We start from the raw sequence: 57,671 nt of genomic DNA on the forward strand, positions 1-57,671 counted from the left end.
CGTTACACCGCGACCAACAAGGCCACCGGCAAGCCGATCGACGTCCGCGTCGCGCACCACTTCGTCGTACGGGGCGGACTCATCGTCCGCTTCGAACAGTTCGTCGACACCGCCCTCGTCCGCGACGCCATGGACGACTGAGCAGTACCGCACCCACCGCGAGGCAGGAGACAGACATGTCCGCTGCGGACAACAAGGCACTCGTGACCGCCTTCTACGAGCAGGCCTTCAACGACTACCAGCCCGAGGCGGCCGCCGCCGCGCACCTCGGCGAGAGCTACACCCAGCACAACCCCGAGGCGCAGGACGGCCCGCAGGCGTTCGTCGGCTATGTGCACTGGCTGCGCGGGCAGTTCCCCGACCTGCGCCTGGACATCAAGCGCACGGTCGCCGAAGGGGACCTGGTGGTCACCCACAGCAACCTGCACCTCAAGCCCGGTGACCGGGGCATGGCCGTCGCGGACTTCTGGCGCGTCGCCGACGGAAAGATCGTCGAGCACTGGGACGTGATCCAGGAGGTGCCCGAGAAGAGCGCCAACGACAACACCATGTTCTGATTTGAGCGGCCGCGCCCGTGTGGGACGGGTCGGTACCACGATCGTGTGATCCGCTCTCGGCCACTGCGCCACGTCGCCGCGTGGCGTGGCAGCCGCATGCCACGGCACGCGGCTGCCACGCCGCTCCCGCCTGCCTCCCGCCTCGTCGGTGTGCGCGCCGAGGAACCGGCACTGCCGTCGGCGGTCCAGGGCGGACCGTATGTCTCAGGCCGCGCACCGTGTGCGGCCCACCGCAGCGAGACGACCCCAGCGCGGCTCACCGCAGTGCACCGACACCCAGTGCGGCCGACCGCGGCCCATCGGCGTCCGCCGTGAAGGTGCAGGGCCGCCGGTCTATGCGGAGCCCGGGCCGGTACGGGCGAGGCGGACCATGGCACGGAACAGGGTGGCGGGTGCCGGAGCGTCGGGCACCGCGGGGATCGGCGCGCCGGGGGCGGCGTAGGAGCGGAGCATGTGACCGACGAGACGGCGCCAGGTGTCGGGGGCGTCGTCGCCGGCGGCGGCGACGACGCCGGCGTTGGCCATCTGCAGGATCACGAGGTCCTCCGGGACGAAGTCCTCGCGGAGGTGTCCGGTGCTCCGGGCGCGGGCGATGACTTCGAGGAACGCGTGGTACGTCTCGTCGCGGCGGGCTTCCAGCGCCTTGGCGGACGGGAAGGACATGGTCAGGACGTCGGCGAAGCCGCGGTCGGCGGCCTGCATGGCACAGACGGCGTGGACGAAGCCGGTGAAGCCACGCCAGGGATCGGGGTCGGCGAGAGCCTCCGCGACGGCGCCGGCGTAGGCGTCCATACGGTCGGCGAAGACGGCGCTGATGAGCTCCTCCCGGGTGGGGAAGCGCCGGCTGAGCGTTGCCTTGCCGACACCTGCCTCGCGGGCGACGGAGGCCATGGAGACTCCCAGCCCTTCGGCGGCGAACAGGCGGCGGGCGGCGGCCAGGATGAGAGCGCGGTTGTGCTCGGCGTCGGCGCGCAGCCTGGCTTCGGGTTGCCGGTCCGGGGTCGGGTCGGAGGGTGCGGAGGTCATCCACCCATCCTATCCAAGTGGAACGGGCGGCCCGCTTCTGTTGTACGCTCGGCGCCGGTGGAACCGGGAAGGCCGGTCCACTTATGGAGAGGGTGATGTCATGCGCGCTGTCACGGTGGACTCGGTACCGGCGGACCCGGCGGTGAGCGAGGTGGACACTCCCGGCCCCGAAGCGGGGGAACTGCTGGTCAAGGTGGCTGTCGCCGCGTTGAACGGTATCGACGTGCTCACCACCGCCGGCTACCTGCAGGGGATGATGGAGCACAGGTTCCCACTGGTGCTCGGCAAGGACTTCGCCGGAACCGTCGAGGCGGTCGCTGACGGTGTGGAGGGCTTCGCGGTCGGCGACGCGGTCTTCGGCGTCGTGATGAAGCCGTTCCTGGGGGCCGGATCGCTGGCCGAGTACGTCACCGTGCCCGCCGGACACGGTGTCGTCCGCATCCCCGCCGGTCTCGCGGTGACGGACGCGGGCGCGCTGGGTCTGGCCGGGGCGACCGCGGTGGACAGTCTGGACGCGGTGGCACTGAACGGGGGCGAGACCGTGCTGATCTCGGGAGCCGGCGGTGGGGTGGGCTCGCTGGCCGTGCAGCTCGCCGCCGCCCGCGGGGCGAGGGTGATCGCCACCGCACGCCCCGGCGCCCAGACCGACTTCGTCACCGGCCTGCCCCCCACCGGCGCCGAGGTCCACGTGGTCGACTTCACCGCCGATCTGGCGGCTCAGGTCCGCGCGATCGCCCCGGACGGCGTGGACGCGGTGCTGCACCTGGCGGGCGACGGCGCCGAGCTCGCCGGGCTGCTGCGACCGGGCGGCCGGATCGCCTCACCCACCGGTCTGACCCCGGACGCCGTCAAGGACCCGGACGTCAGTGTCCACCCGGTCATTGCCGACCCGAACGCCTCGACCCTGACCGCCCTGGCCGAGCAGGTCGCCTCCGGCTCGCTGCGGGTGCCGGTCACCGCGACCTACCCGCTGGAGCGGGCCACGGAGGCGTTCTCCGCCTTCACCTCCGGCACCCCCGGCAAGATCGCCGTCGCCTGTTCCTGAAGTCCGATCCCCTTACGCAGGCAGAGAGTTCGACGTGCCCACCATCGCCGTCATCGGCGCCGGCCCCGGCATGGGCCTGGCCATCGCCCGTACCTTCGGCAGTCGCGGCTTCGACGTCGCCCTGATCGCCCGCACCAAGGACAAACTCCAGGCGTTGGTCGACCAGTTGGGCCAGGAAGGAATCACCGCCGAGGCGTTCCCGGCCGACGTCCTCGACCGGCCCTCGCTGACCGCCGCCCTGGACGCCGTGAAGGCCCGCTTCGGCGGCGTCGACGTGCTGGAGTACTCGCCGGCCCCGCACTCCCCGGTACCCGGTCACACCCTGGCCGTCCCTTCCGAGGCCACGCCGGACAATCTGCAGCCGCAGATCGAGTACAACCTCTACGGCGCCATCACGGCCGCCCAGGCGGTCCTGCCCGCGATGCGGGAGGCCGGCGCCGGGTCCCTGCTGTTCACCACCGGCGGCGGTTCGGTGGACCCGGTGCCGATGCTCGGCAACGTCAACGCGGCCGCGGCGGCCCTGCGCAACTGGGTGATCAACCTGAAACAAGGAACTGACCGGCAGCGGTGTGCACGCCGCGCACGTGACGATCAAGGTCTGGATCGGCGGAGGCGGCCCGGAGGGCTTCGCGACGGCCACGGCCGACGAGATCGCCCCGCTGTACTGGGACCTCCACGAAAGGCGTGACCGCCCCGAGGCCGTCTTCGGCGCCTGACCGGCGCGTCCCCCCCACCCTTCAGGGAGCGGTAACCGCTCCCTCCGCCCCTCTGCTTAGGAACCCGTACGTGAACGTCTTCTTGTGGATAGTCCAGGCCGTTCTGGCCGCCATGTTCGCCCTGGCCGGTGCCATGAAGGCCACCCAGCCCAAGGACAAACTGGTCGGCCAGCTGCCCTGGACGGCCGACTTCTCCCAGGGCACCGTCCGCCTCATCGGCATCGTCGAGTTCGCCGCCGCGCTCGGCCTCATCCTGCCCGCGGCCACCGGCATCGCGCCCGTGCTGACCCCGCTGGCCGCGACCGGCCTGGCCGTGGTCATGGTGCTGGCCGCGCTCACCCACGTCCGCCGCAAGGAACCCGGCGCGATCGCCTTCAACGCCGTCCTGCTGATCCTGGCCGCCCTGGTGGCCTGGGGCCGCTTCGGCCCGTACAGCTTCTGACCTCACCGCGATCAACCACCCCTGATGCGTCCCACCGTCTTCTGCGCGACCGGGGCCATCGGCCGGCTCGTCGTCCAGCAGCTCCTGGACGACGGCCACCAGGTCACCGCCCTCGTGCGCACCCCGCCAAGCTCGCACTCACCCACCCCCGTCTCATGGTCGCCACCGGGCAGCTCTCCGACCACGATGCCGGCTCACGGCCCGCGGTCGCCGCAGCGACAGTCGGCCAGAGACGTCGGAGACTGCTGGTGGACGGTCGATGCTCACCTGTGGTCGGCCATTTCGCTCACAGACAGGTGGCCACCGAGGGGCTCGACTCCGGCGTGGAGGCGTCACCGGCAGACATCCTGCCGCGCCTGCGACAGCGGTCTCGGCATGCTGACCGCGACGACGTACGACACCGTCGCCCCGCCGTTTCCCCACTCCTTGGCCGAGTAGGTCTGTGACTGGCCATCTGTCACTGCGGGTCGCAGCAGGACGTCCTCGCGGACGCCCCGGACCCGGCGGGCGCTCTGGCCGGTTTCGTGGAATGGATGAGTACCGAGGAAATTGATCGGGCCGCGCACTGCGTGCGGACTGTCTGCGGACGCCTCTTCGGCGGGCGGTGCACCCCCCACCGTCGACGGCGCCCTGGCGATCGCGGCACCCGTCATGGTCGTCCTGCTGCCGGCCGCATGGCTCATCCGGTGCGTCGACCACGGCATTCCCGTTGTGTACTTCCTGGCCGGACGCCGCGCCCGTGTGGTCGTCACCAGCGGCGCGCTGGACGTCCTCACCGACGCGAGGCCCTGACCCGCTTCGACACGGCGCTGGAGCTGGGCATCACGGGCGGGGGGACATCGCCAAGTAGCACGGCGAGCCGTGGATCAAGGTCTCGCCGCTGGGCAGGCAGGAGGAGCCGGAGAACCTCGTCGCGCTGAAGGCGGAGATCGAACGCCGCTCGGGCACGATCGATCTGATCGACATCCTCAAGGAGGCTGAGTTCGCCACCGTCTTCACGTCCGAGTTCACCTCGGTCGCCACACGGGAGGCGGTCCCGAAGGCGGTGCTGCGGCGCCGGTTGCTGCTGGTGCTGTTCGCGCTGGGTACGAACATGGGCATCAAGCGGGTCGCGGTCACGGGCAAGCACGGCGAGAGCGAGGCTGTCCTGCGCCGGGTGCGGCACCTGTTCCTCAACCGGACAATCTGCGCGCCGCGCTGGTGCGGCTGGTCAACGCCACCTTCGCCGCCCGCGATCAGGCGTGGTGTGGCGAGGGCACCGCCTGCGCGAGCGACTCCAAGAAGTTCGGCTCCTGGTCCAGCAACTTCATGACCGAATGGCACCAGCGCTACCGCGGCCCGGGTGTGATGATCTACTGGGGTGATCAGTATGCTCGGGACGATCGGGAATGTGGCCAGCGGGCGGTTCGAGGAGTTGGTGAGCGACTCGCTCGACAAGGACGAAATGGACACGCGCTGTCTGTTCGCCCTCGGCGACGCGGCCCTGGAGATTGAGCCCTTGCGAGGTCACGGCGGTCACCTGCCGATCGAGGACGAGGACCGGCTGAGCGTGGAGGACTCGCTGCGGTACATCGTCACTGAAGGCGGCCTCACGGGGCAGCGCGGCTACTTCTGCCGGGACGCCGACGGCGCGGTCGTAGGCGTCGATCTTGCCGGCCGGCTCTTCAAGCGGGTCGTGCAGACATCCTGAGTCGGCGGAGGCAGGGGCGGTTTCGAGCGGCCGCCGTGGCGGCACCACGAACCGACGACAGCAGGCTCACGAGCAATGCTCGTCACCGCATCAGCTGTGGCGCATTCTCCTCCGTATGACCTTCCCTTCGTAGCGTAGAGACCGTGACTGCAGGGGAAGTCGAGGTCATGGCAGGTAAGAGGCGAAAGTTTGACGCGGAGTTCCGTGAGGGGGCAGTGCGGATCGTCGCCGAGACCGGCAAGCCGATCGCGCAGCTGGCGCAGGATCTCGGGATCAACGAGACCACGCTGGCGAGCTGGGTGTCGCGGGCCCGAAGGGCCGGCGGTTCTGCGGCGGGAGAACGCGCAGCTGAAGAAGGACGACAAGGAGCTGGCCATGGAGCGTGATGTGCTCAAACGCTGCATGGTCTTGTGGGTGAAGTAGCTGTGGCGGCCCCGGCGTTGCTCGTCGGGGTGATCAGCGACCAGAAGACAGTGCACAGCACTCCGTACCGCACCTCCTGCCGGGCCCTGGGCGTGTCGGAGGCGTGGCCTTACAAGCGGCACCGCAGACCGTCCGAGCTGACAGAACGCGAGACCAGGCGGGCCATGCTGACCGAGCGGATCCGTTACTTCGCTACCCGCACCCAGGCCCGGCTGAAGACCGCCACGTGGATCGCGGACTTCTGGAACACGAAACGCCGTCACAGCGCGGCGACGGGAAACCGCCGGTCGAGTTCGAACGGATCATCCAGGAAGCGCGAGCCCGGACCGATCAGGAAGGCCGGGCCGCATAACCAACGTCTCTACGAAAAGCGGGGATTGACAGCGCGCGTGGCTCGGTCCGACGCTCAGGTGACGGTGTTCCGGTCGGGGTGCAGGCCGTCGGCAACGGGGCCGCAGAGGTACTTGGTGCCGTGGCTGGCCGCGTTGTGCATCCGCATCTGCGCGATGGCGAGCCGGGTGACGCCTTCCCTCCGCATACAGCCCCGGGGCATCCACGATGGCTGAAAGTGACCTTGCGTGTGAATTTTCAAACTTTCAAGATTATTTTGCCGTTATGGTCACGTTCTCCCCCCACGCAAGAGCACCGTGAAAGATCGGTAGTGCCCATGTATGAGTCTCACGGCGATGGACGCCCCGCGCCGCCTTCCTTCCGGCATAACAACGGCCAAGAGCCGTGCAGCGCCTCGGTGCGGGGGAGAGGGCGGCAGCCTTCGGCATCAGGACCGTACAACTCGGTGAGCGAAATTGACGCCGATACGGCGTTCGTGGATCGCGCCGACCAGTTGACCGTTCTCCACACCGCGCTCGCCCAGGCGGACAGAGGGCGGGGCAGGACCGTCCTGGTGGCTGCGGCACTCGCCGGCGGAAAGACCGAACTGCTGAAGACTTTCGGCGCGTACGTGGAATCGACGGGCAGAACGGTGCTCACCGCCACCGGCACCCGCGCCGAACACGGGCTCCCCCTGGGGCTGATGGACCAGCTGTTCCGGACCGCCGCGCTGCCCGAGGACATCACGTTAAAGGCACGCGCGATCCTGCGGGCCGAAGCATTACCGGCACACGAGGACGGCGAGGCCGTCCCGCCCGAGGCCCGCGCCCTGGGGACACTGCTGCTGGAACTCGCCGACCGGGACGGCCCCGTCGTCATTGGCATCGATGACGTGCACTTCGCCGACGACGCCTCCGCCCAGACCGTCCTGTACCTGAGCCGTCGCCTGGCGCGGGCCCGCATCCTGCTGGTCCTGACCGAACCGGCGCTGCCGCCCACCTCCTACCTCCCGCTCCGCTCCCGGCTGGCACAGCTGCCGCACGAGACCCTCACCCTGCCCGCCCTGTCGCCCGACGGCGTCGCCGCCCTCCTCGGCGCCCGCCGTCCGGCCCTGCCCTCGGTCGCCGAACACATACACCGGATGACCGGAGGCAGCCCCGCGCTGGTGCGGGGACTCGCCTACGACAACCCGGAAGCCGCACCCGATGAGACCCGTGTCTTCGGATCGGCCTACCGGCGGGCGGTGCTGAGCTGTCTGCAGCGAGGCGAACCGGAGATGCTGCGCGTAGCCCGCGCGGTGGCGGTACTCGGCGAGCACACCGACATCGACCTCACCGCGTCCGTCGCGGAGGTGCCCCGCCCCCTGGTGGCACCGATCCTGCGAGCCCTGGAGGACGCCGGCCTGCTCGCCGACGGACGGTTCCGGCACGAGCAGGGCGCCGCCGCCGTCATCGAGGCCACGTCGGAACAGGAGCGGACCCGCGTACGGCTGCGTGCGGCCGACGGGCTCCAGGAACGCGGCGCCGCCCCGGCCGAGGTGTGCCGGCACCTGATCGATGCCGGGGCCACGCCGGGGACGTGGGCGATCGAGGTCCTGCGGCAGGTCGCTCAGGAGGCGATGGCCGACGACGACACCGAGCTGGCCCTGGCCGCCCTGGAACTCGCTGTCGCCGAGTCCGGGGACGAACCGACACGGCAGGCGATGCTCCAGCACCTGGCGTGTGCCCTGTGGCGCGGGAACCCGGCGATGGCCGACCTGCGTCTTGAACCCCTCCGGCAGGCGCTGCGGGAGGGGAGGCTCGCCCCCGAGAACGGAGCCATGCTGGTGCGCTCCCTGCTCTGGCACGGCAGGTTCGAGCAGTACGACGTGCTGTGCTCGGAGTGCTGGCCCCCCTCCAACCCCCGCGTGCTGACCGCGGGCGTCATCAGTGCCGGCATGAACGCCGTCGACCTCGGGCTGAGCTACCTGTGGATCCACGGACCGCGCGAGACCAACCCGTTCTCCGACATCGCCCAGCAGATCAGCGACCACGACGGCGGTACCTGGATGCAGAGCGCGATCTCGGCAGGTCCGGCGTTCTTCCGCGACCCGACGACCGCCCCGTGCGACTTCGCGGACGTGCCGGACTCGCTGGCGCTCGGAGACTCCACGCCGGAAGCCATCGCCTACATGGTGACGGGCATGCTTCACGCCGACCAGGTGGAACTGGCCGACCGCTGGTGCACGGCGCTGGTGGCCGAGGCCGAGAAACGGGCGGCCCCCACGTGGCAGGCGCTGCTGAGCGCGGCGCACGCGGACGTCCTGCTGCGCACGGGAGACCTCGAACGGTCGGCGGCCCTGGCCGAGTCCGCGCTGGGCCTGCTGTCGCCGCTCTCCTGGGGAGTGGTCATCACCTTCCCCTTGGCGGTGCTGACGACCGCGAACACCGCCCTGGGCCGGCACGATCACAACGAACGGCTCCTGCGCCGCTACCGGGTGCCGCCGGCCGCAGGCACCACCCTGCTCGGGTTGCGCTACGTACGGGCCCGCGGGCATCACCGGCTGGCCGGGGGCGCCCCCCTCAAGGCGCTGGCCGACTTCGATCAGTGCGGCTTCCAGGCACGGGCGGCGGGCATCGACTTGCCGGAGCTGCTGCCCTGGCGCACGGATCTGTCCCAGGTACGGCTGCGACTGGGGGAGACCGCAGACGCCCGGCAACTCGCGGAGGAGGAGCTGGAGTTGTGCCGGCTGCCACGCAGCCGGGGCATCGCGACCCGTGTCCTGGCCGCCTGCGCCGACCTTCGCGCCAGGCCGCGGCTGCTGCAGGACGCGGTCGACCTGCTCCAGGAGAGCGGCGACCGACTGGAGGTGGCCCACGCGATCAGCGATCTCGCACGCGCCTACGAGGAACTCGGTGACCTCTCCCGGGCCCGTATCCTCGTCCGGTCGGCGGGAAAGCACGCCCCGTCGTACACGGAACCCGCCCGGACCGCCGCCGCCCTGCCGCAGACAGGATCGGGCGTCTCCGTCCTCAGCGACGCCGAACTCCGCGTCGCCCGGCTGGCCGCCCGGGGCCACACCAACCGCGAGATCAGCAGGCGCCTCAGCATCACGATCAGCACCGTCGAACAGCACATCACCAGGATCTACCGGAAGCTCGACATCAAAGTCCGGGCCGAACTGCCGGAGAGGCTGTTCTCGGCCGGCGGCATCTGACCGCCCAGGGTAGGGGCGGCTTAGGGGGGCGAACGGGGTCCATCCGGCCCGTACCACTTGTCTACCGTCGGCAGTGCTTGCCCTGTCGTCGGGAGAAAAGGGTGCTCGCATGTCCTCGTCGGCCGCCGGACTCGCCGGTACACCCAGGTTCCGGTCCTACGGACCCCGGCACCTGACGGAGATCGCAGGCCGCCACGGTGTGCCGGAGCACCTGCTGGACGACGCCCGGGTCATCTCCCAGGTGCTGCCGTTCCGCGTCAACGACTACGTCCTGAGCCACCTCGTCGACTGGACACGCATCCCCGGCGACCCGATCTTCCAGCTCCTCTTCCCCCAGGCCGGCATGCTCGACGCCGCCGACCACACCCTCCTCGCCCGCCTCCTGCGCACCGGCGCCCGGGACGCACTGGCGGCCGAGACCCGCCGTATCCGCGCCGGACTCAACCCGCACCCCTCCGGCCAGCGCGAACTCAACGTCCCCAGCCAGGACGGCGACCGGCTCCCCGGCATCCAGCACAAATACCGCGAGACGGTGCTGTACTTCCCCCAGCAGGGCCAGACCTGCCACGCCTACTGCACGTACTGCTTCCGCTGGGCCCAGTTCGTCGGCGACGCCGACCTGCGCTTCGCCGCCCCCGGCCCCGGACCGCTGGTCGCCTACCTGCGCGCGCACCCGGCCGTCACCGACGTCCTGGTGACCGGCGGCGACCCCATGGTGATGAGCACCGAACGACTGCGCGCCCACCTGGAACCGCTGCTCGCGGTGGACACCGTGCGCACCGTCAGGATCGGCACCAAGTCGGTCGCGTACTGGCCCTACCGGTTCACCACCGACCCCGACGCCGACGACGTCCTGCGCCTGTTCGATGAGGTCGTGGCGAGCGGGCGGACCCTAGCGGTGATGGCGCACTTCAGCCACCCCAGGGAGCTGGAGACCGCGCCGGCCCGCGCGGCGCTGGAGCGGATCCGCGCCACCGGCGCCGTCGTCTACGGCCAGGCGCCCCTGGTCGCGCACGTCAACGACGACCCGCGCATCTGGGCTCGGATGTGGAGCGCGCAGCTCTCCGCCGGCATCGTGCCGTACTACATGTTCGTCGAGCGGGACACCGGGCCGCGCGAGTACTTCAAGGTGCCGCTGGACCGGGCGGTGGACATCTTCCAGGCCGCCTACCGCACCCTGCCCGGCCTCGCCAGGACCGTACGCGGCCCCAGCATGTCGGCCACCCCGGGCAAGGTGCTCGTCGACGGGGTGGCCGACACTGCGGACGGCCGGTACTTCCAGCTGCGGCTCGTCCAGGCACGCAGGCCGGAGCTGGTCGGCAGGCCGTTTCGGGCCCGCTGGTCGCCCACCGCGTCCTGGCTGGACGAACTCGAACCCGCCCCGGACACCCCGGCCGACATCGCGGACGCCGTCGCCCCGGCCGCGCTGCGGGCGGTGGTCGCCCGATGAAGCACGAGATCTCACCCAACCTCGCCCTGGACCAGCTCGTGACCGAACGCTGGGCGGCCGGCGAACCGATCGTCCACCTCGGCTTCGGCGAGTCCCGGCTGCCGGTGTTCCCCGGGCTCGTCGAGCGGCTGGCCGCGGGTGCCTGGCGCAACGCGTACGGCCCGGTCGCGGGCGCGCCAGGCGTCCTGCGCGCCGTCGCCGGCTACTTCACCCGCCGCGACCTGCCCACCGCCCCGGACCAGGTGATCGTCGCGCCCGGCAGCAAGGCCCTGCTCGCCGCGCTCCAGTTCGCCGTACCCGGAGATGTCCTGCTGCCCACCCCATGCTGGGTGACCTACGCCCCCCAGGCCCGCCTCGCGGGCAAACACCCCTTCGGCGTACCGGTCCCGGACGACTGCGGCGGCGTCCCCGACCCCGACGCGCTGCCTGCGGCCTTACGGCGCGCCCGGGCCGCCGGCCTCGACCCGCGCATCGTGGTCCTGACGGTGCCGGACAACCCGACCGGGACCACCGCCCCGCCGGACGTCATCCGCCGGATCTGCGCGGTCGCCGAGGACGAGGACCTGCTGGTCGTGTCCGACGAGATCTACCGCGACCTCGTGCACGACCCGGCCACCGAGGTGCTCAGCGCGGCCGAGGTGATTCCGCACCGCACGGTGGTCGTCACCGGCCTCAGCAAGAGCGCCGCGCTGGGCGGTTGGCGGATCGGCGCGGCCCGCTTCCCCGCCGACGAGGCCGGGGTCCGGCTGCGCGCGGACGTGGCCGCGATCGCCAGTGAGGTGTGGTCCACGCTCGCCGGGCCGATGCAGGAGGTCGCCGAGTACGCCTTCGACGAACCGCCCGCCCTGCGTGAGCGGCTGGCGGCGGACGCCCGGCTGCACGGGCGGCTCGCGCGGGCGGTGCACGCGATCTGTGCCGAGGCCGGCGCGGTCGTCCGGCCGCCGACCGGTGGTTTCTACGTCTACCCCGACTTCGAGTCGTCGCGCACGGCGCTGCGCCGGCTCGGCGTCACCGACGGCGCCTCGCTCCAGAAGTACCTGCTCGGCCAGGGCGTGGTCGTACTGGCCGGGACGGCCTTCGGCGACGACCCGCGGGCCCTGCGCTTCCGGGCCGCGACCAGCATGCTCTACGGCGCCACGGCCGAGGAACAGGAGGCGACGATGCGGGCCGCCGATCCCCTCGACGTGCCGCACGTGGCCGAGGCGCTCGTGACGATCGAGAAGGTGTTCAGAACCCTCGCCTAGGGCGTGTTGCCTAGGGCGTGTTGCGGAAGTCCCGTCGTCCGCCCGGAGGGCGGGCCAGGCGTCGAGCGGCGGGCGGGACTTTCGCTGGAGGCCCTGGCCCGCCGTACCGCCCAGAGAAGAACGGACCACACATGTACGAGAAGAACCAGGCGACGGCGTTCCCTGGCATGGGACCCACCCCATACCATCAGGTCGCCGACTTCATGACCGACCACCCCTACGCCCGCGACCTGGTCGCCCTCGCGGACGACGTCCTCGGCCACGACCTGCTCGCCCACTACCGGGACAGCCCGACCGACTACTCCGCCGCCGCCCAGGTCGCGTTCCTGGTGAATTGCCTCGCCTCCGCCCGCTGGGCCGAACACGAACAAGGCGTACGGCCCGCACTGCTGGCCGGCGCCAGCTTCGGTGCCAAGGCTGCCGCGATCCGCTCGGGCGCCCTCGACGCCGCCGACGGGATCTGGCTCACCGCGCAGATCGCCCGCCTGGAGACCGAGTACTTCGCCGATCACCACGGCGACCTCGTCACGCTCTCCTTCGTCCGTACCCCGCGCCCCGAACTCGACCGGATTCTTGACGAGTTGGCCGACTGGCACGAGATCTCCTGCCACATCGACGACGACTTCTTCATGGTGACGGTGCGCCGCGACAAGCTGGAGTGGCTGCGGCGAAGGCTGCGCGCGGCGGGCGGACTCCCGCTGTACGACACCGACCCGCCGATGCACGTCAGCCTCTTCGGTGACCTGCGCGACCGGGTGGCGGCGGAACTCCTGCCCCGCATCACGATCCGTGACCCGGAACTCCCGGTCGTGGCCGACTACGACGGCTCGCACCGCACCACCGCCGACGGCATACGCGCCATGCTCCTGGACGGCCTGGTGACCCCCGTCCACTGGCCCGAGGTGGTCCGCTCCCTGCGCGCCGCCGGTATCACCCGGCTGTGCGTCGCCGGACCCGACGCCCTGTTCGGCCGCGTCGGCGTCACCCGCAGAGCCTTCGAGGTCGTCGCCGCCTCCCCCCGGTCCGCGATGCACGCCGGGGAGACCGCGTGAGCCACACCGCTACCCTCCACGCCCGCTTCCTCCACGGCCTCGCACTCCACCCCACCCGGATCGCCCTGCGCCTGGAGGACGGCCAGGAGTTCACCTACGAACACCTGCACGAGCTGGCGCTGCGCTGGGCAGGTGCCCTGCACACCACAGGAGACGAACCGCCCCGCGCGGTCGGCGTGCTGGCGGGCAAGACGATCGCGGCGTACGCCGGACTTCTCGCGGCCCTCTACGCCGGAGCCGCTGCGGTCCCCCTCCACCCGGAGTTCCCCGAGGCCCGCACCCGACGGATGCTGGACGCGGCCGGTGTGACCACGTTGCTCGCCGACCGGCAGGGCCTGACCACCCTCGCCGACCCGGGCATCCCGGTTCTCGCCCCCCTGGACCAAGGCCCTCTGCCTGGACGGCCGCTGGATGCCCCGCTGCCCGTCGCCCCCGACGGCATCGCCTGCGTGCTGTTCACCTCCGGCTCCACCGGACGCCCGAAAGGCGTCCCCGTCCGCCACGACAGCGCCGACCACTACTTCCAGGTGCTGGAGAACCGGTACGGCTTCCAGCCCGACGACGTCTTCTCCCAGTCTTTCGACCTGAACTTCGACTGCGCCCTCTTCGACCTCTTCTGCGCCTGGGGTGCCGGCGCCTCGGCACATCCCGTCCCCGCCGTCGCCTACCGCGACCTGCCCGGCTTCGCCGCCGCGCGCGGCCTCACGGTCTGGTTCTCCACCCCCTCCGCGATCACCCTGGTCCGGCGGACCGGCGGCCTCGCCCCCGGCTCCCTCCCGGGGCTGCGGTGGAGCTTCTTCGCAGGCGAGGCACTGCGCGCGGCCGACGTCGAGGACTGGCTGGCGGCGGCCCCCGGCTCGACCGTGGAGAACATCTACGGCCCGACCGAACTGACCGTGACCATCACCGGCCACCGCTGGTCACCGGAGACCTCGCCCGAGCTGTGCGTCAACGGCCTGGTGCCGATCGGACGCGTACACCCCGGGCACGACCACGTCCTGCTCGGCGAGAACGGCACGCCCGACGACACCGAGGGCGAACTGTGCGTCACCGGACCGCAGTTGACCGCCGGTTACCTGGACCCGAGGGACGACGACGGGCGGTTCCTGGAACGCGACGGCCGCCGCTGGTACCGCACCGGCGACCGGGTGCGCCGCCTGCCCGGGGACGAGCTCGTCTACCTGGGCCGACTGGACTCGCAGGTACAGCTCCACGGCTGGCGGGTCGAACTCGCCGAGGTCGAGCACGCGGTGCGCGGCTGTGTCGGCGTCCACGACGCGGTGGCCGTGACCAGGAGTGACGCGAACGGCCTCCACCTGGTCGTCTACTACACCGGCGTACCCACCCCCGCCCGGGAGCTGGCCCGGCGGCTGCGGGACGTCCTCCCCAAGGGCATGCTGCCCCGCCACTACCGTCACCTGGACGCGTTCCCCCTCAACACCAACCGCAAGATCGACCGCGCCCGCCTCAGGGACCTGCCCGATGAGCACTGAGGAACACTCAGCGCCCCCGAACCAGGGCCAGCAGCGCGTCCCGGTCGACCTTGCCGTTCACGGTCGACGGCAGCACGTCGAGCACCCGAACCTCCTGCGGCACCATATAGTCGGGCAGCGCCGCCATGCAGAACGCCTTCAGTTCCATCGGGTCCAGCTCCCCGGCCTCTGCGGACAGGACGACGAACACAGCGAGCACCGGTTCACGCCCGCCCGTCGGCAGCAGGACGGCCGTCGCCGCCCGGACCCCGTCGAACTCGGTGACCCGCCGCTCGATCTCCCCCAGCTCCACCCGGTTCCCGCGGATCTTCACCAGCGAGTCCGCCCGCCCGCAGAAATACAGCTCACCGTGCGCGCCCCAGCGCCCCAGGTCCCCCGTGCGGAAAACCCGTTGCCCGCTGCGCGGCTCCAGCGGATCGGGCACCAGCACCCGCGCGGTGGCCTCCGGGTCGTCCCAGTACGCCGTGAACAGCGCCGCACTGCGCAGATGGATGTGCCCGACGACCCCCGGCTCCTGAACCGCACGCCCGTCCTCGTCGATCACCAGCATCTCGGCTCCCGGGTGGGCGCGCCCGATGGACACGTCCTCGGCGTCGTCCGGCAGAGGGTTCGGTACGTCGGTGAAGGACGCGGCGATCGACTCGCTGCTGCCGAAACAGTTCACGATCCGCAGCCCCGGCAACAGCCCCTGGAGCGTGCGCAGTTCGGGCAACGGGAACCGCTCGCCCGAGTACAGCACGCCCCTCACCCTGCCGCCCAGTTCCGCGCCGAGCAACTCCGCCTCGTGCCGCAGCGCCGGACGCCAGATCGACGGCACCCCGTTGACCTGGGTGACCTCGGCGTCCGCGAGGAACCTGAGCAGGCGGCGCGGCCAACGCAGCAGGTCACGCGGCACGGGGACGACCGTCGCGCCGCTGCCCAGCGCGAGTCCGATGTCCAGCAACGAGAAATCGAACTGGAGCGGAGAGGTGGTCGCCACCCGGTCCTCGGCGGCGACGATGCCGTGCCGCAGCATCCCCCGGTACAGCGCCAGCACACCCCGGTGGCTCATCACCACACCCTTGGGGCGGCCAGTTGTGCCCGAAGTGAACACGACATAGGCCGGGTCGGTGGGCACGAGCGCGCGGCGACGCCGCTTCCTGGGCGCGGGCGCCCGCTCCACCAGCAGGCCGTCGGGGCCGAACCGGGCTGTACCGACCTCGGCCCGGATCCCGTCCCGGGTGCCGTGTGCGGCCTGGAGGTGCAGCGCGGGCTCGACCGCGTCGATGATCGCCTCCAGACGAGCGGCTGGTGTGTCGGGACTGACCGGTACGAAGACCAGGCCGAGGGTCGAGCAGGCGAGCAGCGCCGCGATGGACCACGAGGATGTGTCGGACTCCAGGACCACCAGGTCCCCGATGCCCAGGCCCAACGCGTCCAGCTGCGCGGCGAGCTCTGTGACCCGGTGCTCCAGCTGCCGGTAGGAGATCGTGCCGAAGGTCCCCTCCGCGTGTTCCACGACCGCCGGCTGATGCGGCGTAAGCCGCGCGCCGGCCAACAAGAATCCATGCAGGGTGTCGACCGAGTCATGAATACGGGAAAAACTCTCTGGACTCATCGGAAAAAGCACCTCGTTCGTTGGTTCTTGTACCCAACTCCTGTTGCGGAGCGGGAATTACACAGTTACTGCCGCGAGTGTCGGTCGCGCCGAATGAACAGGAAAGGGAATCATGTTGCAAGAGGAATTTGAGGAAATCCTGCGCGGGCAGCTTCCGTTTTTGGATCCGGACGAGAAACTGACCGAGGACACCGTGCTGCGCGACCTCGGTCTCGACTCGCTCACCATGGTCGATCTGCTGGCGTCCCTGGAGAACTCCTACGGAGTACGGTTCCGTGACGAAGCGCTGACCACGGAGACGTTCCGTACCCCGGGCACATTGTGGGCGGCGCTGTCCAGACTGCTTGCGCGCAACGCCTGACCTTCCGGCGGGCGGGACCCGGCAAACAACCGGGCCCCGCCCGCGGCTGTTCATCGCCTGCGTGCGGTGATGAGCGAGTGACGGATTATTCCGGTCGCCATGAGCTGCTCCAGGGCCACGACCAGCTCGGCCAAGAAGTCCCGCGTCTCCTTCTCGATCTCGGGCTCCTCGGCCTTGCTCCGCAGCGTCGAGACGATCAGCCGCATGGTGCGACGGAGGTTGGTGGTGATGTTCTCGTAGGCCACGAGATCCAGTCCGGCCGCGGTGATGTCGTCCTCGAAGTCCTTCTGTGTGCCGAACGGCGGGAACTCGAAGATGTCCCAGACGGCGGTGAGCGCTTCGAGCTCACGGGGGGTGGGGGTGTGGGCGAGGAAGAAGTCCTGGATGACCAGCCGTCCGCCCGGACGCAGCGTGCGTGCGATCTCGGCGATGGCCTTGCCCCGGTCCGGCATGTGCGCGATCGACTCGATGGCGTAGGCGCTGTCGAAGTGGCCATCAGGGAAAGGCAGCTCCATCGCGTCGGCCAGCTGGAACGTGGCCTGGCCGATGCCCAGGCCGACCCCGGGCTGCGTCATCGCCAGCTGCACCTCGCGCGGACTGAGCGTGACCCCGGTGACGTGTGCCCGGTGGCGGTCGGCGATCCGCAGCGTGGAGCGGCCGGTTCCGCAGCCGACGTCCAGCACCCGCGCGCCGGCGGCGAGGTCCAGTCGCTGCGCGACCATGTCGGTGAGCCGGTCGGTCGCCTCCCGTACGGGAGTGTCGTCGTTGTCGTCGTCCCAGAAACCGTAGTGAATGTTGTCCCCGAGGGCCTCCATGAGCACCTCGGACATCCGGTCGTACAGCGTGCCGACGTCGGACGAGCCAGGAACGTGATTCTTTGCCATGGTGACAGCGACCTTTCCGTGACGATGTGAGCGGCCTCTTCGAGGACCGCTTCATTGAGTGATCAATCTGCTTCGGTGGTCGTCTTGCGACTCACCGAGACCGAACGGTCAGTCGGTTGAGCCGAGTTCGCCGTCGAGGATGGCGAACAGCTCCTTGGCGTCGGCTGCCGTGAGGTCGTCGTGCGCCGGGCCTGAGCGCTCGCCCCAGGAGGCCGTCAGCGCACGCAGCCTGGCTGTGACGCGCTGCCGTGTCGCCTCGTCGGGCAGTTCCGCTCCGGACATGGCGGCCTCCAGCCGGGCCAGTTCGGACTCGAGGGCAAGGGGCTCCGGTTCGTCCTCACCCACCAGCTCGGTATGCAGCAGGCCGACGACCGCCCTCGGCGTCGGATGGTCGAAGACGAGCGTCGCCGACAGCCTGAGGCCGGTCGCAGCCCCCAGCCGGTTGCGCAGCTCCAGGGCGGTCAGCGAGTCCAAGCCCACCTCCTTGAACGGCTGGTCCAGCTCCACCGCCGCGCCGTCCGACTTCCCCAGCACCGCGGCGACGTGCTCGCGCACCAAGGACGTCAGCAGCCGCTCACGCCCCGTCCGCGGCAGCCGCACCAGCTGATCGCGCAGCTCGGGTTCCACCGCCTTCTCCTCGGCGGCCGCGGCCGTACGGCGGGTCGGCGTGCCCACCAGGTCACGCAGGATCACCCGCACCCCTTCGGGCCGCGACCGCAGGGCGGCGACATCCAGCCTGAGCGGTACGTGGAGAGCTGCCTCCGGTCGGGCCAGGGCCGCGTCCAGCAGCCGCAGTCCATGCTCCCCCGACAGTGGCAGTACCCCTGACCGGCGCAGCCGCCGGACGTCGCCGTCGGCCAGCGCGCCCGTCATGCCGCCGACCTCCGGTGCCCACATGCCCCATGCCAGTGACACGGCGGGCAGGCCCATGGCATGGCGCTGTGTCGCCAGACCGTCCAGGAACGCGTTGGCCGCCGCGTAGTTCGCCTGCCCGGCGCCGTCGAGGGTCCCGGCCGCCGAGGAGAACAGCACGAACGCCGAAAGTTTCCGGCGACGGGTCAGCTCGTGCAGATGCAGCGCCGCGTCGGCCTTCGGCCCCCATACCCCTTCGAGCTGCCCGGCAGTGAGCGAGTCGAACACGCCGTCGTCGACCACGCCGGCCGTGTGCACGACCGCAGCCAGGTCCACCCCGTCGAGCGCGGCAGCGAGCGCGACACGGTCGGACACGTCACAGGCGACCACGCGCACCCGCGCGCCGAGCGCCGTCAGCTCTTCGGTCAGCCGCCCCGCCCCGGGGGCCGCATCACCCCGTCGGCTGACCAGCAGCAGGTCCCGCGCGCCGTACGCGGTCACCAGATGCCGGGCGACCAGGCTCCCGAGACCACCGGTGCCTCCGGTGACCAGCACGGTGCCCCGCAGGTCCACCTCGTGCGGGACGGTGAGCACGACCTTGCCGACATGCCTGGCCTGGGCGAGGAAGCGGAATGCCTCCGGCGCCCTGCGCACCGGCCAGGCCCGCAGCGGCAACGGCGCGAGCACCCCACGGTCGATCAGCGCGACGACCTCGGTGAGGATCTCCCTGATCCGGTCCGGGCCGGCGTCGGACAGGTCGAACGCCCGGTAGCGCACCCCGGGGTGCCGACGCGCGACCTCGTCCGCATCCCGCACGTCGGTCTTGCCCATCTCGGCGAACCGGCCGCCCCGCGGCAGCAGTCTGAGCGAGGCGTCGACGAACTCCCGGGCCAGCGAGTTCAGCACCACATCGACCCCGCGCCCTCGCGTCACCTCGGCGAACCGGCCCGCGAAGCCGGTGTCCCGCGACGAGGCGATGTGGTCGTCCGCGACGCCGAGCTTCCGCAGCACCTCCCACTTGCCGCGGCCGGCCGTGCCGAACACCTCGGCGCCGAGATGCCGGGCGAGCTGCACGGCTGCCATGCCGACGCCCCCGGCGGCGGCATGGATCAGCACCTTCTCCCCGGCGCGCAGCCCGGCGAGGTCGACCAGGCCGTAGTACGCGGTGGCGAACACGGCCGGAACGGAAGCAGCTTCCTCGAAGGTCAGCTGTGCGGGCTTGGCGACCATCATCCGCCGGTCCGCGATCGCGTACGGGCCGAAGCCGCCGTCGAACAGACCCAGCACCTCGTCACCGGCCGCGAACTCGGTGACCTCGGAGCCGACCGCCACGACGACGCCCGCCGCCTCGCACCCGAGGTCGGCCCGCTCCGGATACATTCCCAGGGTGATCAGCACGTCCCGGAAGTTCACGCCCGCCGCCTGGACGGCGATCCGCACCTCACCCGGCGCCAGTGGCCGGTCGGCGCTGTCGCTCTCGACCAGTGCCAGGTTGTCCACGGTGCCCTGCGCGGTGACATCCAGCCGCCAGCCGCCGTCCGGCACCGCCAGCAGGCCGCCGTCCGACGACGGCATCAGGCGTGGCACCAGCACCTCGCCCTCGCGCAGCGCGAACTGAGGCTCGTCACCGGCGAGCGCCGCGGGCAGCTCCCGATACGACGCCTCGCTGCCGTCGAGATCGACCAGCCGCAGCCGACCCGGGTGCTCGTCCTGGGCCGCCCGCACCAGCCCCCACACCGCGGCGTGTGCGGGGTCGACCATCGCGTCGTCCGGACGCGCCGACAGTGCGGCCGAGGTCACCACGGCCAGCTTCGCGGACTGCTCGCCACCCAGCCAGGACTGGAGGAACTCCAGCGTGCGCCGGGTGAGTTCGTGCGCCGTCGGCGCCCGGCCGACGTCGAAAAGCACCGTGCCGGGCTCCGCCGCCACGGACGTGGCGTCGACGCCCGCGGACCGCAGGGCAGTCGCCAGTGGGCCGTCCTGCGCGCCGTGGACGAAGACGGCCTCCCGGCCGGGTCCGGTCGGCCGCGGCGTCCACTCCACGTGCAGCAGCGCGTCGTCGCGGACGGCCCGGCCGGGGCGCAGCCGGTCGGCGGAGACCGGGCGCACGACCAGCGATCCCACGGTGGCCACGGGTGCGCCCGTGGTGTCGGCCAGCCGCAGCGACACCGCGGCCGTGCGGGTGCGCACCATGTGGACCCGCAGCTTCGTGGCCCCCGTCGCGTGCAGGGCGACGCCGGACCACGCGAACGGCAGCGCCGGCTCACCGGCGTCGGCCTCCCCGTCCAGTTCCATGGTGTGCAGCGCCGCGTCGAGCAGCGCGGGATGCACACCGAACCGCCCGGCGTCGACCGCCGCGCTCTCGGCCAGAGCCACCTCGGCGAATACGTCGTCGCCGCGCCGCCAGGCCGCCCGCAGCCCCCGGAACGACGGCCCGTAGCCGGCCCCCGACACGGCCATCCGGTCGTACAGGTCGCTGACGTCGACCGGCGTCGCCCCCGGCGGCGGCCACTCGGCCAGCTCGAACTGTGCCGACTCCCTTACGGCTCTGAGCACACCCGTGGCGTGCCGCGTCCAGGAGCCCCCAGCCTGCCGCGCGTACACCGCCACCGGACGGCCCCCGGAAGCGTCGACGCCGTCGACCGTGACCTGTACGTCCACGGCTTCGTCAGCGGTCAGCACCAGCGGAACCTCAAGGGTCAGCTCCTCGACCGTGTCACAGCCGACCTGATCACCGGCGCGCAGCGCGAGTTCGACGAAGCCGGTGCCCGGGAACAGCGCTGTGTCCAGGATGACGTGATCGGCCAGCCACGGCTGTGTGCCCACCGAGAACCTCCCGGTCAGCACGGCACCGTCCGAACCGGGCAGCGCGACGGCGGCTCCCAGCAGCGGGTGGACGACTGCCGACTGGCCCAGCCCGGCCGCGTCGCCGACGTCGCCGTCGGCCCTCAGCCAGAAGTCCTCCCGCTGGAAGGCATAGGTGGGCAGATCGATCCGCCGGCCGTCCCCGAACACCCCGGCCCAGTCGACGGCCGCTCCTCGTACGAAGGCCGACGCCAGCGCCGACACGGCCGTACGCACTTCGTCGTGGTCCTTGCGCAGCAGCGGCACGACCGTATGGCGGCCGTCGTCCGGCAGACAGTCCCGGGTCATGGCCGACAGCACGCCGTCCGGCCCGATTTCCAGGAACGTCGTCACCCCCGCCTCGTCGAGACGGCGCACGGCGTCGCGGAACCGGACCGTGCCGCGGGCCTGCCGCACCCAGTACTCGGGGTCGGTGAATTCGCCGTCGCCGAGCGTGGAGACGACCGGAATTTCCAGCTCTCGATACGTCAAAGACCGCGCTACCTCACGGAACTCCGCCAGCATCGGCTCCATCCGCGGGGAGTGGAACGCGTGGGACACCCGCAGTCGGCGGGTCCGGCGGCCCAGGTCGGCGAAGTGCCGCGCCACCGCCTCGGCGGCGTCCTCCTCGCCCGAGACGACCACGGCCGACGGGCCGTTGACCGCGCCGATCGACACCCCGTCCGTCAGCAGCGGCAGCACTTCGTCCTCGGTGGCCGCCACGGCGAACATGGCGCCCCCGCCGGGCAGTTCCTGCATCAGCCGGCCGCGCGCGCTCACCAGTCGGCAAGCGTCGGCCAGCGACAGCACCCCGGCGACGTGGGCCGCGGCGATCTCGCCGACGGAGTGCCCGACCAGGTGGTCCGGGCGCACGCCCCAGGACTTGACCAGGGCGAACAGGGCCACCTCGACCGCGAACAGTGCGGCCTGGGTGTGCACGGTCTCGTCCAGCGGCTCCGGGTCGTCACCGGCCAGCACCGAACGGGTCGCGGGATCGAGCAGCGCGACGACCTCGTCGTACTTCCTCGCATACGCCTCGAACGTCCCGTACAGGGCGCGGCCCATGCCCAGCCGCTGGCTGCCCTGGCCGGTGAACAGGAACGCCACCTTGCCCTCGCCCGCCTCGCCCCGGATCACGTCGGCCGGGACCGTCCCCTCGGCGAGCGCGGAGAGGCTCTGCCGGAGCGCGCCGGTGTCGTCCGCGAGCACGACCGCCCGGTGTTCGAACGCGGTACGTGTGGTGGCCAGGGACCGGGCCAGGTCGGCGAGCGGCCGGTCGGTCAGCGGCAACAACCGGGCGGCCTGGGCGCTCAGTGCCTTGGCGGAGCGGGCGGAGACCACGACGGGCAGGGGCCCGTCGTACGGTGAACCGGTGGTCCTCGTCCGGGCCGGGGGCGCCTGTTCGAGGACGAGGTGGGCGTTGGTGCCGCTGATGCCGAACGAGGACACGCCCGCTCGGCGCGGCCCGGACTCCTTGTCCCAGGCGCGGTTCTCGGTGAGCAGTTCGACCGCTCCGGCCGTCCAGTCCACCTGGGACGACGGAGTGTCCGCGTGCAGGGTGCGCGGCAGGACCGCGTGCCGCATCGCCAGCACCGTCTTGATCACCCCGGCGACGCCTGCGGCGGCCTGCGTGTGCCCGATGTTGGACTTGACCGTGCCCAGCCACAGCGGCGAACCGTCGGGGCGCTGTCGGCCGTAGGTCTCCAGCAGCGCCTGCGCCTCGATGGGGTCGCCGAGCGTGGTGCCCGTGCCATGCCCCTCGACGAGGTCCACGTCGGAGGGCGCGAGGCCGGCCGCGGCGAGCGCACTGCGGATCACCCGCTGTTGGGCGGGACCACTGGGCGCCGTCAGACCGTTGGATGCACCGTCCTGGTTCACCGCCGAGCCACGCAGGACCGCCAGCACCGGGTGGCCGTTGCGTTCGGCGTCGGACAGCCGTTCCAGCAGGACCAGTCCGACGCCCTCGCCGAAGCCGGTGCCGTCAGCGGCGTCCGAGTACGCCTTGCAGCGGCCGTCGGTGGCCAGGCCCCGCTGCCGGGAGAACTCCACGAACAGCTCGGGACCGGCGAGCACGGTGACACCGCCGGCGATGGCCAGGGTGCTCTCGCCCCGGCGCACCGACTCCGCGGCCTGGTGGATCGCCACCAGGGACGAGGAGCACGCGGTGTCTACGGTCACCGCGGGCCCTTCCAACCCCAGCACATAGGCGACACGCCCGGAGATCACCGATGGGGACACCCCGGTGGTCAGATAGCCCTCGACTCCCTCGGGCAGGACAGCCGTCCCCTGGGCGTAGCTGGTGGCGGAGGCTCCGACGAACACGCCGGTTGCGCTGGAACGCAGGGAGCGCGGGTCGATGCCGGCGCGCTCCAGCACCTGCCAGGCGGCTTCGAGGACGAGCCGCTGCTGGGGGTCGGTGGCCAGCGCCTCACGCGGCGACATGCCGAAGAACGCGGGGTCGAACGCCCCGGCGTCCGGCAGCAGACCGCCGTGCAGGGAGTAGCTCGTGCCCGGGTGGTCGGGGTCGGAGTGGTACAGCCCGGCCAGGTCCCAGCCGCGGTTCGCGGGGAATGGGGCGATGGCGTCACCGCCGTCGACCACCAGCCGCCACAGGTCTTCCGGCGACTCGACGCCGCCCGGGAAACGGCAGCTCATCGCGACGATGACGACCGGGTCGTCGCCTTCGTCGCGCGCGCGGCCGGGCGCGGGCAACCGCGGCGCGGGGGTCTCGGTGACGCCGAGCAGCCGGGTGCGCAGCAGTCCTGCCAGACCGGTCGCGGTGGGGTGGTCGAACACGAGCGTGGCGGGCAGCCTGAGGCCGGTCACGGTGGCCAGCCGGTTGCGCAGTTCCACGGCCGTCAGCGAGTCGAAGCCCAGGTCGCGGAAGGCGCGGTCGGAGCTGATGGCGTCCGGAGAGGAGTGCCCGAGCACCGCGGCGGCTTGGGCGCGGACCATCGTGGTCAGCAGCCGGTCCTGTTCCGTGGTGGGCAGTACGGCGAGTCGCCGGGTCAGCTCCGAGTCGGTCGCGGCCGGGCTCGACGCGGCGGTCCGACGGGCCGGGGTCCGGGCGAGGCCGCGCAGCAACGGCGGCACTTCGCGCAGGTTCCTGGTGGTCAGCGGGGCCGCCACGAGCAGGGGTTCGTCGAGAAGGCGGGCGCTGTCGAACAGGGCCATGCCCTCCTCGTTGGTCAGGGCACGGCTGCCCTCCCGCTCGAGCCGGGCCACGCCAACCGCGTCCACCCGGGCGGTCAGGGCGCTGCGCTGCTCCCAGAACCCCCAGGCCAGTGACTGGGCGGGCAGCCCCTCGGCCCTGCGGTGCGCGGCGAGCGCGTCCAGGAAGGTGTTGGCAGCCGCGTAGTTGCCCTGCCCGGCGTCGCCGAGCACCCCGGCTCCGGAGGAGTACAGCACGAACATCGCCGGGTCCAGGTCCCGGGTCAGCTCGTGCAGATGCCAGGCGGCGTCGACCTTGGGACGGAAGACGGTGTCGATCTGCTCGGGGGTGAGCGTACCGAGCGTGCCGTCGTCGAGGACGCCTGCGGTGTGCACCACCCCCGTCAACGGGTGGTCGGCCGGGATGCCGGCCAGCAGCCGCGCCAGCGCGTCCCGGTCGCCGAGGTCGCAGGCGCTGAACGTCACCGAGGCGCCCAGCGCGGTCAGTTCGGCGGCGAGGTCCGCGCCGCCGCCGCTGCGGCTGGCGAGCAGCAGATGCCGTACGCCGTGCTGGGTGACCAGATGCCGGGCCACGATGCCGCCCAGCGTGCCGCCGCCACTGATCAGGACGGTGCCGACGGGATCCAGCGCCGGCGGGACGGTCAGCACGATCTTGCCGGTGTGCCGGGCCTGGGACATGAACCGGAAGGCGTCCCGGGCCCGCCGCACGTCCCACACCCGCACCGGCAGTGGCTGCAGCACGCCCTGCCGCAACAGGGTCAGCACCTCGGGCAGCAGCTCGTTCAGCCGGTCCGGTCCCGCGTCCGTCAGCGTGAACGCGGTGTACTCGACATCGGGCAGGTCCTCGGGGCGGCGTCGGTCGGTCTTGCCCATCTCCAGGAACCGCCCGCCGGGCCGCAGGAGGATCAGCGAGGCGTCGACGAACTCACCGGCCAGCGAGTTGAGTACCACGTCCATGCCATGGCCGCGGAACTTCTTGGCGAAGTCCAGGTCACGGGAGGAGGCGATGTGCTCGTCGTCCAGTCCCAGGCCGCGCAGCGCCTCCCACTTGCCGGGGCTCGCGGTGGCGAACACCTCCGCGCCCAGGTGCCGGGCCAGCTGCACGGCCGCCATGCCGACCCCACCGGCCGCCGCGTGGATCAGGACCTTCTCACCGGCGCGCAGCCGGCCGAGGTCGCACAGCCCGTAGACAGCGGTCAGCCAACACACGGGGACCGCGGCGGCCTGTGGGTACGACCAGTCGTCGGGCATCCTCGCCAGCAGCCGCCGGTCCGTCACCCCGACCGGCCCGAACGCGCCGTCCAGCACTCCGAGCACCCGGTCGCCCGGGAGCAGGTCGGTCACCCCGGAGCCGGTCTCGAGCACGACGCCGGCGACCTCGCCGCCGATCGGCATGTCCTGCTCGGGCACCATGCCCAGGGCGACGACCACGTCCCGGAAGTTCAGCCCGGCCGCCCGGACGGCGACCCGCACCTCGCCTGGCGCGAGCGCGGCTCCGGCCGCGGGCCACGGCACCAGTTCCAGATCGGCGAGGCTTTGCTTGCTGCCGGAGTTCAGCCGCCACTCCGCCACGCCCGGCGGAGGCAGCAACGCCTCGCTCATGGCAGCCCGCGCCAGCCGCGGCACGACGACGGCCCCGTCGCGGACGGCCAGTTGGGGCTCCCCCGCGCCGATCGCCGCCAGGACCGCGGCCACCGGGACGTCGGCGCCCGGTTCGGTGTCGACCAGGACGAAGCGGTCCGGGTTCTCCGACTGCGCGCTCCGGATGAGGCCCCACACCGGGGCGTGCGCCAGGCCGCGCACGGTGTCGGTGGCACCGGCCGCGACCGCGCCGCAGGTGACGAACACCAGCTTCGCCCCGGCCTGCCACGACTGCGCCAACTCCAGCGCACGGTAGGTGTGTTCATGCGCGCCGCCCACGACGTCGTCCGCCTCTGCCGCGGGGAGGCCGACGAACACCAGGTCCGCGTCGGTGGGTTCACCGGCCGGCAGTCCCCAGTCCACGTCGCCCAGCGTCACGGCGCGGCCCCGGAAGGGCACCTCGGTGGGGGCGGGCACCCAGTCCACCCGGTAGAGCGAGTCGGCGCGCGGCCCGGTCGCGGTGAGCGGCCGGGAGACCAGCGACTCCAGCGCGGCGACCGGCAGCCCGGCGGCGTCCGCCAACTGCACCGAGACGGTGTCAGGAGCCGACGACCACAGGCGTATCCGCAGCGTGCCGGCACCGGCGGCGTACAGGTTGAACCCACGCCACTCGAAGGGCAGGCTCAGCTCGGCTGACGTGTTCTCCAGCAGGGTCTCGGTGTGCAGGGCGGCGTCGAACAGCGCCGGGTGCAGGCAGAACCCGTCCGTGGCCGTGTCCGCCGGAAGCGCCACCTCGGCGAAGATCACGTCCCCGCGCCGCCACGCGGCGCGTACGCCCTGGAAGGCGGGGCCGTACTGGTAGCCCTGGTCGGCGAGCCGCTCGTAGAAGCCGGTCAGGTCGACGGGGTCGGCATCAGCCGGTGGCCAGGCGGCGAGGGAGAAGTCCGCCGGGGCGACGGCGTCCGACACGACGCCGGTGGCGTGCCGCGTCCACGGCAGGTCGTCCTCGGCACGCGCGTACACGCCCATCTGACGGCGGCCGGCGTCGTCAGGGGCGTCGACGCGTACCTGGAGCTGTACGGCGCCGGTTGCGGGCAGTGGCAGCGGCGCCTGGAGCGTCAGGTCCTCCAGCACCCGGCAGCCCACCTCGTCACCGGCGCGGACCGCGAGGTCGACGAACCCGGTGCCGGGAAAGAGGACCTGGCCGCCGGCGGCGTGCTCGGCCAGCCACGGGTGCGACCTCAACGACAGCCGCCCGGTCAGCACCACACCGTCGGAGTCGGCGTGCGCGAGGGACGCGCCGAGCAGAGGATGCCCGCCCGGGGCCAGACCGGCCGAGGTGACGTCGCCGGCCGGGGAGACGGCATCCAGCCAGTACCGCGCGCGCTGGAACGCGTACGTGGGCAGTTCGACCGGGTTTCCGGTGAGTTTCCAGTCGACGACCGTACCGGCGACGTGCAGGGCGGCGGCCGACAGCAGGAAGCGCTTCGGCCCGCCGTCCGTACGCCGCAGCGATCCGGTGACGACACCGTCGACGCCCGCCGCCGTGAGGGTGTCCTCCACGCTGACGGTCAGCACCGGGTGCGGGCTGACCTCGACGAACGTGGTGTGACCGGTATCCAGCACGGCGAGGGTGGCCGACTCGAACAGCACGGGCAGACGCAGGTTGCGGTACCAGTAGTGGGCATCGAGGCCGGTGGTGTCGAGCTCCGCCCCGGTGACGGTCGAGTAGAACGGCACGTTCCCCGCCCGGGGAACGACCCCGGCCAGCTCGGCGGTCAGCGGCTCTTCGAGTATCTCCACATACGGGGAATGAGAGGCGTAGTCGACCGGAACCCGCCGGGTGCGCACCCCCTCGGCCTGGTACAGGGCGGCCAGCTCGTCCAATGCCTGCGGATCACCGGCGACGACCACCGTGGACGGGCCATTGACCGCCGCGACCGAGCAGCGGTCGGCCCAGCGCGACAACCGCTCACGCACCTGGCCCTCCGGCTCCGCGACCGTCAACAGCCCGCCCTGCCCGGCCAGTCGCGCCAGCATCCGGCTGCGCAGCGCCACCACTTTCGCGCCGTCCTCCAGGCTGAGTGCCCCGGCCACGCAGGCCGCCGCGATCTCTCCCTGGGAGTGTCCCACGACGGCGGCGGGCTCGACGCCGTACGACTGCCACAGCCGCGCCAGCGCCACCATCGTCGCCCACAGCACCGGCTGGACGACGTCGTCCCGCTCCAGCCCCGGCGCGTCCGGAGCACCACGCAGCACATCCACCAACGACCAGGACACGTACGGCGCCAACGCCGCCGCACACCGCTCGATCGCCTCGGCGAACACAGGCGAGGTGTCCAGCAGTTCCGCCCCCATACCGGCCCACTGCGACCCCTGCCCGGGGAAGACGAACACCACCCCGGACCGCGACCGCGACGGCGCCACCCCGGTGACCACCCCGTCGACCGGCTCCCCGGCGGCCAGCGCGGCCAGCCCCGCGACCAGCTCCGCACGGTCCTCGGCCACGACCACCGCGCGGTGCTCCCACAGTGAGCGCGTGGCGACCGAGGAGAACGCGACATCCCCGAGCGACGGCGCGTCCGGCCCGCCGAGCCGCTCGGCCAGCCGCCCGGCCTGCGCTCGCAGCGCCTGCCCGCTCCGGCCGGAGACCAGCACGGGCACGGGCCCGGCGGAGGGCACGGCGGGGGACGTCTCGCCGACGGGGAGCCCGTTTCCGACGCCGGGCGCACCTTCTTCGGCGAGCCCCTTCGTGACGCCGGGCGTCTCCACTCGGGCGGGCGTCCCTTCGATGCCGGGAGCCCCTTCCGCAGCCGCCCCTCCTTCGGCACCCGGCGCCTCCTCAAGGACCACGTGTGCGTTCGTCCCGCTCACCCCGAACGACGACACGCCCGCCCGGCGCGGGCCATTCGTGTCCCAGGGGGTGTTCTCGGTGACCAGACGCACGTCCCCCAGCGACCAGTCGATGTACGGCGACGGCTCGTCCACGTGCAGGGTGCGGGGGAGTACGCCGTTGCGCATGGCCATCGCCATTTTGATCACCCCGGCGACCCCGGCGGCGGCCTGGGTGTGGCCGATGTTCGACTTGACGGAGCCCAGGGCCAGCGGCGGGCGCTCGCCCCGGCCCCGGCCGTAGGTCGCGAGCAGCGCGTGGGCCTCGATGGGGTCGCCGAGCCTGGTGCCGGTGCCGTGGGCCTCGACGGCGTCGACGTCCGCGGCCCTCAGACCGGCGTGGACCAGCGCCTGACGGATGACCTGCTCCTGGGCCACCCCGTTGGGCGCGGTCAGGCCGCTGCTGGCACCGTCGGAGTTGATCGCCGACCCCTTGATCACCGCCAGCACCGGATGCCCGTTGCGGCGGGCGTCCGACAGCCGCTCCAGAAGCAGGACACCGGCCCCCTCGGAGAAGGCCGTACCGTCCGCCGACGCCGCGAACGCCTTGCACCGCCCGTCCGGGGCGATCGCTTGCTGCCTGCTGTAGGCGGTGTAGACCCCGGGCCCTGCCATCACCGCGACGCCGCCGGCCAGCGCCAGCGGCGTCTCCCCGGTGCGCAGCGCCTGGCAGGCCACGTGCAAGGCGACCAGCGAGCCCGAGCACGCGGTGTCCACGGTGAGGGTGGGCCCCTGAAGGCCGAGCACGTAGGAGACGCGACCGGACACCACGCTCGGCGCGTTGCCGGTGACCAGGTACCCTTCGACGTCGGCGGACGCCTCGTGCAGCCGGGGGCCGTAGTCCTGCGGCTCGACGCCGACATAGACGCCGGTCCTGCTGCCGCGCAGCGACCGGGGGTCGATACCGGCTCGCTCGACCGCCTCCCACGCCGTCTCCAGGATCAGCCGCTGCTGCGGATCGGTCGCGGCGGCCTCGCGCGGGTTGATGCCGAAGAAGTCCGCGTCGAACTCGGCCGCGTCGTAAAGGAAGTGTCCTTGCCGGGCGAGGCTGCTGCCGCCGCTGTCCGGGCCGGCGCCGAACAAGTGGTCCAGGTTCCAGCCTCGGTCGGCCGGGAAGGGGCCGAGGCTCTCACTGCCCGCCAGGACGAACCGCCACAATTCCTCCGGGCTGTCGATGCCGCCTGGATAGCGGCAGCCGGCGCCGATGATCGCGATCGGCTCGTCGGAGGCCGCGACGGCAGGCACCGCTTCCTCGCCGGCCGGGCCGCCGAACAGCTCGGCCAGCAGGAAGTCGGCGACGGCCGCCGGGGTCGGGTGGTCGAAGGCGACCGTGACCGGAAGCGCCCGGCCGGTGTCCGCCGCGAGCCGGTCGTGCAGGTCGACCGCTCCGAGCGAGTCCAGGCCGAGGTCGCGGAACCCGGTCTCGGGGTCGATGTCGGCGGGCGCGGCGGGCAGCAGGGTCAGCAGGATCTCACGGGTCCGTTCGACGACCAGGTCCACCAGCCTGCGGCGGCGTTCCGCAGTCGGCGCGGCGCGCAGTTCGGACAGCAACCGCGGTTCGTTGACGTTCTGGGGCTCGTTCATCGGGTGTGCTCCACAGTGGCGGGTCGGGGTGCTGTGCTCCGGGGCGGCAGCCCGGTGAGAAACGCTGCTACGACGTCGGTGAACCGCTGGGGTTCCTCGAGGTGCGGCATATGGCTGGACTCTTCGAAGACCTCCCACCGGACGTCCGGGACGAGGTCCTGGTAGGGCTGTGCGGAGGCCGGGGTCACCTCGTCGTGCCGACCGGTGATCAGCAGCGTCGGCACGACGATGGAGGGCAGGCGGTCGACGACGCTCCAGTCGCGCAGACTGCCGATCACATGGAACTCGCTCGGCCCGTTCATGGTGCGGTAGACCGTGGGGTCGTTGTGGATCTCCATGAAACTGGCCGTCAGGTTCTGTGGCCACGGCCGCAGTCGGCAGACATGCCGGTCGTAGAAGACCCGCATGGCCGCCAGGTACTCCGCGGAATCCGTGGTGCCGGCGTCCTCGTGCCGTACCAGGGTCTCGTCGACGCCGTCGGGCAACCGCCCGCGCAGCACCGCCAGCTCTCGCAGCCACAGCGGATACGAGGCCGGTGCGTTGGCGACGATCAGCCCGCGCAGCCCCGAGGGCCGCCGTGCGGCGTGTTCGGCCGCGAGCAGTCCGCCCCAGGACTGTCCCAGCAGCACGTACTCGCGGATTTCCAGCGCGGTCAGCAGGTTGGCCAGCTCGTCCAGGAACAGTCGTACGGTCCAGAAGTCCGCGTCCGCGTGAGGCAGATGGGTCGATCCGCCGTTGCCGAGCTGGTCGTAGTGCACCACCGGCCGCCCTCGCTCGGCGAATCCGGCAAGGCCGAGCAGGTAGTCGTGCGTGCTGCCCGGACCGCCGTGGACCACGACGAGTGCCGGGGTCGGCGCGTCCAGGTTGCCGGTGACGCGGTACCAGGTCCGGTACGGGCCGAAGGGCACGGTGCCTTTGCGGCTGGGGGACAACGACATGCTTCGCTCATCCTCTGTTGAGGCGGGTGTACCGCTTGCGCGGTCGGTCAGGACAGCGACGTCAGCCAGCGCCGTACGGCCCGCGCCGTCGCGGGGGCGTGGTCCTCGAGCATCGTGAAGTGGTCGCCCTCGACCTCGTCGAGGGTGTGTTCGGCGGGCCATGACCCGCGCCCTGGCCCGTCCGTGGGCGACAGGGGCGTGTTCGGGCGCAGGAACAGGACCGGCGCGCGGACGGCGACGGGCTCGGTCGCGGCCACCAGCTCGGAGTAACGGCCCAGCGCCGAGAGCCCGGCGCTGGTGAACGGCCCGAGCGCCGCCTCGCGGGCGAGGATGCTCTCGAGGATCCGTGGCCAGACGGCGTCCATGACCTCGCTGTCCGGCGGGACGGTGTCCAGCAGGATCAGACCGGCCGGCAGGAAGCCCTGTTCCTCCAGGCGGATGGCGGTGGCGTGGGCGAGGCTCCCGCCGGCGGAGTAGCCCAGCAGCACCACCGGCCTGTCCGCGGCCGCGGTCTGCCGTACGGCGTCCGCCCACAGGCTCACGACGGCGTCCGTCGTGGCCGGCAGCCGCTCGTCGCGGGTGAATCCCGGCATCGGCATCGTGTACAGGTCGCACACGCCGTCGAAGTGGGCCGCCAGCGGGGTGAACTGGGTGGAGCCGCCGAGTGCCACCGGGCTGTTGAAGCAGAACAGCTGCACGTTCGCCGGTCCTGAGGCCAACTGCACCGGTCGGGGTACCTGGTCGAGTTCGTCGATGGAGGCGAACGACTCGCGCAGCTTCGCGGCGGCCACGAGCAGGGCGAGCCCCTCGTCGACACGCCCCTTGCCGGACGCCTCGCGCAGCAGTCCACTGAGCGTGTCCTCGGCGTCGGCTCCTTGGTCCTGGCCCGCGGCCAGCCGCGAGCTGAGGTACGTTGCCAGCGCGGCCGAACTGGGTTGGTCGAACACCACGGTCGCCGGCAGCCGCAGACCGAGGGCGGTGCTCAGCCGGTTGCGCAGCTCCACCGAGGTGAGCGAGTCCAAACCGAGCTGGCTGAACGCCGAGTCGACCTCGACCCGCTCGGTCGTCGGGTAGCCAAGCACAGCCGCCACCTGCAGGCGCACCAGGTCCAGCACGGCCCGGTAGCGGTCGGCTTCGGACATCGCTGCCAGCCGCGTGGCCATGTCCCGCCCGACGGCCTCGCCGCCCACCGCGGCCCGCGCGGCACGTCGGCCCAGGCGGACAAGCCCGCGGAGCAGCGCTGGTACGACAGCTCCGGCGGTCGCGTCGGCGCGCAGGCTCCGCAGATCCAGTTTGACCGGGACGAGCAGTGTGTGATCGCTGCCCAGCGCCGCGTCGAACAGCTCCATGCCCTCGTTGGGCCCGAGGGGCAGCACACCGCCGCGACGGTTCAGGCGGCTGCGGGAGAGGTCGTCGAGGTCGGCGGCCATGCCGGTGGTCTGCCCCCAGGGACCCCAGGCGAGTGACCGCGCCGGAAACCCGGCCGCCCGGCGGGCCGCCATCAGGCCGTCCATACAGGCGTTCGCGGCGCCATAGCTGCCGGTCCCCGCGCCGAGGAAGACACCGGAGACTGAGGAGAAGGTGACGAACGCGTCTAGATCCGGGGTGAGTTCACGGGTCAGCTCGTCCAGATGCCGGACGGCCGTCACCTTCGGCGCGAACACCTCGGCCAGCCGTCCCGTGTCCAACTCGCCGACCGTACCGGCGTCGAACACTCCGGCCGCGTGGACGACCGCGGTCAGCCGGGGACCGGTCAGTCCGGTGAGCAGCGCCGCGACCGCGTCCCGGTCGGTCACGTCGCAGGCGGGCACCGACACCGACTCGGCGCCCAGTGCCTCCAGTTCCGCCACCAGCTTCCCCACTCCGTCCGCTTCCGGGCCACGGCGGCTGGCCAGCACGAGATGGCGTATGCCGTGCCGCTCGACCAGGTGCCGGGCCAGCAGGCCGGCCAGGGATCCGGTGCCTCCGGTGATCAGCACCGTCCCGTCCGGGTCCAGCACCGGTTCCGCGACGTCACCGAGGACCGACCGGGCCAGCCGCGGCACGTACAGGGCCGAGCCGCGCACGGCGACTTGTGGTTCGCCCATCGCCACGACGGAAGCCAGGTCCGCCCCGTACGAGTCGGTGTCGGGATCGGTGTCGACCAGGACGATGCCGTCGGGGTTCTCCGCCTGCGCGGCGCGGACCAGGCCCCAGACGGCCGCCCCACAGGGATCGGTGACCGCCTCGTCCCCGCCCGCGGGCACCGCCCCTCGGGTGACGACGACCAGCCGGCTCTCCTCGGCGGCCTCGCCCTTCAGCCACGCCCGTACGGCCTCCAGCACCCGGCCCGTCCTGGCCACCGGCGTGTCGTCGTCCCCACCGGTGCGCGCGTCCACCAGCGTCATCGCCGGCACCGCACCCGCACCGGGAACGGAACGCAGTTCGCTCCACTCCACGTGGAACAGTGCGTCGGTGCCGGGGGGACCAGCCGCCGTGTCCAGTTGTTCCGCGCTGACCGGGCGGAACGTCAGTGATCGTGTCGTCAGTACCGGCTCGCCGGTCTCGTCGGTGGCCTGGAGCGAGACCGTGTCCGGATCGGCCGGCGTCATGCGTACGCGGAGCGTGGAAGCCCCTGTCGCGTGCAGCGCCAGCCGGTTCCAGATGAACGGTTGTACCGGACGTGGCGCGTCGCCCGGAGGGGGCGTCTCGGGCCGGGCGACGAGTTGGTGCGTGCGCAGGGCGGCGTCGAGCAGGGAGGGGTGGATACCGAACCGGGTGGCTCGGTCCAGTTCGCCGTCCGGCAGGGTGACCTCGGCGAACAGTTCGGTGCCGCGTCGCCAGATCCTCCGCGCGCACTGGAACGCCGGGCCGTAGGTGTGTCCCCGGCGGGTCGATTCCTCGTCGGAATCGTCGATCTGTGTGGAGCCGGGCGGGGGCCAGGCGGTGAAGTCGAAGGCGGGGGTGTCCTCTGCGGTCGTCGTCAGGGTGCCGGTGGCGTGCCGGGTCCAGGTGCCGGCGTCGGTCCCGGTGGTGATGTTCTCCCGGGCCGAGTGAATGGAGACGGCTCGTGCTCCGGTCCCGTCCGGGGCGCCGACGGTGACCTGGACGCGCACGGCGCCCTGCTCGGGAACGGCCAGGGGCGCTTCGACGACGAGTTCGTCCAGCGCTGTGCAGCCGACCTCGTCACCGGCGCGCAGGGCCAGTTCGACGAGGCCGGTGCCGGGCATCAGCACCACTCCTTCGATGACGTGGTCGGCGAGCCAGGGGTGGGTGTGCAGGGACAGCCGGGACGTGCACAGGACACCGCCGGTTTCTGGTACCTCCACCACCGAGGCCAGCAGAGGGTGGTCCGCCGTACTCTGGCCCAGGGCGGGGGCGTCCATGCGCGGTTGAGGCGCGGGGAGCCAGTAGTGCTGGTGATCGAAGGCGTACGTGGGCAGGTCCACGTGTGGGCCGGTGGCGCCCTCGGGGAGGACGGCCGTCCAGTCCACGTCGGCGCCGCGTGCGAAGAGGTGGGCCATGGCTGTCAGCAGGGTCCGTGCCTCGCCACGGTCGTCGCGCAGGGCCGGGACGACCGTCGCCTTCTCATCGGCGGACTCCGCGATCATGCCGGTCAAGGAGCCACCCGGGCCCAGCTCCACGAACACGGATCCGCCTGAAGCCGCGATGCCTTCGGCGAAGCGCACCGGGCGGCGGACGTGGTCCACCCAGTAGGCGGGGTCGCTCAGCTGGCCCGGATCGGCGAGTCGGCCGGTCACATTGGACACGATGGGCAGGGACGGCTCGTTCCAGGTCAGCCCGGACAGCACCACGGTGAAGTCGTCCAGCATCGGCTCCATCAACGTCGAGTGGAAGGCATGCGAGACCGGCAGCCTTTTGACCCGGCGGCCCAGCTCCCGCAGTTCTTCCGCCGCGGAGAGCACGGCCGTCTCGGGACCGGAGAGCACGACCGAGCCAGGGGCGTTCACCGCAGCCAGGTCAAGACCCCCGCCCACATGTCCAGCTATCTCCGCCTCCGTCGCGGCGACCGCGACCATGGCCCCGCCCGACGGCAGAGCCTGCATCAGCCGGCCTCGCGCAGCCACCAGCGCCGCCGCGTCCTCCAGGGAGAGCACACCGGCGACATGAGCGGCGACGACCTCACCGATCGAATGCCCCGCCACCACATCCGGCCGCGCACCCCACGACCGGACAAGCCGGAACAACGCCGACTCCACTGCGAACAGACCAGCCTGCGTGAACACCGTCTGATCCAGCAGCCCCTCACCCGCGCCGAAGATCACGTCCCTGACCGAGTGCTCCACGGCGCCCACCAGCCGCGTGTCCAGCGCGGCGCACGCCTCGTCCAACGCCCGCGCGAAGACCGGATAACGCTCGTACAACTCCCTTCCCATGCCCAGGCGTTGCGCTCCCTGCCCTGGAAAGACGAACACCGTCTTCCCAACGGCATCCGACCCCGCGATCACCGAGGGGGCCGTATCCTTCTCGGCCAGTGCCCGCAGCCCGGCGACAGCCTCCTCACGCGACCCGGCGACCACGACCGCCCGCTCGGGCAGCATCGCCCGCCGGGAGACCAGCGCCCCGGCGACGGTCACAAGCGCGGTATCGCTGTCATCGAGAAACTCGGCGAGCCGACGGGCCTGTCCGGCCACCGCCCCCGCGCTCCGCGCTGTCACCACAACCGGTAGCACACCGTCGTCCGGAACCACCGGATCCGCGGCAGGCTCCTTTGACGCCTGTTCCAGGATCACGTGCGCGTTGGTGCCGCTGATGCCGAAGGCGGAGACGGCGGCGCGCCGGGGGCGGTTCGTCTCGGGCCACTTTCGTGCCTCGGTGAGGAGTTCGACGGCGCCCGCCGACCAGTCGACCCGCGGGGTCGGCTGGTCCACGTGCAGCGTCTTCGGCAGTGTCCCGTGCTGCATCGCCAGCACCATCTTGATCACCCCGGCGACACCGGCGGCGGCCTGGGTGTGACCGATGTTCGACTTCAACGAGCCCAGCCACAAAGGCGCTTCACGATCCTGGCCGTACGTGGCGAGCAGAGCCTGCGCCTCGATCGGGTCCCCGAGGGCGGTCCCCGTGCCGTGGGCCTCGACGGCGTCCACGTCGGCCGATGCGAGACCCGCGTCGGCGAGGGCCTTGCGGACGACGCGCTGCTGGGCAGGGCCGTTGGGGGCGGTGAGACCGTTGGACGCGCCGTCCTGGTTCACTGCGGACCCCCGGACCACGGCCAGCACACGGTGACCGTTGCGGCGGGCGTCGGACAGGCGCTCCAGCAGGAGCATGCCGACGCCCTCCGACCAGATCGTGCCGTCCGCCGCGGCAGCGAACGACTTGCAGCGTCCGTCCGCCGCGAACACGCGCTGCCGGGAGAACTCGATGAACGACCCCGGGGTGCCCATCACGGTGACACCGCCCGCGAGGGCCATCGAGCACTCGCCCGAGCGAAGCGCCCGGGTCGCCGTGTGGAGGGCGACCAGGGAGGACGAGCAGGCCGTGTCGATCGTCATCGTCGGGCCTTCGAGGCCGAAGAGATAGGCGACCCGGCCCGCCAGCACGCTGCCGGCCGTACCGAGGGCGAGGAAGCCCTCGACCTCCTGAGGGAGCTGGTGCAGACCGCTCCCGTAGTCGTGGTACATCAGGCCGGCGTAGACACCGACCTCCTCGCCCCGCACGGTGCCGGGATCGATGCCCGCGTGCTCGAACGTCTCCCAGACCGTCTCCAGCATCAGCCGCTGCTGCGGGTCCATGGCGACGGCCTCACGCGGCGAGATCCCGAAGAAGGCGGGGTCGAAGCCGGCCGCGTCGTGGAGGAGTCCCCCCTCACGGACGTACGAGGTACCGGTCTGCTCCGGGTCGGGGTCGTACAGGGCGTCCAGGTCCCAGCCGCGGTCGGCTGGGAACGGTCCGATGCCGTCCCCGCCAGCCGTTACCAGGTCCCAGAGGTCCTTTGGCGACCGCACCCCGCCGGGCAGTCGGCACGCCATGCCGATGATGGCGATCGGCTCGTCGGCGGCGGCGTTCGCGACCCGCGACGCGGGGGCGGCGGCCCGTGGCTCGGGCCGGTCGGCAGCCAGCTCCCCCCACAGGTACGCGGTGAGCGAGGCCGGGGTCGGATAGTCGAAGAGCAGGGTCGCGGGCAGACGCATGCCGGTGAGGGCGGTCAGCCGGTTGCGGAGGTCGACGGCGGTCAGCGAGTCGAACCCGACCTCGTTGAAGGCGCGTTCCGTGTCGACGTGGTCGGCGGACGCATGGCCCAGGACGGCGGCGGCCTCGCCCCGGACAAGGGTGAGAAGCGTACGCCGCGCCTCCTCGTCGCCCAGTGCGACGAGCCGGTCCGCCAGCCGCCCGCTGTCCCCGCTGTCCGTTGTGCTCACGGCGCGGCGCGATGCTCGGACCAGCCCACGCAGCACGGGCGCGAGCCGGTCGCGCGAGGCCTGGGTACGCAGGGCCGCGAAGTCCAGTTGGGTGGGAATCACCACGGGGTGCGGGGTATCCAGCGTGCCGTCGAAGAGACGCAGACCGTCCTCGTCGGACAGGACGGCCATGCCGCCGCGCCGGATGCGCCGCAGATCTGCGTGGCCCAACAGCTCCGCGGACTGCTCCCACAGGCCCCACGCAAGAGCCGTCGCGGGCAGACCCAGCGCGCGGCGGTGCTGCGCCAGGGCGTCGAGATAGGCGTTCGCGGCGGCGTAGCCGCATTGGCCGGGAGCCCCGAGGACAGTCGCCGTGGCCGAGGAGAAGAGCACGAACGCGTCCAGGTCACGGTCCTGGGTCAGCTCGTGCAGATGCCAGGCCGCGTCGGCCTTGGGAGCGAGGACGTTCGCCAGTTGCGCCGATGTGTAGGTGCGGACGACGCCGTCGTCGAAGACCGCCGCGGCGTGGATGACCGCCGTTACCGGGGCGTGGTCGGGGCTGTCGAGGAGTGCGGCGAGCGCGGCGCGGTCGGTGATGTCGCAGGCTTCAATACGCACGTCGGCGCCCAGATCGGTGAGTTCGGTGCGCAGGTCGTCCGCCCCCGGTGCGTCGGGGCCGGAGCGGCTGACCAGCAGGAGGCTGCGGACGCCGTGTTCGGCGACCAGGTGCCGGGCGAGGAGACGGCCGAGGGAACCGGTTCCGCCTGTGATGAGGACGGTGCCCCGAGCGGCGAAGCCGATGCCGGGGTGGGGGTCGTGAGCCGTGTTCGCGGATGCGGTGCGGGTCTTGTCGGTCCGGTCGGCCTTGTCGAGCCGAGGAACGAACAACTTCTCGCGGCGCAGGGCCAGCTGGGGTTCGTCGAGGGTGAGGACGGCGGTGGGGATCTCTACGGCTCGGGAGTCTGCGCCGGAGTCGCTGTCGCTGTGTGTGTCGGTGTCGACGATGGTGATCCGGCCGGGGTGCTCCGACTGGGCCGAGTGGACGAGACCCCAGACGGCCGCGGCGGCGAGGTCGGTGACGGGATCGTCGGCTCCCGTGGTGACCGCTCCCCGCGTGACCACGAGAAGGCGGGTGGCGTCGAAAGAGGGCTTGGCCAGCCAGGCCTGAAGGATTCCGAGCGTGCGGGTCGTCAGGGTGTGGACGGCCTCGGGGCCGGTCTCTCCGCGGATGTCGAACCGGATGACCGGCGGCGCGTCGAGCCCGCTGAGGTCCTCCGCGTCGGAGACGGTGACGGCGTCCAGCGCACCCGCTGCGCCCGGCGTGACGGTCTCCCTCCAGACCAGTCGGTAGAGCGAGTCCGCCGCGCGGGGCGCCTCGATCTGCTCGGGTGTCACGGGCCGTGCGACCAGCGACCGGACCGTGGCAACCGGTGCGCCGGTGCCGTCGGCGAGCTGGGCCGCCGTCGTGCCCTCGCCGACGGGGAAGATACGGACACGTACGTGCGCTGCTCCGGCCGCGTGCAGGGTGACGCCGTTCCACGCGAACGGCAGGAGCAGCGGCAGGTCGGCCTCGTCCCGCCGTGCGGCGAACATCGCTGCGTGGAACGACGTGTCGAGCAGGGCGGGGTGGATGCCGTAGTCCGCTGCACCGTCGTCGGGCACCGTGAGTTCGGCGAACACCTCGTCGCCGCGGGTCCATGCCCTCGTGAGCCCCTGGAAAGCCGGGCCGTAGAAGTACCCGGCATCGGCGAGCGTCTCGTACGCGCCGGCGAGCGGGACGGGCTCGGCGTGCTCGGGCGGCCATGCCGTCAGGTCGAAGCCGGCGGGCCGTGCGGTGGCGTCGAGCGTGCCGCTCGCGTGGCGGGTCCAGGGCGTGTCGGGGGTCGCGCCCTGGACCCGGGAGTGGATCCTGAAGGCGCGCCTGCCGTCCTCGCCGGGCGGCTGTACGGTCAGCTGGAGTTGGACGGCGGCACCGTCCGGGATGACGAGCGGCGTCTCGACGACGAGTTCCTCGACGTTCGCGCAGCCGGTCTCCCGCGCGGCGTGCAGCGCGAGTTCGACGAAACCTGTGCCCGGCATGAGGACCGTACCCGCGATCGCGTGGTCGGCCAGCCAGGGATGGGTACGCGACGACAGCTGCGCGGTGAGGAGATGGCCGCCGCTGTCGGGCAGTTCGGTCATGGCGCCCAGCAGCGGGTGGCCCGCACTGGTGAGCCCCAGCCTGGTGGCGTGGACGGGCCTGTCACCGGCCGGCAGGAGCCAGTAGTCCTGGTGCTGGAAGGGGTAGGTGGGCAGTTCGTGCCGCTCGCCGCCGGTGAGCAGGGTCGGCCAGTCGACCGGGGTGCCGCGGGTGTGGACAGCGGCCAGGGCGGTGAGGAGGGCGCGGGGTTCGGGTGTGTCGGGCCGGAGGGTGGGGGTGCAGGCCGTGCTGTCGAGGGTGTCGTTGACGGCCGAGGTCAGGTGCGGGGTGGGGCCGAGTTCCAGGAAGGTGGCCACGCCCTGGTCGGCGAGTGTGCGCACGGCTCGCTGGAAGTGGACGGTGTCGCGGATCTGGCGGGCCCAGTAGGCGGGTGTGAGGGGGTCGCCGTCGGCGGCAGGGACCAGCGGTATGCGCGGGGGATGGTACGTGACGGTCTCGGCGACCGTGGTGAACTCGTCCAGCACCGGCTCCATCAGCGGTGAGTGGAAGGCGTGCGAGACCTTCAACTTCCGGACACGGTGGCCCTGTTCGGTGAGCGTCTCCCGGATCGCCGCGATGTCGTCGGCGGCGCCGGAGAGGACCGTGCTGGCCGGGCTGTTGGACGCGGCGACGGCCGTACGGCCGGTCAGCAGGGCGGTGACGGTCTCAGCCGGGGCGGTGGTGGTGACCATGACACCGCCCGCCGGGAGCGCCTGCATCAGCCGGGCGCGGGCGGCCACCAGCTTTGCCGCGTCGTCCAGGTCGAGGACACCGGCGATGTGCGCGGCGGTCAGCTCGCCGATGGAGTGCCCGGCAACCTGGTCGGGGGTGACGCCCCAGGACTCGATGAGCCGGTACAGGGCGGTCTCCACCGCGAAGAGCCCGGTCTGGGTGTAGAGGGTGCGGTCCAGCCAGCCCTCCGGGTTGCTGAACACCACCTCGGCCACCGGGTGCGGGGCGTGTCCGGCCAGGTGCCGGTCCAGGGCCGCGCACACCTCGTCGAAGGCCCGCGCGAACGCCGGGAAGGTGTCGTAGAGCTCCCGGCCCATGCCGGCCCGCTGGCTGCCCTGACCGGTGAACAGCACCGCCAGGTGGCCCGGCACCGGGCCGCCGACGACCAACCCGGAGTGGGTACCGCCCCCGGCCAGGGCGGACAGCGCGGCCCGCGCCTCCTGCCGGTCGCCCGCGATGACCACCGCCCGGTCCGCCAGCGCGGCACGGGTCGTGGCGAGCGAGTGGCCGACATCGAGGAGCGACGCGGACTCGACGTACGGCAGCAGCTGCCGCGCCTGGGCGGACAGAGCCGCCTTCCCGCGCGCGGACACCAGCAGCGGCGTCACCGGAAGCGCGGTCGGCTCCTGCTCGCGGGCCGGCGGCTCCGGGGCCTGTTCGAGGATCACGTGCGCGTTGGTGCCGCTGATGCCGAAGGCGGAGACGGCGGCGCGCCGGGGGCGGTTCGTCTCGGGCCACTTTCGTGCCTCGGTGAGGAGTTCGACGGCGCCCGCCGACCAGTCGACCCGCGGGGTCGGCTGGTCCACGTGCAGCGTCTTCGGCAGTGTCCCGTGCTGCATCGCCAGCACCATCTTGATCACCCCGGCGACACCGGCGGCGGCCTGGGTGTGACCGATGTTCGACTTCAACGAGCCCAGCCACAAAGGCGCTTCACGATCCTGGCCGTACGTGGCGAGCAGAGCCTGCGCCTCGATCGGGTCCCCGAGCACCGTGCCCGTGCCGTGCCCCTCCACCACGTCCACGTCCGCCGCGGTCAGCCCCGCGTTGGCGAGGGCCTTGCGGATCACCCTCTGCTGGGAGGGGCCGTTGGGGGCGGTGAGCCCGTTGGAGGCACCGTCCTGATTGACCGCCGTGCCACGTACGACGGCCAGCACCGGGTGGCCCTTGCGCTGGGCCTGCGACAGCCGCTCGAGTACGACGACGCCCGCGCCCTCGGCCCAGCCGGTGCCGTCGGCGGTGGACGAGTAGGCCTTGCACCGGCCGTCGGCGGCGAGGCCCCGCTGCCGGGAGAAGTCGACGAACAGGTCCGGCGTGCCCATGACGGTGGCGCCGCCCGCCAGGGCCATTGTGCACTCGCCCCGCCGCAGCGCCTGCACGGCGAGGTGGATGGCGACGAGGGAGGAGGAGCACGCGGTGTCGAGCGTGACGGCCGGACCCTCCAGGCCGAAGACATAGGAGACGCGCCCGGAGGCCACGCTGGACGCGGAGCCGGTGCTGGTGAAGCCCTCCAGCTCGGGCGGGACACTTCCGGCGGCGAAGTAGTCGACACCCATGATGCCGTTGAAGACCCCGACGTCGGTGCCCTTGATGGTCGCCGGGTCCACACCGGCCCGTTCGAGTGCCTCCCAGGAGGTCTCCAGCAGGAGGCGCTGCTGCGGGTCCATCGCCAGTGCCTCGCGCGGCGAGATCCCGAAGAACTCCGCGTCGAACCGGCCGGCGTCCTGGAGGAAGCCGCCCTGGTCGGCGTACGACGTGCCGGCCTTGTCCGGGTCGGAGTCGAACAGACCCTCCAGATCCCAGCCGCGGTCGTCCGGGAAGCCCGACAGCCCCTCGCGGCCCCCGGCGACCATGTCCCAGAGGGCCTCGGGGGTGTTGACGCGGCCGGGTAGCCGGCAGGCCATGCCCACGATCGCGATCGGCTCGCGCGACGCGTTCAGGAGCTGCTGGTTCCGCTTCTTCAGAGTGCCGACCTCGTCCAGCGACTTGCGCAGTGCCGCGACCAGCTGCTCGTAGGTAGCACTCATTTCCCTGTTCCAATCGAGTCGTGTGCCATGTCAGCCTTCGAGGGTTTCGCTGTCGCCGAGCGCGAGGTGTACGAGGTCGTCGACGTCCAGGTCGGCCAGCGCGCCCCGCGCGGCCTCCGGTTCGCCGGGCACGGGTGCGGCGGATTCGAGGGCCGTCAGTTCGACCAGCGCGTCCAGCAGCCCTGCCTCCCGGAACCGTTCCAGCGGGAGGGCGAGCAGGGCGTGGCGGAGCTGTTCCTCGTCCGCCTCGACCGTCGGCCGGTGCCCGGCGTCGTCCGGGACGAGTTCCGCCTGCAGATGGCGGGCCAGGGCGAGCGGGGTGGGGTGGTCGAAGACCACGGTGGCGGAGAGTCCGACGCCGGTCGCGCTCCGTAGCCGGTTGCGCAGCTCCACTGCGGTGAGGGAGTCGAACCCGGCGTCCCTGAACGCTGTTTCGGCACCCACCCCGTCCGCTCCGGCGTGGCCGAGCACACCGGCCGCATGGCGCCGGACGACGTCCAGCAGCATGGCCTCCTGCCGGTCGCGGCCCAGTCCGGCGAGCCGTCGCAGCAGACCGTCCCCGCCGTCGCTCGCGGCGGCCCGCGCCGACTGCCGTCCGGCTCGCACCAGTCGGCGGAGCAGGGGTGGTACGCCGGTGGCGGCCTGGGCCCGAAGGGCTCCGAGGCTCAGCCGGGCCGGCACGAGCAGTGTGTCGTCGCTGGCCAGGGCCGCGTCGAAAAGGGCCATGCCTTCCTGCGGGGCGAGTGGCAGGACGCCGCCGTGCCGGTCGCCGCGGATGCGTGCCGCCGCTTTCGCACTTGTGGTCATGCCGGTGGCCTGTTCCCAGGGCCCCCAGGCCAGCGAACGCGCCGGCAGGCCCGCCGCCCGGCGCCGGATCATCGCGGCGTCCAACCAGGCGTTCGCCGCCGCGTAGTTGCCCTGCCCGGCCGAGCCGAACACCCCGGCGGCGGACGAGAACACCGCGAACTCGGCCAGCTGCGGGGCGCGTTCCCGGCTCAGCTCGTCCAGATGCCCTACGGCCATGACCTTCGGCGCGAAGACCCGGGCCAGGCGGTCCCGGTCAAGAGCGCCGATCACGCCGTCGTCCAGAACGCCCGCCGTGTGCAGGACTGCGGTCAGCGGGTGTTTTCCGGGCACGGAGTCCAGCAGCGCCGCCACCGCCTCGCGGTCGGCGACGTCACAGGCGGTCACGTGTACGGTCGTCGCGCCGAGCGCGGTCAGCTCGCTCACCAGCTCCCGCGCGCCCGCCGCGTCCGGGCCGCGCCGACTCACCAGGAGCAGGTGCCGTACGCCGCGACGCTCGACCAGATGCCGGGCCAGCAGGGCGCCCAGCGAACCCGTACCGCCGGTGACGAGGACGGTACCGTCCGGGTCCCAGGCGGCACGTTCCGGAACGGCACCCGAGGGGGCGGCCCGGACCAGGCGCGGGGCGTGAAGGTTTGTACCGCGCAGCGCGAGCTGCGGTTCATCGGCCGCCAGGACGGGACCCATCAGGTCCGCTGCGTTCCTGTCCGGGTCCTGGTGGGCGTCGGTCTCGGTGCCGCTGTCTGCGTCGCCGGCACTGCCGACGTCGACGAGGATGATCCGGTCGGGGTTCTCCTCCTGCGCGGCGCGCACGAGGCCCCATACTGCCGCTCCCGCCGGGTCGGTCACCGCCTCCGCGTCGCTGACGGACACCGCGCCCCGGGTGACGACGACCAGCCGCGAGCCCGCCAACCGCTCGTCGGCCAGCCACGTCTGGAGGAGATCCAGCACCCGGAAGGTGCGGTCCAGGGCGTCGTCGTGGCCGTCGGCGGCTACGACCAGGACTTCGGGGACGGTCTCCCCGGTAGCCGGTCCCGCCTTGAGATCGGCGGCGGTGACGACGCGCACCCACGACGGTGCCGGTGTGCCCGTCCGCTGGGGTAGGGCCAGTTCGGTCCACTCCACCCGGAACAGCGCGTCGGCGCCGGGAGCGTCCGCCGCCGCGGCGAGTTGCTCCGGGCTCACCGCCCGGAACGCCAGCGACCCCGTGGCCAGCACCGGCCGGCCGGTCGCGTCGGCGGCCTGCACCGACACCACCGCCGGCCCGGACGGCGTCACGCGCACGCGCAGTGCCGCGGCGCCCGCCGCGTGCAGCGTCAGCCGACGCCACGCGAACGGCAGTTCCGTACGCGATCCGTCGGCCGGGGCGACGAATTCGCAGGCGTGCAGGGCGGCGTCGAGCAGAGCCGGGTGGACGCCGAACCTAGCGGCCTCCTCCTGCTGCCCGTCCGCCAGGGCGACCTCGGCGTACACCTCGTCGCCCCGTCGCCACACCGCCCGCAGCCCCTGGAACGCCGGGCCGTACGTGTGCCCCCGCTCGACGAGACTCGAGTAGAAGGCGTCGACGTCCAGCTCGACCCGCTGGGCTCCGGGCGGGGGCCAGGTGGTGAAGTCGAAGGTGGATGTCGGGACAAGCGCGTCGGTCGTGGGGCTGCTCAGCGTGCCGGTGGCGTGTCGGGTCCAGGTGTCGGTGTCTTCTCGGGCCGAGTCGATCGCGACGGTGCGCAGGCCGTTGTCGTCCGGTCCGTCGACGGTGACCTGGACGCGGACGGCGATCTGTTCGGGAATGACCAGGGGTGCTTCGACGACGAGTTCGTCCAGTTCTCCGCAGCCGGCCTCGTCACCGGCTCGCAGGGCCAGTTCGACCAAACCGGTGCCGGGCAGCAGGACCACTCCTTCCACGGCGTGGTCCGCGAGCCAGGGGTGGGTGCTCAGGGACAGCCGGGAGGTGAGGACCAGTCCGTCGGTCCGGGGCAGCTGGATCACGGCACCCAGCAGGGGGTGGTCGGCCGGCCTCTGGCCGAGGGCGACCGCGTCTGTGCCGGGCGCCGTCCGCAGCCAGTAGCGCCGGTGGTCGAAGGCGTACGTCGGCAGGTCCACATGGAGGCCGGCGGTGCCCTGAGGGAGGACAGCCGTCCAGTCCACCTCGGCGCCGCGCACGAAGAGATGGGCCACCGCGGTGAGCAGCGTCTGCTCTTCGCCGTGGTTGTCGCGCAGCGCCGGGACGCTGACGGCGTCTTCGGCGGCCGTCTCCGCGATGGCGCCGACCAGCGCGCCTCCGGGGCCGAGTTCCACGAACACCGCGCCGCCCGAGGCGGCGATGCCTTCGGCGAAGCGCACTGGACGGCGGATGTGGTCCGCCCAGTAGGCGGGAGTGGTGAGTTGGCCCGGTCCGGCGAGTCCGCCTGTCACGTTGGATATGACGGGGAGGGCGGGTTCGTGCCAGGTGAGTCTGGTGAGGGAGGTGGTGAAGTCGGCCAGCACCGGTTCCATCAGTGCTGAGTGGAAGGCGTGGGAGACCTTGAGCTGTTTGACCCGGCGGCCTTGTTCGCGCAGTCTCCGCGCGGCTGCGAGGACGGCGGTCTCGTCGCCGGAGAGGACGACGGAGCTGGGGGAGTTCACCGCCGCCAGGTCCACGCCGCCGCCCAGGTACTGGGATGTTTCGGCTTCGCCGGCGGCGACCGCGACCATGGCTCCGCCGGGTGGCAGGGCTTGCATCAGCCGACCGCGGGCGGCGACGAGTTCGGTGGCGTCTTCCAGGGACAGCACCCCGCTGACGTGAGCGGCGACGACCTCGCCGATCGAGTGCCCGAGCACGGTGTCCGGTCGTACGCCCCAGGACTCCACGAGCCGGAACAGCGCGGTCTCCACGGCGAACAGGGCAGCCTGCGTGTACATGGTCCGGTCCAGCAGCGGCCCGTGGTCGCCGAAGATGACGTCCTTGACCGGGGTGCCGCTCAGTCGCGCGTCCAACGCGGCGCACGCCTCGTCCAGCGCCTGTGCGAACACCGGATAGCGGTCGTACAACTCCCGTCCCATGTACTCCCGTTGGGACCCCTGGCCGGGAAAGACGAAGACCGTCTTCCCGCCAGTGTTCGAACCCGTGATCACCGACGGAGTCGGCTCTCCCGCGGCGAGCGCCCGCAGACCGGCCACAGCCTCGTCCCGCGTTCCGGCGACGATCACCGCCCGTTCGGGCAGCAGCGTCCGTTGGGAGACCAGTGCCGCGGCGACGGCCGCCAGCGGCGCGGTGTCGCCCTCCAGGAACCCGGCCAGCCGCTCGCCCTGCCTGGCCAGCGCCCCCGCCGTACGCGCGGAGACCACCAGCGGCACCACACCGTCACGTGGGACAACGGGCTCCACGACCGGCTCGCGCGGCGCCTCCTCCAGGGTCACGTGCGCGTTCGTCCCGCTGATCCCGAACGAGGACACAGCGGCCCGGCGGGGCCGTCCCGTGTCCGGCCACGGCGTCTGCTCGGCCGCCACGACCACGGACCCCGCCGTCCAGTCCACCCGGGACGACGGGGTGTCGACGTGCAGGGTGCGCGGGACCACGCCGTGCCGGAGCGCCTGGACCGTCTTGATCACCCCGGCGACACCGGAGGCGGCCTGCGTGTGGCCGATGTTCGACTTGACCGAGCCCAGCAGCAGGGGCGCCGTCCGGCCCTGCCCGTACGTCGCGAGCAGCGCCTGCGCCTCGATGGGGTCGCCCAGCCGCGTACCGGTGCCGTGGCCTTCGACGACGTCCACGTCCGACGGCGTGAGCCGAGCGTCCGCCAGAGCCTCGCGGATCACCCGCTGCTGTGCCGGACCGCTCGGCGCGGACAGGCCGTTGGACGCGCCGTCGGAGTTGACCGCGGAGCCGGTGAGGGTGGCCAGCACGGGGTGGCCGTTGCGGCGGGCGTCCGACAGCCGCTCCAGCAGCAGGAGGCCCACGCCCTCCGCGAACCCGGTACCGTCGGCGCCGTCCGCGTATGCCCGGCACCGCCCGTCGGCGGACAGGCCGCGCTGGCGCGAGAAGTCCACCAGGACCCCCGGGTCGACCAGCACGGTGACCCCGCCCGCCAGCGCCAGCCCGCACTCTCCGTCACGTAGCGCCCGCATCGCCAGGTGCGTCGCGACCAGAGACGACGAGCAGGCCGTGTCCACGGTGAGCGCCGGACCCTCCAGACCGTAGGCGTACGCGACCCGGCCCGACGTCACCGCCGCGGACGTCCCTGTCGTCTGATACCCGTCGCCCTCGGCGGCGCCGGTGCCGTAGGCGGTCGCGGCGGCGCCGATGAACACGCCGGTGCGGCTGCCGCGCAGGGTGGCGGGGACGATCCCGGCGCGTTCGAACAGCTCCCACGACGCCGTCAGGACCAGCCGCTGCTGGGGGTCCGTCGCGAGCGCCTCGCGCGGGCTCATCCCGAAGAACTCGGGGTCGAAGTCGGCGACGTCCGCGAGGAACCCGCCGTAGCGGGTGGAGACCTTGCCGGGGGCGTCGGGGTCGGGGTCGTGGAGGCTGGGGTCCCAGCCCCGGTCGGCCGGCAGGGTCGAGCGGGTCTCGGCGCCGTCAAGGACGAGCCGCCACAGCTGCTCGGGGGTGTCGACGCGGCCCGGGAAGCGGCAGGACATGGCCACGACGGCGATCGGTTCGTGGGCGCGGTCCGTCAGCTCGCGGACCCGGTGGTTGGCCTGGCGCAGATCGGCGGTGGCCCGCTTGAGGTAGGCGCGCAGCTTGTCTTCGTTGGTCACCATCAGCTCACATCTGGTCGCGTTGGCTCGGGGTTCAGGCGATGCCCAGTTCGTTGTCGAGGGCGGCGAAGATCTCCTCGTCGGTGGCCTCGACCAGGTCGTGCGCATCGCCCGGTTCCCGGGGCACGTCGTCCCAGCGCCGCAGCAGGGCCTGCAGCCGGGCGGCGATCCTGGTCCGGTCGCCGCCGCTCTCGGTCAGTTCGGCGAGCGCGGCGTCGAGCCGGTCGATCCCCGCGAGCGCGGAGCCGGTCGGGTCGGCGGCGGGCGGCCGGAGTTCCGTGAGGAGGTGGCGGGCCAGCGCGGTGGTGTTCGCGTGGTCGAAGGCCAGCGTCGCCGGGAGCCGCAGCCCGGTGGCCGCCGCGAGGCGGTTGCGCAGTTCCACGGCGGTCAGGGAGTCGAGGCCCAGCTCGCGGAAGGCGCGGTCGTCGTCGACGGCGTCGGGGGTGGTGTGGCCGAGGATCGCCGCGGCGTGCGTGCGGACCAACTCGGCGAGCAGGTTCCGCTGTTCGGCCGGTGAGCGGTCCGCGAGCCGCTCGCGCAGACCGGTCTCGCCGCCCGAGGCGGACCGTGCGGCGGCGGCCTGCCGGAGCGGGGTGCGGACGAGACCGCGCAGGAGCGCCGGGAGGTGTTCGCCCTGGGCCCTGAGAGCGGGGAGGTCGAACGGCACGGCCACGTGCAGGGGGCCGGTGGTGGTCAGGGCCGCGTCGAAGAGGGCCATGCCCTGGACGTCGGTCAGCGCGGGCAGTCCCGAGCGGGCCGTGCGGGCCACGTCCTGGTCGGTCAGGTGGGCGCTCATGCCGCTGCGGCGTCCCCACAGGCCCCAGGCGATCGACGACGCCACTTTGCCCTGTGCGTGCCGGTGCGCGGCCAGGGCGTCCAGGAACGCGTTCGCGGCGGCGTAATTGGCCTGTCCGGCGCCGCCGAGTACTCCGGCGGCCGAGGAGTAGAGGGTGAACATCGACAGGTCCAGGTGGGCGGTCAGTTCGTGCAGGTGCCAGGCGGCGTCGGCCTTCGGGCGCCACACGCGGTCGATGCGGTCCTCCGTCAGCGACTCGACGAGGCCGTCGTCCAGGGCTCCCGCCGCGTGCACCACGCCGGTCAGCGGGTGCTCGGGCGGGATGCCGGCCAGCAGGGCTGCCAGCGCCGCGCGGTCGGAGACGTCGCAGTGGGCGACCGTCACGCTGGCGCCCAGCTCGGTGAGTTCGCCGACGAGGTCGGCGTTGCGGGTGGTCAGGAGGAGATGGCGTACGCCGTGTCCGGTGACGAGGTGGCGGGCCGTCAGGCGGCCCAGTAATCCGGTGCCGCCCGTCACCAGGACGGTTCCGTCGGGGTCGGGCAGGGTGAGGACGATCTTGCCGATGTTGCGGGCGGCGGCCATGAAGCGGAACGCCGTACGGGCCTGGCGTACGTCCCAGGTGCGTACCGGGAGCGGTCGCAGTGCTCCGGCGTCGAACAGGGCCAGCAGTTCGGCGGACATCCGCTGGATCTGGTCCGGTTCGATGTCGAGGAGGTCGAAGGGGAGGTAGCGGACGTCCGGGTGGTCGGCGGGGTCGCGCAGGTCGGTCTTGCCGAGCTCGACGAACCGACCGCCGGGGCACAGGAGTTGCAGGGAGGCGTCGATGAACTCGGCGGCGAGCGAGTTGAGTACGACGTCCAGGCCCTGGAACTTCTGTGCGAAATCGAGGTCGCGTGAGGACGCGATGTGGTCGTCGTCCAGTCCGAGGCCGCGCAGGGCGTCCCACTTGGCGGGGCTTGCGGTGGCGAAGACTTCCGCGCCCAGGTGGCGGGCGAGTTGTACGGCGGCCATGCCGACTCCGCCGGCCGCCGCGTGGATCAGCACCTTCTCCCCGGCGCGCAGTCCGGCCAGCCGCACCAGTCCGTGGTACGCGGTCAGGAACACACCGGGTACCGAGGCGGCCGTACGGAAGGACCAGCCGTCCGGCACTGGCGTCAGCAAGCGGTGATCGGTCACCCCGACCGGGCCGAACGCGCCGTCCAGCAAGCCCATCACACGGTCGCCGGGTGCCATCGAGGTCACCTCGGAGCCGGTCTCCAGGACGACTCCGGCCGCCTCACCGCCGAGGGGGACCCCGCGGTCGGACACCATGCCGAGCGCCACGACGACGTCGCGGAAGTTCACTCCGGCCGCGCGGATCGACACGCGAACCTGGTGGGGCTCCAGCGGGGCACCGGCTGCGGGGTGCGGCACCGCTGTGAGGCCGTCCAGGTCGCCGTCGCCGGTGGCGTCCAGCCGCCAGTACGGCGTTTCGGACGGCACGGTCAGGCGGTCGGCCGTCGCCCTGACGATCCGGGGGACCAGCACCGCGCCGTCCCGTACGCAGATGGTCGGCTCGTCCGTGCCGGCCGCAGCGAGGACTGGGGCGAGCGGTACGGGGCCGCCGTCCACGTCCAGGATCACGAACCGTCCGGGGTGCTCGGACTGGGCCGAGCGGACCAGGCCGAAGGCCGCGGCGCACGACGGGTCGGCTCCCGCGCCGACCACGACGAGGCGTGCGTCCGGGAACCGGGCGTCGGCGAGCCAGCGTTGGACGAGGCCGAGGACGTGGTGGGTGGCGGCCCGGGCGGATTCGGCGTCGTCGCCGGTCGGGCAGGCCGTGAAGACCAGGTCGGCTCCCGGCTCATCGGGCAGGTGCAGGCCGGGTACGGGTCCGAGGGCCGCGACCCGCAGCGGGCGGACGGGGCCGGTCAGCACCGGTGCGACCAGGTCGATGCGGTACAGCGGGGCGTCCGTCGGTGGTGCGTGTGTGACCGGCATGGAAACCAGCGAGCCGATCGACAGCACCGGTGCGCCCATGGCGTCCGCGATCCGTACGCGGGTCGCGTCCGGCCCGGCCGTGGCCAGGTGCACCCGGACCTCGGCCGGCTGTACGGCGTGGCACACCACGTCCCGCCAGGCAAACGGGAGCCGGACCCCGGGACCGGTGGCCTCGCGCAGGAGGTCCGCGTGCAGGGCGGCGTCCAGCAGCGCCGGGTGGAGGGCGAAGGCGCCCGGTCCGCCGGCTGCGGTGGGCAGGACGACCTCGGCGAAGAGGTCGTCGCCGCGCCGCCAGGCCTTGCGGAGACCCTGGAAGGCGGGGCCGTAGGCGTAGCCCTCGGTGGCGAGGCGGTCGTAGAGGCCGTCGATGGGGATGGGCCGGGCGTTCGGTGGGGGCCAGTCGGTGAGGTCGGGCTCGGGGGCGGTGGCTGGAGCGCCCGCCACGGCTGCCGGAGTGCTTGGTGTACCGGCTTCGGATTCCGGCGTGGTGCCCGGAGCGCTCGTTGTGGCGGGCTCGGTGCTCGGCGCGAGGGTTCCCGACGCGTGTCGCGTCCAGGGCGCGTCGACCTCACTGTCCGCCGGGCGCGAGTGCACGGACACCGGCCTGCGCCCGTCGTCGTCCGCCGTGCCGACAGCGACCTGTACGGCCACGGCGGCGTGTTCCGGCAGCGGCAGCGGCGCCGTCACCGTCAGCTCCGCCACCACCGGGCAGCCCAACTCGGCGCCCGCCCACAGAGCCAGCTCCACGAACGCCGTACCCGGCAGCAGCACCGTGCCCGCGGCGGCATGGCCGGCCAGCCACGGATGAGTGGCCAGGGAGAGGCGGCCGGTGAACACCGCGCCCCTCGTCGAGCCCGCGAGCCCCAACTCGGCTGCGAGGAAGGGGTGTTCGGAGGGAAGGAGTCCGGCGGCGCTCACGTCGGCCTCGGTGCCCGCGTCCAGCCAGAACCGCTCCCGCTGGAACGGATACGTCGGCAGATCCACGGACCGCGCCGACGGGGACGCCCAGGTGACGGGCACACCGCGGACGTACGCCTGGGCCAGCGACAGGTGCAGCCGGTCGAGGCCGCCCTGACCACGGCGCAGCGAACCGACGGCGACGACGTCACGGCCCGTCTCCCCGGCGATCTCCTCGACCGGAACCGTCAGCACGGGGTGCGGGCTCATCTCGACGAACGCCCCATACCCCTGCGCGATCAGCCCGCGCACGGTCTCGTCGAAACGCACGGGCTCCCGCAGGTTCGAGTACCAGTATTCGGCGTCCAGGCCGGTCGTATCGGCCTCCTCGCCGGTCACCGTCGAGTGGAACGGCACCCGGGCGGTCTGTGGCCGCACCGGCGCCAGCTCGGCGAGGATCGTCTCCCGCAGGGCCTCGACCTGCGCGGAGTGCGCGGCGTAGTCGACCTTGACGGTGCGCGCGTCCACGCCAGTCGCCTTCAACCGTTCCAGGGCCGCCGTCGTCCCGGAGACCACCATGGCCGAGGGGCCGTTCAGCGCGGCCAGCGAGAGCTCGCCGCCGTACGGGCGCAGCAGCGCGTGGACGTCGTCGGCGGGCAGCGGTACGACCATCATCCCGCCGCGCCCGGCCAGCGTGGTGCGTACCGCCCGGCTGCGCAGCGCGATGACCCGGGCACCGTCCTCCAGCGACAGCGCACCCGCGACGCACGCGGCGGCGACCTCGCCCTGCGAGTGCCCGACGACGGCGTCCGGCTCCACGCCGTACGCACGCCACATCTCGGCCAGCGAGACCATCACCGCCCACAGCGCCGGCTGCACCACGTCGACCCGGTCCAGGTCCGGGGCGCCAGGCACACCGTGCAGGACGTCGTGGAGGTTCCAGTCGACGTACGGCGCGAGTGCGTCGCCGCAGCGGGCCAGCCAGCTGGCGAAGACAGGGGACCGGTCCATCAGGTCGACGGCCATCCCCGGCCACTGAGAGCCCTGGCCGGGGAAGACGAACACCACTCGCCGCTCGCCGCCGGCCACGCCCTGGACCACGTTGCCCGCGACCTCGTCCGACGCCAACGCGCGCAGGCCGGCGACGAGTTCGGGCTGCCCGGTGCCGACCACCACGGCGCGGTGCTCCAGGCGTGCGCGGGTGGTGGCCAGGGAGTGGCTCACATCCTCGGGGGACATGGCGTGCGCGGTCACGTGGTCGGCGAGTCGCCGGGCCTGGGACGCGAGGGCGGGGGCGGTCTTGGCGGAGAGGACCCAGGGGATGGGCAGGGGAGGGGAGTCCGGTGCCGCTTGCTGTGTGTCCGGGAGTGACTGCGGCGCCTGCTCCACGATCAGATGGGCGTTGGTACCGCTGATGCCGAACGAGGAGACGGCCGCGCGGCGAGGTGCCCCGGTCCGCGGCCACTCCCGACGCTCCGTCAGCAGGCGTACACCGCCGAGGGACCAGTCGATGTGCGGTGACGGCGGGTCGGCGTGCAGGGTCGCGGGGAGCACGCCGGCACGGATCGCCTGCACCATCTTGATGACGCCGGCCACCCCCGCCGCGGCCTGCGTGTGACCGATGTTCGACTTCACCGACCCCAGCCACACCGGCTCCCGCCCGTCGCGCTCCGCGCCGTACGTGGCCAGCAGGGCCTGCGCCTCGATCGGGTCGCCCAGCGCGGTGCCCGTGCCGTGCGCCTCGACCGCGTCCACGTCGGACGGCGCCAGCCCCGAGTCCGCGAGCGCCTGCCGGATCACGCGTTGCTGCGCGGGCCCGTTGGGCGCGGTGAGCCCGCTGCTGGTGCCGTCCTGGTTGACCGCGCTGCCCCTGATCACCGCCAGCACCCGGTGCCCGGCCTGCTCCGCGTCGGACAGCCGCTCCAGCAGCAGCATCCCGACGCCCTCGCCCCAACCGGTCCCGTCGGCCCCCGCGCCGAACGCCTTGCACCGCCCGTCAGGTGACAGCGCGCCCTGGCGGCTGAGCTCCACGAACGTGGTCGGTGAGGACATCACCGTGACCCCACCGGCCAGCGCCATCGCGCACTCGCCCCGGCGCAGCGACTGCACGGCGAGGTGCAGCGCGACCAGCGACGACGAACACGCGGTGTCCAGGCTCACCGCCGGCCCCTGCAGACCGAGCGTGTACGCGACCCGCCCGGTCGCGACCGCGCCGTCACTGCCGTTCCCGACATAGCCGGCCACCTCGTCGGGGACACTGCGCAGCCGGGCGCCGTAGTCGTGGTAGATCACCCCGGCGAACACCCCGGTCGCCGTACCCCGCAGCGACGTCGGGTCGATCCTGGCCGATTCGATGGCCTCCCAGGAGGTCTCCAGGAGCAGCCTCTGCTGCGGGTCCATGGCGACGGATTCCCTCGGGCTGATTCCGAAGAACGACGGGTCGAAATCCGCGGCCTGATAAAGAAAACCGCCGGACTGCGCGTCGCTCGCGGTACGCAGCCGGTCGATGTCCCAGCCGCGGTTGACCGGGAAATCGCCGATCGCGTCACGTTCGGAGAGCGCCAGTTCCAAGAACTCCTCGGGGGTACTGACGCCTCCGGGGAAACGGCAACTCATCCCGACGATCGCGACTGGCTCACGCGCCCGCGACTCGGCTTCCCGCAGGCGCTGCCGGGTCTCCCGCAGGTCTGCGGTCGCCCGCTTGAGGTAGGCCAGCAGCTTTTCCTCGTTCTCCACCCACGTCACCCCATAGCACGGCCAAAAAACCAGGACCGGTATTCGCCGGAGAATTCGATGAATCGGCCTCGGTATTTACGCGTATTCGCGAACACCGAAAACACTATGCTGCTCACGTCCACCCGCAGACCCCTAGCGCTCCCCTCACCCACCCCTACAGCGAGGGCTTCGGCGTAGTCGCACGACGTCCGGTTCGTGCTCATCCGAGGCCGAGGAGTGCGAGGGGGCGGCGGGGATCGCGGGCGTGGTGGCGAAGGTCGGCGGCGATGATTTTCACTCCGGCCGTACGGAGGGCTCCGATGGCGAGGTTGCGCCAGGTGGCCATCGCGCGGGGCGCGTTGCCGGTCCGCAGCTGGGAGGCGTCCTCGGCGAAGGTGGTGTCGCGGACATGACGCAGGGACTCGATCTTCCAGCGGCCGCGGACGAGTTCGGCGATCTGGGCCGTGCCTGCCTGTTCGGCGGTCAGGCTGGTGACGGCGTAGACCGCCTTGACGGTGGTCTTGCCGGTCTTGCGGTCGGTGCGGCTGTGCTTGATATGGACGGCCTGGCGGGCTGCGGGGAAGAGGAGGCTGTTCACGGTGGCGACCTTGTTCCGGCGGCTGCCCGAGCGGCCGTGGCCGATGCCCCGGATGCGTCCCTGCAGCGGGATGTCTTTCCGGGGACGGGACTTGAACTGCCGGCGCAGCTTCTTCCGGTTGCCCTTGACGATCACGACGCAGTGGGCGCCCCGGCCGAGGAGGTAGTCGGATCGCGATTCGGATAGGGCATTCCGGTTCGTCGCTGTCCAGTCGTACCGCTCAAACTGGATAGGGCAATCCGGTTGCTGGACTGGCCGGTATGACTCCTGGCGATCAGCATTCCGGTGCCCCTGCCGCTCAGCCCCTGCGCAGTGACGCCGAGCGCAACCGGGAGCGCATCATCGCCGCCGCGCGCACGGTTTTCGCGCGGGATGGACTCAACGCCTCCATGGCGTCCGTGGCCCGCGAGGCGGGGGTGGAGATCGCCACCATGTTCCGGCGTTTCCCCACCAAGGTGGAGCTGGTCGACGCCGTCTTCGTCGACCGCATGACCGCCTATGCCGACGCGGTCACCGCCGCCCTCGACCCCTGGCACCGCTTCGTCGGCTACGTCGAGACCGCCTGCGCCATGCAGGCCGCCGACTACGGCGTCGCCGACGTGCTGACCACGACGTTCCCCTCGGCCAAGGCCCTGGAGCACCGCCGCAACGCGGCGTACGAGGGCATGGTCGAGCTCATCGGCCGCGCCAAGGCGACCGGTCGCCTCCGCGCCGACTTCGACCCTTCGGACCTGGTGCTGGTGCACATGGCCAACGCCGGCGTCGTCAACGCCACCGGCGATGCCGCCCCCGACGCCTGGCGGCGCGTCGTCGCCCTGCTGAACCAGTCCTTCGAAGCACCCGCCCGCGGCCCGCTGCCCGCCTCGCACGACCATGACGCCCTCTACCAGGCCATGCTCCGTCCAGGTCCGGCGGGCGCCGCTGCGCCCGAGTCGGGCGGTTGACCGAGGGAAGCCGTCGGTCCGCACGGTGACGTGACGTTCGCCGTCCGGTGGGGGCTGAGCGTGCTGGAGCTTGCCGCCAAACCGGCCGCCGCCCCGAGGCGGCGGCCGTCGCGGAGGCGGCACGAGGAAGCGGCGGCGTCAGCGGCCACCCTGAGGTCGCGATCTCCGCGCCGCCAGGAACACCAGCGTGCCGCCCGCCGCCAGCAGGACGGCGATGCCCGCCCGCAGCATCACTCCGTCCGTGCCCGTGGCGGCGAGCCCGCCGCCGGTCGTCGTCCCGTTTCCGGTTCCCGCCCCGGCCCCGGACGGACTCGCGGTGGCCGTGGAGGTCGGGCCTGTGGAGGCACTGGGTGCGGGGCTGGAGGTCGCCGGGCCGGTGGCCTTGACCGTGATCGCCGCGGTGTCGTTGGCCGTGTCGTCGTCACGGTTGGGGTAGCGGGGGTTTTCCAGCGCCTTCACGCTGCCCCGCGCGCCGGGGACGACCCGGTCGATCCGCACCCTGAACTCCTGGGTCACCGAGTCGCCCGGCCGGAAGTCCGTGCTGCGGACGTCGCAGGTGTAGCTCTTCGCGCCGGCCTTGCCCGGTGTGCAGTTCCACAGCGGCCCGGGGTCGCCCTGCTCACCGGGGCCGGGGGCGCCGACGATGGTGGTGCCCGCGGGCGGGGTCACCACGAAGGTGCCGGATTGCTCGGCGTCCATCCACCGCAGGTCCATCAGACCCGGCCCGTTGTTCCGCACGCCCAGGGTGATGCTCACCGTCTCGCCGACCTTGCCCTCCACCGTGTCGCCGAGCGCCTGGTAGTCGGCGTGCTGGGTGGTGGCGAAGGTGCCGTATCCGGAGCCGGTGAAGCCGGAGCCGGAGGCGACCGACTTCAGGCCGAGCGGTGCGCCGGTACCGGTCTTGGGGAAGTCGGACGGGTCGAAGGAGTCGGGCGCGGTGCCGCCGACCGGCCACACGACGTAGCTGTCATAGCCGTACATGGTGTCCTCGGCGGCGGTGTAGCGCAGCGCCGCGTCGGTCTCGTAGGCCGCGCCGGGCGCCACCGGGGTGTCGAACCGGCACCAGGCGCCGGCGTCGGGCGAGTCCGCGTAATGGCAGTTGGAGTGGTCGCGGGCGAGCCGGACGCCGTCGGAGTCCTGCACGAGCAGCATGACGCCCTCGCCGGCGGGCACGGTGCCGGTGTTGGCGAAGGCCGGGGTGCGCGTGAAGACTGCTCCGGGCTTGATGTGCTTCAGCGCCGGGTAGGGCCGGCTGAGCAGTTTCGGCCCGCCGACCAGGACGTGTGTCGTGCCCGTCACGGTCGCGGCGTCGGAGGCGGTGGCGGTGTAGGTGATGGCACCGGTGTCACCGACCTTGGCGGCCGCCGTGGGTTTCAGGAAGAACGGGTCGATCTGCTCCCTGCCCGACAGCGGGCCGACGTCGCACCTCACCTTCAGGGTGCCGGTGCTCGCGCAGTCCCCGATGATCTCCATCGTCGCCTTCCCGGCGAGGGACGAGGCGTCGACCGTGACCGAGACGTCATGGGCGTCTCCGCCCGAGGCGGTGATGCCGAGGTTCA

At 72.3% G+C, this 57,671-nt stretch carries 27 protein-coding genes and 2 pseudogenes (1 of these 29 running past the window's edge); 17 read left to right on the top strand and 12 right to left on the bottom strand.

The annotated features are described in order from the left end of the window. Positions 1-141, top strand: a pseudogene (locus AB0M11_RS18665) (DUF4440 domain-containing protein); the annotation flags it as partial. Positions 142-176: 35 nt separating this feature from the next. Next, complete coding sequence (locus tag AB0M11_RS18670) at positions 177-557, top strand: nuclear transport factor 2 family protein (RefSeq protein ID WP_365706699.1); 381 nt, start codon at positions 177-179, stop codon at positions 555-557. A gap of 333 nt (positions 558-890) precedes the next feature. Here AB0M11_RS18670 and AB0M11_RS18675 read toward each other — a convergent pair whose 3' ends face one another. After that, positions 891-1,583, bottom strand: coding sequence for a helix-turn-helix domain-containing protein (locus AB0M11_RS18675; RefSeq protein ID WP_365706701.1), 693 nt, complete (start codon positions 1,581-1,583; stop codon positions 891-893). 100 nt (positions 1,584-1,683) lie between these two features. On the opposite strand from AB0M11_RS18675, the gene AB0M11_RS18680 reads away from it, so the two are divergent. From AB0M11_RS18680 to AB0M11_RS18695, 4 genes are all read left to right on the top strand, one after another. Beyond that, a complete protein-coding gene (locus AB0M11_RS18680) occupies positions 1,684-2,628 on the top strand; it encodes an NADP-dependent oxidoreductase (protein ID WP_365706703.1) in 945 nt (314 codons plus the stop codon). A gap of 34 nt (positions 2,629-2,662) precedes the next feature. After that, complete coding sequence (locus tag AB0M11_RS18685; RefSeq protein WP_365706705.1) at positions 2,663-3,316, top strand: SDR family NAD(P)-dependent oxidoreductase; 654 nt, start codon at positions 2,663-2,665, stop codon at positions 3,314-3,316. A 98-nt stretch (positions 3,317-3,414) separates the two neighbouring features. Then, positions 3,415-3,786, top strand: coding sequence for a DoxX family protein (locus tag AB0M11_RS18690; protein ID WP_365706707.1), 372 nt, complete (start codon positions 3,415-3,417; stop codon positions 3,784-3,786). Positions 3,787-3,810: 24 nt separating this feature from the next. Then, on the top strand, positions 3,811-4,224 hold the full coding sequence (locus tag AB0M11_RS18695; RefSeq protein WP_365706709.1) for an NAD(P)H-binding protein: 414 nt from the start codon (positions 3,811-3,813) through the stop codon (positions 4,222-4,224). On the opposite strand, the gene AB0M11_RS18700 is transcribed toward AB0M11_RS18695, so the two are convergent. Continuing rightward, positions 4,119-4,439 (bottom strand): hypothetical protein, encoded by a 321-nt coding sequence (locus AB0M11_RS18700; RefSeq protein WP_365706819.1) that lies wholly within the window; start codon positions 4,437-4,439, stop codon positions 4,119-4,121. The two genes, AB0M11_RS18695 and AB0M11_RS18700, sit on opposite strands and share 106 nt — an antisense overlap. On the opposite strand from AB0M11_RS18700, the gene AB0M11_RS18705 reads away from it, so the two are divergent. The 4 genes and pseudogenes from AB0M11_RS18705 to AB0M11_RS18720 all read left to right on the top strand — a co-directional run bounded on the left by AB0M11_RS18705 (position 4,438) and on the right by AB0M11_RS18720 (position 5,862). Then, the gene (locus AB0M11_RS18705; protein WP_365706711.1) at positions 4,438-4,578 is read left to right on the top strand and encodes a hypothetical protein; all 141 of its coding nucleotides are present in this window, start codon (positions 4,438-4,440) and stop codon (positions 4,576-4,578) included. The genes AB0M11_RS18700 and AB0M11_RS18705 overlap by 2 nt on opposite strands. A 172-nt stretch (positions 4,579-4,750) precedes the next feature. Further along, positions 4,751-5,280, top strand: a pseudogene (locus AB0M11_RS18710) (Tn3 family transposase). Then, positions 5,177-5,476 (top strand): hypothetical protein, encoded by a 300-nt coding sequence (locus AB0M11_RS18715; RefSeq protein ID WP_365706713.1) that lies wholly within the window; start codon positions 5,177-5,179, stop codon positions 5,474-5,476. The pseudogene AB0M11_RS18710 and the gene AB0M11_RS18715 overlap by 104 nt, the downstream one beginning before the upstream one ends. A 143-nt stretch (positions 5,477-5,619) precedes the next feature. Beyond that, complete coding sequence (locus AB0M11_RS18720) at positions 5,620-5,862, top strand: transposase (protein ID WP_365706715.1); 243 nt, start codon at positions 5,620-5,622, stop codon at positions 5,860-5,862. A gap of 443 nt (positions 5,863-6,305) precedes the next feature. Here AB0M11_RS18720 and AB0M11_RS18725 read toward each other — a convergent pair whose 3' ends face one another. Beyond that, positions 6,306-6,437, bottom strand: coding sequence for a hypothetical protein (locus AB0M11_RS18725; protein WP_365706716.1), 132 nt, complete (start codon positions 6,435-6,437; stop codon positions 6,306-6,308). A 258-nt stretch (positions 6,438-6,695) separates the two neighbouring features. Between AB0M11_RS18725 and AB0M11_RS18730 the strand changes: the two genes are divergently transcribed. From AB0M11_RS18730 to AB0M11_RS18750, 5 genes are all read left to right on the top strand, one after another. Then, the gene (locus AB0M11_RS18730) at positions 6,696-9,425 is read left to right on the top strand and encodes a LuxR C-terminal-related transcriptional regulator (protein ID WP_365706718.1); all 2,730 of its coding nucleotides are present in this window, start codon (positions 6,696-6,698) and stop codon (positions 9,423-9,425) included. Positions 9,426-9,534: 109 nt separating this feature from the next. Continuing rightward, positions 9,535-10,875 (top strand): lysine 2,3-aminomutase, encoded by a 1,341-nt coding sequence (locus AB0M11_RS18735; protein ID WP_365706720.1) that lies wholly within the window; start codon positions 9,535-9,537, stop codon positions 10,873-10,875. Beyond that, entirely contained in the window at positions 10,872-12,119 is a 1,248-nt protein-coding gene (locus AB0M11_RS18740; protein WP_365706722.1) for a pyridoxal phosphate-dependent aminotransferase, read from the top strand. Before AB0M11_RS18735 ends, AB0M11_RS18740 begins: the two co-directional genes overlap by 4 nt. Before the next feature lie 131 nt (positions 12,120-12,250). After that, positions 12,251-13,171, top strand: a complete 921-nt coding sequence (locus tag AB0M11_RS18745) for an ACP S-malonyltransferase (protein WP_365706724.1) — start codon at positions 12,251-12,253, stop codon at positions 13,169-13,171. Continuing rightward, positions 13,168-14,664: an AMP-binding protein gene (locus tag AB0M11_RS18750; RefSeq protein WP_365706726.1), complete on the top strand. Its 1,497-nt coding sequence runs from the start codon at positions 13,168-13,170 to the stop codon at positions 14,662-14,664. The genes AB0M11_RS18745 and AB0M11_RS18750 overlap by 4 nt, the downstream gene beginning before the upstream one ends. A gap of 7 nt (positions 14,665-14,671) precedes the next feature. On the opposite strand, the gene AB0M11_RS18755 is transcribed toward AB0M11_RS18750, so the two are convergent. Beyond that, positions 14,672-16,261 carry an AMP-binding protein gene (locus AB0M11_RS18755; protein WP_365706728.1) on the bottom strand — a complete coding sequence of 530 codons (1,590 nt, stop codon included), beginning with the start codon at positions 16,259-16,261 and terminating at the stop codon, positions 14,672-14,674. A gap of 112 nt (positions 16,262-16,373) precedes the next feature. Between AB0M11_RS18755 and AB0M11_RS18760 the strand changes: the two genes are divergently transcribed. Beyond that, a complete protein-coding gene (locus AB0M11_RS18760) occupies positions 16,374-16,622 on the top strand; it encodes an acyl carrier protein (protein ID WP_365706730.1) in 249 nt (82 codons plus the stop codon). A 50-nt stretch (positions 16,623-16,672) separates the two neighbouring features. On the opposite strand, the gene AB0M11_RS18765 is transcribed toward AB0M11_RS18760, so the two are convergent. The 7 genes from AB0M11_RS18765 to AB0M11_RS18795 form a co-directional block, all read right to left on the bottom strand. After that, positions 16,673-17,506 carry a methyltransferase domain-containing protein gene (locus AB0M11_RS18765; RefSeq protein WP_365706732.1) on the bottom strand — a complete coding sequence of 278 codons (834 nt, stop codon included), beginning with the start codon at positions 17,504-17,506 and terminating at the stop codon, positions 16,673-16,675. Positions 17,507-17,614: 108 nt separating this feature from the next. Beyond that, positions 17,615-30,430: an SDR family NAD(P)-dependent oxidoreductase gene (locus AB0M11_RS18770; protein WP_365706734.1), complete on the bottom strand. Its 12,816-nt coding sequence runs from the start codon at positions 30,428-30,430 to the stop codon at positions 17,615-17,617. Continuing rightward, positions 30,427-31,368 carry a proline iminopeptidase-family hydrolase gene (locus AB0M11_RS18775; protein ID WP_365706736.1) on the bottom strand — a complete coding sequence of 314 codons (942 nt, stop codon included), beginning with the start codon at positions 31,366-31,368 and terminating at the stop codon, positions 30,427-30,429. Before AB0M11_RS18775 ends, AB0M11_RS18770 begins: the two co-directional genes overlap by 4 nt. A 47-nt stretch (positions 31,369-31,415) precedes the next feature. Next, positions 31,416-42,641, bottom strand: a complete 11,226-nt coding sequence (locus AB0M11_RS18780; protein ID WP_365706738.1) for a type I polyketide synthase — start codon at positions 42,639-42,641, stop codon at positions 31,416-31,418. A gap of 30 nt (positions 42,642-42,671) precedes the next feature. Further along, positions 42,672-48,185, bottom strand: a complete 5,514-nt coding sequence (locus AB0M11_RS18785) for a type I polyketide synthase (RefSeq protein WP_365706740.1) — start codon at positions 48,183-48,185, stop codon at positions 42,672-42,674. A 31-nt stretch (positions 48,186-48,216) separates the two neighbouring features. Continuing rightward, positions 48,217-54,591, bottom strand: coding sequence for a type I polyketide synthase (locus AB0M11_RS18790; protein ID WP_365706742.1), 6,375 nt, complete (start codon positions 54,589-54,591; stop codon positions 48,217-48,219). A gap of 199 nt (positions 54,592-54,790) precedes the next feature. Continuing rightward, positions 54,791-55,303: a transposase gene (locus AB0M11_RS18795; protein WP_365706744.1), complete on the bottom strand. Its 513-nt coding sequence runs from the start codon at positions 55,301-55,303 to the stop codon at positions 54,791-54,793. Between the two features lie 125 nt (positions 55,304-55,428). Here AB0M11_RS18795 and AB0M11_RS18800 point away from each other — a divergent pair, with 125 nt between their 5' ends. Then, complete coding sequence (locus AB0M11_RS18800; protein WP_365706746.1) at positions 55,429-56,112, top strand: helix-turn-helix domain-containing protein; 684 nt, start codon at positions 55,429-55,431, stop codon at positions 56,110-56,112. Between the two features lie 138 nt (positions 56,113-56,250). Here the strand turns inward: AB0M11_RS18800 and AB0M11_RS18805 are convergent, their stop codons facing one another. Continuing rightward, positions 56,251-57,671, bottom strand: the 3' portion of a protein-coding gene (locus AB0M11_RS18805) for a hypothetical protein (protein ID WP_365706748.1). It continues 100 nt past the right edge of the window; the window shows 1,421 of its 1,521 coding nt (coding positions 101-1,521); the start codon falls outside the window, past its right edge; its stop codon occupies positions 56,251-56,253.

Origin of the sequence: Streptomyces sp. NPDC051987 (genome assembly GCF_040680735.1) — a bacterium.
Classification (GTDB): Bacteria; Actinomycetota; Actinomycetes; order Streptomycetales; family Streptomycetaceae; genus Streptomyces.

Excerpts from the sequence above, each read along its gene's own strand:
- AB0M11_RS18670 (WP_365706699.1), top strand. The coding sequence starts at position 177 with ATGTCCGCTGCGGACAACAAGGCACTCGTGACCGCCTTCTACGAGCAG.
- AB0M11_RS18675 (WP_365706701.1), bottom strand. The coding sequence starts at position 1,583 with ATGACCTCCGCACCCTCCGACCCGACCCCGGACCGGCAACCCGAAGCC.
- AB0M11_RS18680 (WP_365706703.1), top strand. The coding sequence starts at position 1,684 with ATGCGCGCTGTCACGGTGGACTCGGTACCGGCGGACCCGGCGGTGAGC.
- AB0M11_RS18695 (WP_365706709.1), top strand. The coding sequence starts at position 3,811 with ATGCGTCCCACCGTCTTCTGCGCGACCGGGGCCATCGGCCGGCTCGTC.
- AB0M11_RS18705 (WP_365706711.1), top strand. The coding sequence starts at position 4,438 with ATGGTCGTCCTGCTGCCGGCCGCATGGCTCATCCGGTGCGTCGACCAC.
- AB0M11_RS18700 (WP_365706819.1), bottom strand. The coding sequence starts at position 4,439 with ATGACGGGTGCCGCGATCGCCAGGGCGCCGTCGACGGTGGGGGGTGCA.
- AB0M11_RS18725 (WP_365706716.1), bottom strand. The coding sequence starts at position 6,437 with ATGCGGAGGGAAGGCGTCACCCGGCTCGCCATCGCGCAGATGCGGATG.
- AB0M11_RS18735 (WP_365706720.1), top strand. The coding sequence starts at position 9,535 with ATGTCCTCGTCGGCCGCCGGACTCGCCGGTACACCCAGGTTCCGGTCC.
- AB0M11_RS18740 (WP_365706722.1), top strand. The coding sequence starts at position 10,872 with ATGAAGCACGAGATCTCACCCAACCTCGCCCTGGACCAGCTCGTGACC.
- AB0M11_RS18745 (WP_365706724.1), top strand. The coding sequence starts at position 12,251 with ATGTACGAGAAGAACCAGGCGACGGCGTTCCCTGGCATGGGACCCACC.
- AB0M11_RS18755 (WP_365706728.1), bottom strand. The coding sequence starts at position 16,261 with ATGAGTCCAGAGAGTTTTTCCCGTATTCATGACTCGGTCGACACCCTG.
- AB0M11_RS18760 (WP_365706730.1), top strand. The coding sequence starts at position 16,374 with ATGTTGCAAGAGGAATTTGAGGAAATCCTGCGCGGGCAGCTTCCGTTT.
- AB0M11_RS18765 (WP_365706732.1), bottom strand. The coding sequence starts at position 17,506 with ATGGCAAAGAATCACGTTCCTGGCTCGTCCGACGTCGGCACGCTGTAC.
- AB0M11_RS18770 (WP_365706734.1), bottom strand. The coding sequence starts at position 30,430 with ATGAACGAGCCCCAGAACGTCAACGAACCGCGGTTGCTGTCCGAACTG.
- AB0M11_RS18775 (WP_365706736.1), bottom strand. The coding sequence starts at position 31,368 with ATGTCGTTGTCCCCCAGCCGCAAAGGCACCGTGCCCTTCGGCCCGTAC.
- AB0M11_RS18780 (WP_365706738.1), bottom strand. The coding sequence starts at position 42,641 with ATGAGTGCTACCTACGAGCAGCTGGTCGCGGCACTGCGCAAGTCGCTG.
- AB0M11_RS18785 (WP_365706740.1), bottom strand. The coding sequence starts at position 48,185 with ATGGTGACCAACGAAGACAAGCTGCGCGCCTACCTCAAGCGGGCCACC.
- AB0M11_RS18800 (WP_365706746.1), top strand. The coding sequence starts at position 55,429 with ATGACTCCTGGCGATCAGCATTCCGGTGCCCCTGCCGCTCAGCCCCTG.